General features: G+C 56.3%; 48 protein-coding genes and 2 pseudogenes (2 of these 50 cut by a window edge). 28 read left to right on the top strand and 22 right to left on the bottom strand.

Going from position 1 to position 57,671, the window contains the following annotated elements; translation table 11 throughout:
- From rhaD to rhaB, 3 genes are all read right to left on the bottom strand, one after another.
- Positions 1 to 679, bottom strand: partial view of a rhamnulose-1-phosphate aldolase gene (gene rhaD / locus ABTW00_RS23060; protein WP_433637848.1) — the 5' portion only. Its footprint begins 152 nt before the window's first position; the window shows 679 of its 831 coding nt (coding positions 1-679); it begins with the start codon at positions 677 to 679; its stop codon lies beyond the left edge, outside the window.
- 115 nt (positions 680 to 794) lie between these two features.
- A complete protein-coding gene (gene rhaA / locus ABTW00_RS23055; RefSeq protein WP_433637845.1) occupies positions 795 to 2,054 on the bottom strand; it encodes an L-rhamnose isomerase in 1,260 nt (419 codons plus the stop codon).
- On the bottom strand, positions 2,051 to 3,520 hold the full coding sequence (rhaB, locus tag ABTW00_RS23050) for a rhamnulokinase (protein WP_433637843.1): 1,470 nt from the start codon (positions 3,518 to 3,520) through the stop codon (positions 2,051 to 2,053). The genes rhaA and rhaB overlap by 4 nt, the downstream gene beginning before the upstream one ends.
- A 303-nt stretch (positions 3,521 to 3,823) precedes the next feature.
- Between rhaB and rhaS the strand changes: the two genes are divergently transcribed.
- From rhaS to yiiM, 10 genes are all read left to right on the top strand, one after another.
- On the top strand, positions 3,824 to 4,660 hold the full coding sequence (gene rhaS, locus ABTW00_RS23045) for an HTH-type transcriptional activator RhaS (RefSeq protein WP_064540431.1): 837 nt from the start codon (positions 3,824 to 3,826) through the stop codon (positions 4,658 to 4,660).
- A gap of 72 nt (positions 4,661 to 4,732) precedes the next feature.
- A complete protein-coding gene (rhaR, locus tag ABTW00_RS23040; protein ID WP_065357293.1) occupies positions 4,733 to 5,581 on the top strand; it encodes an HTH-type transcriptional activator RhaR in 849 nt (282 codons plus the stop codon).
- A gap of 612 nt (positions 5,582 to 6,193) precedes the next feature.
- A complete protein-coding gene (locus ABTW00_RS23035) occupies positions 6,194 to 6,508 on the top strand; it encodes a PTS fructose transporter subunit IIB (protein ID WP_064540425.1) in 315 nt (104 codons plus the stop codon).
- Complete coding sequence (locus ABTW00_RS23030) at positions 6,501 to 7,616, top strand: PTS fructose transporter subunit IIC (protein WP_064540421.1); 1,116 nt, start codon at positions 6,501 to 6,503, stop codon at positions 7,614 to 7,616. The genes ABTW00_RS23035 and ABTW00_RS23030 overlap by 8 nt, the downstream gene beginning before the upstream one ends.
- A 95-nt stretch (positions 7,617 to 7,711) precedes the next feature.
- A complete protein-coding gene (locus tag ABTW00_RS23025; protein ID WP_433637838.1) occupies positions 7,712 to 10,303 on the top strand; it encodes a glycoside hydrolase family 38 C-terminal domain-containing protein in 2,592 nt (863 codons plus the stop codon).
- Between the two features lie 4 nt (positions 10,304 to 10,307).
- The gene (ptsP, locus tag ABTW00_RS23020) at positions 10,308 to 12,797 is read left to right on the top strand and encodes a phosphoenolpyruvate--protein phosphotransferase (RefSeq protein ID WP_433637836.1); all 2,490 of its coding nucleotides are present in this window, start codon (positions 10,308 to 10,310) and stop codon (positions 12,795 to 12,797) included.
- A 6-nt stretch (positions 12,798 to 12,803) separates the two neighbouring features.
- Positions 12,804 to 13,985 (top strand): MFS transporter, encoded by a 1,182-nt coding sequence (locus ABTW00_RS23015; RefSeq protein WP_433637833.1) that lies wholly within the window; start codon positions 12,804 to 12,806, stop codon positions 13,983 to 13,985.
- Between the two features lie 15 nt (positions 13,986 to 14,000).
- On the top strand, positions 14,001 to 16,088 hold the full coding sequence (locus ABTW00_RS23010) for a metallophosphoesterase (protein WP_433637830.1): 2,088 nt from the start codon (positions 14,001 to 14,003) through the stop codon (positions 16,086 to 16,088).
- A 239-nt stretch (positions 16,089 to 16,327) separates the two neighbouring features.
- Complete coding sequence (gene sodA, locus ABTW00_RS23005; RefSeq protein WP_052284210.1) at positions 16,328 to 16,948, top strand: superoxide dismutase [Mn]; 621 nt, start codon at positions 16,328 to 16,330, stop codon at positions 16,946 to 16,948.
- A 6-nt stretch (positions 16,949 to 16,954) separates the two neighbouring features.
- On the top strand, positions 16,955 to 17,692 hold the full coding sequence (gene yiiM, locus ABTW00_RS23000) for a 6-hydroxyaminopurine reductase (RefSeq protein ID WP_100249967.1): 738 nt from the start codon (positions 16,955 to 16,957) through the stop codon (positions 17,690 to 17,692).
- 80 nt (positions 17,693 to 17,772) lie between these two features.
- Here yiiM and cpxA read toward each other — a convergent pair whose 3' ends face one another.
- Together cpxA and cpxR are read right to left on the bottom strand one after the other, a co-directional pair.
- The gene (gene cpxA / locus ABTW00_RS22995; protein WP_064540407.1) at positions 17,773 to 19,146 is read right to left on the bottom strand and encodes an envelope stress sensor histidine kinase CpxA; all 1,374 of its coding nucleotides are present in this window, start codon (positions 19,144 to 19,146) and stop codon (positions 17,773 to 17,775) included.
- Complete coding sequence (cpxR, locus tag ABTW00_RS22990; protein WP_064540403.1) at positions 19,143 to 19,841, bottom strand: envelope stress response regulator transcription factor CpxR; 699 nt, start codon at positions 19,839 to 19,841, stop codon at positions 19,143 to 19,145. Before cpxR ends, cpxA begins: the two co-directional genes overlap by 4 nt.
- A 149-nt stretch (positions 19,842 to 19,990) precedes the next feature.
- Between cpxR and cpxP the strand changes: the two genes are divergently transcribed.
- The 3 genes from cpxP (at position 19,991) to pfkA (ending at position 22,684) form a co-directional block, all read left to right on the top strand.
- A complete protein-coding gene (cpxP, locus tag ABTW00_RS22985; RefSeq protein ID WP_433637823.1) occupies positions 19,991 to 20,491 on the top strand; it encodes a cell-envelope stress modulator CpxP in 501 nt (166 codons plus the stop codon).
- Positions 20,492 to 20,630: 139 nt separating this feature from the next.
- Positions 20,631 to 21,524, top strand: a complete 894-nt coding sequence (gene fieF / locus ABTW00_RS22980) for a CDF family cation-efflux transporter FieF (RefSeq protein ID WP_064540397.1) — start codon at positions 20,631 to 20,633, stop codon at positions 21,522 to 21,524.
- 197 nt (positions 21,525 to 21,721) lie between these two features.
- The gene (pfkA, locus tag ABTW00_RS22975; protein WP_064540394.1) at positions 21,722 to 22,684 is read left to right on the top strand and encodes a 6-phosphofructokinase; all 963 of its coding nucleotides are present in this window, start codon (positions 21,722 to 21,724) and stop codon (positions 22,682 to 22,684) included.
- Positions 22,685 to 22,766: 82 nt separating this feature from the next.
- Here pfkA and rraA read toward each other — a convergent pair whose 3' ends face one another.
- From rraA to priA, 7 genes are all read right to left on the bottom strand, one after another.
- On the bottom strand, positions 22,767 to 23,252 hold the full coding sequence (gene rraA, locus ABTW00_RS22970) for a ribonuclease E activity regulator RraA (protein WP_035892355.1): 486 nt from the start codon (positions 23,250 to 23,252) through the stop codon (positions 22,767 to 22,769).
- A gap of 92 nt (positions 23,253 to 23,344) precedes the next feature.
- A complete protein-coding gene (menA, locus tag ABTW00_RS22965) occupies positions 23,345 to 24,271 on the bottom strand; it encodes a 1,4-dihydroxy-2-naphthoate polyprenyltransferase (RefSeq protein WP_064540385.1) in 927 nt (308 codons plus the stop codon).
- 68 nt (positions 24,272 to 24,339) lie between these two features.
- Complete coding sequence (hslU, locus tag ABTW00_RS22960) at positions 24,340 to 25,674, bottom strand: HslU--HslV peptidase ATPase subunit (protein ID WP_065357286.1); 1,335 nt, start codon at positions 25,672 to 25,674, stop codon at positions 24,340 to 24,342.
- Positions 25,675 to 25,683: 9 nt separating this feature from the next.
- A complete protein-coding gene (hslV, locus tag ABTW00_RS22955; protein ID WP_064540381.1) occupies positions 25,684 to 26,214 on the bottom strand; it encodes an ATP-dependent protease subunit HslV in 531 nt (176 codons plus the stop codon).
- Between the two features lie 90 nt (positions 26,215 to 26,304).
- On the bottom strand, positions 26,305 to 27,276 hold the full coding sequence (ftsN, locus tag ABTW00_RS22950) for a cell division protein FtsN (RefSeq protein ID WP_074398698.1): 972 nt from the start codon (positions 27,274 to 27,276) through the stop codon (positions 26,305 to 26,307).
- A gap of 98 nt (positions 27,277 to 27,374) precedes the next feature.
- Entirely contained in the window at positions 27,375 to 28,397 is a 1,023-nt protein-coding gene (gene cytR / locus ABTW00_RS22945; RefSeq protein ID WP_064540376.1) for a DNA-binding transcriptional regulator CytR, read from the bottom strand.
- Between the two features lie 150 nt (positions 28,398 to 28,547).
- Entirely contained in the window at positions 28,548 to 30,743 is a 2,196-nt protein-coding gene (gene priA / locus ABTW00_RS22940; RefSeq protein WP_433637814.1) for a primosomal protein N', read from the bottom strand.
- A 321-nt stretch (positions 30,744 to 31,064) separates the two neighbouring features.
- Here priA and rpmE point away from each other — a divergent pair, with 321 nt between their 5' ends.
- Positions 31,065 to 31,277: a 50S ribosomal protein L31 gene (gene rpmE / locus ABTW00_RS22935; RefSeq protein ID WP_035892364.1), complete on the top strand. Its 213-nt coding sequence runs from the start codon at positions 31,065 to 31,067 to the stop codon at positions 31,275 to 31,277.
- 290 nt (positions 31,278 to 31,567) lie between these two features.
- Here the strand turns inward: rpmE and ABTW00_RS22930 are convergent, their stop codons facing one another.
- The gene (locus ABTW00_RS22930) at positions 31,568 to 32,563 is read right to left on the bottom strand and encodes a LacI family DNA-binding transcriptional regulator (RefSeq protein WP_065357284.1); all 996 of its coding nucleotides are present in this window, start codon (positions 32,561 to 32,563) and stop codon (positions 31,568 to 31,570) included.
- Positions 32,564 to 32,660: 97 nt separating this feature from the next.
- Here ABTW00_RS22930 and ABTW00_RS22925 point away from each other — a divergent pair.
- The 4 genes and pseudogenes from ABTW00_RS22925 to ABTW00_RS22910 form a co-directional block, all read left to right on the top strand.
- Positions 32,661 to 32,738, top strand: a pseudogene (locus ABTW00_RS22925) (hypothetical protein); the annotation flags it as partial.
- Positions 32,739 to 32,795: 57 nt separating this feature from the next.
- Positions 32,796 to 34,037 carry an MFS transporter gene (locus ABTW00_RS22920; protein ID WP_064540532.1) on the top strand — a complete coding sequence of 414 codons (1,242 nt, stop codon included), beginning with the start codon at positions 32,796 to 32,798 and terminating at the stop codon, positions 34,035 to 34,037.
- A 15-nt stretch (positions 34,038 to 34,052) separates the two neighbouring features.
- The gene (locus ABTW00_RS22915) at positions 34,053 to 35,489 is read left to right on the top strand and encodes a glycoside hydrolase family 32 protein (RefSeq protein ID WP_433637808.1); all 1,437 of its coding nucleotides are present in this window, start codon (positions 34,053 to 34,055) and stop codon (positions 35,487 to 35,489) included.
- 17 nt (positions 35,490 to 35,506) lie between these two features.
- The gene (locus ABTW00_RS22910; RefSeq protein ID WP_433641118.1) at positions 35,507 to 36,451 is read left to right on the top strand and encodes an aminoimidazole riboside kinase; all 945 of its coding nucleotides are present in this window, start codon (positions 35,507 to 35,509) and stop codon (positions 36,449 to 36,451) included.
- Positions 36,452 to 36,509: 58 nt separating this feature from the next.
- Here ABTW00_RS22910 and metJ read toward each other — a convergent pair whose 3' ends face one another.
- Positions 36,510 to 36,827 (bottom strand): met regulon transcriptional regulator MetJ, encoded by a 318-nt coding sequence (gene metJ / locus ABTW00_RS22905; RefSeq protein WP_012907792.1) that lies wholly within the window; start codon positions 36,825 to 36,827, stop codon positions 36,510 to 36,512.
- 259 nt (positions 36,828 to 37,086) lie between these two features.
- Between metJ and metB the strand changes: the two genes are divergently transcribed.
- The 3 genes and pseudogenes from metB to ABTW00_RS22890 all read left to right on the top strand — a co-directional run.
- Positions 37,087 to 38,247, top strand: a complete 1,161-nt coding sequence (gene metB, locus ABTW00_RS22900; RefSeq protein ID WP_064540359.1) for a cystathionine gamma-synthase — start codon at positions 37,087 to 37,089, stop codon at positions 38,245 to 38,247.
- A gap of 2 nt (positions 38,248 to 38,249) precedes the next feature.
- Positions 38,250 to 40,682 (top strand): bifunctional aspartate kinase/homoserine dehydrogenase II, encoded by a 2,433-nt coding sequence (locus ABTW00_RS22895; RefSeq protein WP_065357281.1) that lies wholly within the window; start codon positions 38,250 to 38,252, stop codon positions 40,680 to 40,682.
- A gap of 6 nt (positions 40,683 to 40,688) precedes the next feature.
- Positions 40,689 to 40,811, top strand: a pseudogene (locus tag ABTW00_RS22890) (hypothetical protein); the annotation flags it as partial.
- Here the strand turns inward: ABTW00_RS22890 and ABTW00_RS22885 are convergent.
- Positions 40,768 to 41,139: a carboxymuconolactone decarboxylase family protein gene (locus tag ABTW00_RS22885; protein WP_064540526.1), complete on the bottom strand. Its 372-nt coding sequence runs from the start codon at positions 41,137 to 41,139 to the stop codon at positions 40,768 to 40,770. The pseudogene ABTW00_RS22890 and the gene ABTW00_RS22885 sit on opposite strands and share 44 nt — an antisense overlap.
- A gap of 88 nt (positions 41,140 to 41,227) precedes the next feature.
- Between ABTW00_RS22885 and ABTW00_RS22880 the strand changes: the two genes are divergently transcribed.
- Entirely contained in the window at positions 41,228 to 42,136 is a 909-nt protein-coding gene (locus ABTW00_RS22880; protein WP_433637804.1) for a LysR family transcriptional regulator, read from the top strand.
- Here ABTW00_RS22880 and malI read toward each other — a convergent pair.
- The gene (gene malI, locus ABTW00_RS22875; RefSeq protein ID WP_065357279.1) at positions 42,109 to 43,125 is read right to left on the bottom strand and encodes a Mal regulon transcriptional regulator MalI; all 1,017 of its coding nucleotides are present in this window, start codon (positions 43,123 to 43,125) and stop codon (positions 42,109 to 42,111) included. The genes ABTW00_RS22880 and malI overlap by 28 nt on opposite strands.
- Positions 43,126 to 43,214: 89 nt before the next feature.
- Complete coding sequence (locus tag ABTW00_RS22870; protein WP_064540348.1) at positions 43,215 to 44,714, bottom strand: PTS transporter subunit EIIC; 1,500 nt, start codon at positions 44,712 to 44,714, stop codon at positions 43,215 to 43,217.
- A gap of 467 nt (positions 44,715 to 45,181) precedes the next feature.
- On the opposite strand from ABTW00_RS22870, the gene metF reads away from it, so the two are divergent.
- The 3 genes from metF (at position 45,182) to katG (ending at position 49,516) form a co-directional block, all read left to right on the top strand.
- Entirely contained in the window at positions 45,182 to 46,069 is an 888-nt protein-coding gene (gene metF, locus ABTW00_RS22865) for a methylenetetrahydrofolate reductase (protein ID WP_065357278.1), read from the top strand.
- 140 nt (positions 46,070 to 46,209) lie between these two features.
- Positions 46,210 to 47,115 (top strand): DMT family transporter, encoded by a 906-nt coding sequence (locus ABTW00_RS22860; protein ID WP_433637801.1) that lies wholly within the window; start codon positions 46,210 to 46,212, stop codon positions 47,113 to 47,115.
- A gap of 226 nt (positions 47,116 to 47,341) precedes the next feature.
- On the top strand, positions 47,342 to 49,516 hold the full coding sequence (gene katG, locus ABTW00_RS22855) for a catalase/peroxidase HPI (RefSeq protein WP_433637799.1): 2,175 nt from the start codon (positions 47,342 to 47,344) through the stop codon (positions 49,514 to 49,516).
- 65 nt (positions 49,517 to 49,581) lie between these two features.
- On the opposite strand, the gene gldA is transcribed toward katG, so the two are convergent.
- Genes gldA through ptsP (ABTW00_RS22840) form a run of 3 tightly spaced genes read right to left on the bottom strand, consistent with a single transcriptional unit; the run spans position 49,582 to position 53,872 of the window.
- Positions 49,582 to 50,685, bottom strand: coding sequence for a bifunctional L-1,2-propanediol dehydrogenase/glycerol dehydrogenase (gldA, locus tag ABTW00_RS22850; protein ID WP_064540339.1), 1,104 nt, complete (start codon positions 50,683 to 50,685; stop codon positions 49,582 to 49,584).
- Positions 50,686 to 50,696: 11 nt separating this feature from the next.
- Entirely contained in the window at positions 50,697 to 51,359 is a 663-nt protein-coding gene (fsa, locus tag ABTW00_RS22845) for a fructose-6-phosphate aldolase (protein ID WP_064540336.1), read from the bottom strand.
- A gap of 11 nt (positions 51,360 to 51,370) precedes the next feature.
- Positions 51,371 to 53,872 carry a phosphoenolpyruvate--protein phosphotransferase gene (gene ptsP, locus ABTW00_RS22840; protein ID WP_433637796.1) on the bottom strand — a complete coding sequence of 834 codons (2,502 nt, stop codon included), beginning with the start codon at positions 53,870 to 53,872 and terminating at the stop codon, positions 51,371 to 51,373.
- 312 nt (positions 53,873 to 54,184) lie between these two features.
- On the opposite strand from ptsP (ABTW00_RS22840), the gene ABTW00_RS22835 reads away from it, so the two are divergent.
- The 3 genes from ABTW00_RS22835 to ABTW00_RS22825 all read left to right on the top strand — a co-directional run bounded on the left by ABTW00_RS22835 (position 54,185) and on the right by ABTW00_RS22825 (position 56,050).
- A complete protein-coding gene (locus ABTW00_RS22835; protein ID WP_271447431.1) occupies positions 54,185 to 55,264 on the top strand; it encodes a PTS fructose transporter subunit EIIC in 1,080 nt (359 codons plus the stop codon).
- A gap of 17 nt (positions 55,265 to 55,281) precedes the next feature.
- The gene (locus tag ABTW00_RS22830) at positions 55,282 to 55,602 is read left to right on the top strand and encodes a PTS fructose-like transporter subunit IIB (protein WP_271447430.1); all 321 of its coding nucleotides are present in this window, start codon (positions 55,282 to 55,284) and stop codon (positions 55,600 to 55,602) included.
- Positions 55,603 to 55,693: 91 nt separating this feature from the next.
- Entirely contained in the window at positions 55,694 to 56,050 is a 357-nt protein-coding gene (locus ABTW00_RS22825; RefSeq protein WP_433637793.1) for a PTS fructose-like transporter subunit IIB, read from the top strand.
- Here the strand turns inward: ABTW00_RS22825 and ABTW00_RS22820 are convergent.
- Positions 56,037 to 56,882: a helix-turn-helix transcriptional regulator gene (locus tag ABTW00_RS22820; RefSeq protein WP_064540321.1), complete on the bottom strand. Its 846-nt coding sequence runs from the start codon at positions 56,880 to 56,882 to the stop codon at positions 56,037 to 56,039. The genes ABTW00_RS22825 and ABTW00_RS22820 overlap by 14 nt on opposite strands.
- Positions 56,883 to 56,982: 100 nt before the next feature.
- On the bottom strand, positions 56,983 to 57,671 hold the 3' end of the coding sequence (gene ppc / locus ABTW00_RS22815) for a phosphoenolpyruvate carboxylase (protein WP_064540318.1). Its footprint extends 1,963 nt past the window's final position; only the last 689 of its 2,652 coding nucleotides appear in the window; its start codon lies beyond the right edge, outside the window; the stop codon is at positions 56,983 to 56,985.

The following is a 57,671-nucleotide window of genomic DNA, read 5'->3' as shown; positions in this document are numbered from 1 at the left end:
GACCAAAGGTTTCGTCGAGCGTTGGGCCGCTGCCGAAGACGCCGTGGAACGGCCACAGCACCAGAGAATGCTGACGCATTTCAACGGCGGTCGCCTGACCAATTTCATCGGTACCTGGCACCATCCACGGCAGAATGCCGACGCCGTCCGGGAAGACCACCAGACACTCGGTGCTGCCTTCCCACAGTTTGCGGGTGATCAGCGCGCTATCGTTTTCCAGCACGTAGGTCAGGGCGATCAGGTTGGTCGCGTGGCAGTGCATGATGACGCGGTCTTTGCCGTCGGTCAGTTTGATACGTTCGCAGTGCGACAGGAAATGCGCGGGCAGCTCGGAGGTAGGCACCGCTTCGTGAGTCAGCCCCCATAAAATGTGATAGCCCGCGCCATCGCTATCCACCTTCACGACGCCGAGGTTAGCGGACGGGTCGAGCTGCACATTACGGAAGAATTTACCGGAACCGGTGACGATAAACGGCGTGTTCGCCAGCATTGGCATCGGTTGGCTCAGGGCGATATAGCGCGGTTCGGCGTGGAAATCGGCGGTGAATGGTGCGATATCCGCTTCGTCGAGGCGCAGCGTCAGGTTGCCGCCGTTGCGCTCGTCCCAGCCTTTTAACCAGGCGTCAGAGGTGGCTTTGATCATGCCCTGGACGAACCAGGAGTCGGTAATGGTCTGCATAGTCTTGTTGTCCTGTGTACTTTGATGCCCGATGGCGCTGCGCTTATCGGGTCTACAATGGCTGTTGTTTCGTAGGCCGGATAAGGCAAAGCCGCCATCCGGCTATTGCACTCGATTATTTGCGCTTGTTCAGAATCTCTTTCTCATAGCCGCGCACGCTCTCCAGCCACTGACTTCCTGCCGGGGTATCGTTACGCTGGCAGTACATTTCCCACACCGCCTGCCACGGCAGGCACTTCTGCTCTTCCAGCAGCGCCAGACGCGCGGTGTAGTCGCCGGATGCTTCCAGTTGACGCAGCTGTTCGGTTGGCTCCAGCAGTGCGCGCAGCAGGGCTTTCTTCATGTTGCGGGTGCCGATAACCCATGCCGCGATACGGTTGATGGAGGCATCGAAGAAATCGAGGCCGATGTGCACACGGTCAAACAGATTGTGGCGAATGATTTCGCTCGCGATGGCCTGGGTTTCGTCATCCAGCAGCACAACATGGTCGCTATCCCAACGCACCGGGCGGCTGACGTGCAGCAATAAACGTGGCACGTACAGCATGGCGGCGGAAATTTTGTCGGAGATCACTTCCGTCGGGTGGAAGTGGCCAGCATCCAGGCACAGCGCGGTCTGGCGGCTGGTGGCGTAGCCCATATAGAACTCATTGGAGCCTACGGTGTAGCTCTCTGCGCCGATACCGAACAGTTTGCTTTCCACGGCATCAATGTGGTGCGCCGGGTCCAGTTTTTCGCCGATCACTTCATCCAGCGCGGCGGCCAGACGCTGGCGCGGTGCCAGACGGTCAACGGTGACGTCTTTCATGCCGTCCGGGATCCAGATATTCATCACCGACGGCGTGCCCAGCTGTTCACCGAAATAAGCGGAAATGCGGCGGCTGGCCTTGCAGTGGTCAATCCAGAACTGGCGGATTTTCGGATCGGCGTGGGACAGGGTAAAGCCGTCTGCACTCAACGGGTGTGAGAAACAGGACGGGTTGAAGTCGAGGCCCAGCTTGTGTTTTTTCGCCCACTCAACCCAGTTTTTGAAGTGTTCTGGCTTAATTTCGTCACGCGCGACCGGTGTATCAGACTCCAGATAGATCGCATGCAGGTTCAGGCGTTTTGGCCCCGGGATCAGGCTCAACGCCTGCTCCAGATCGGCACGCAGTTCGCTGGCGTTACGCGCTTTGCCCGGATAGTTACCGGTTGCCTGGATCCCACCCGTTAAGTTGCCCTCTGGATTTTCAAAACCCGCGACGTCATCGCCCTGCCAGCAGTGCATGGATACCGGCAGGCGATCCAGCTGGCGCAACGCCTCTTCGACGTCGATACCGACGGCGGCATAGCGCTGTTTCGCGAGTTCCCAGGCTTGGTCGAGTTGAGTGGTCATGCGCAAAGCTCCTTTGTCTGTCGTTGTTGCTGAAACTGCGCAACGTAGCGGGCAATTTCATGGTCAGGATGAGGGGTGAAGGTGGTGAGACCGTAGTTATGGGTCACGACCTTGCGGAAATCATCGACGTTGGAAAGTTCGTCCAGCGTCATCAGTTGAATGCCGATATTGCCGAGGGTAGAGGCCTCAATCGGGCCTGCCACCACGGTGATGCCGCAGGCATCGGCGCACAGTTGGTTCAGCAGATGGTTCTGGCAGCCGCCGCCCACGATGTGCAGTTGGCTAAATGGCTTGCCGCGCAGCTGCACCAGCTCGTTAAGCACGTCGGCGTACAGCAGCGCGAGGCTGTCAAAAATGCAGCGTGCCAGCTCGGCGGTGTTGGCCGGCACCGGCTGTGCCGTTTCGCGGCAGGCAGCCTGAATTTCGGCGCTCATGTTGTGGGGGTTAATAAAGCGATCGTCGTTGGGGTTGATCAGCCAGCGGCAGGCGGGCAGCTTCGCGGTGTCAGCGATGAGCGTTGGCAGGTCGCCCACGTTCTGCTCTTTCAGCATGCGCTGTAACAGCCACAAACCCATAATGTTTTTCAGCACCCGATAGCGGCCTTCGGCACCGCCCTCGTTGGTAATATTTGCGCGCTGCGCTTGCTCGCTGGTGTAAGGTGTCTTGCTCTCAAAGCCCATTAGCGACCAGGTGCCGGAAGAGAGGTAGGCGGCATCGTCACTCGCCAGCGGCGACGCAATCACCGCGCTGGCGGTGTCATGGCTGGCGACGGCAACGACCGGAATATCGTTACCCTGCGGGCAAACCCAATGACCAATCACGTTACCCGGATGCGTCGGCGTGCCGAACCAGGAGGCCGGCGCGCCGCTCCAGTTGAGCAGGTCTTCGTCCCAGCTATCGCTGTGAATATTCACCAGCTGCGTGGTTGTAGCGTTGGTGTACTCCCAGTTCATCTTGCCGGTCAGACGGTAGCTGAAATAGTCCGGGATCAGCAGCGCGTGCGCCGCCTGAGCGACCAGCTCCGGCTGTTGTTCAACCAGCGCGCGCAGCTGATATAGCGTATTGAACGGCAGGAACTGAATGCCGCTGCGGCGGTAAATATTACTTTGACCTAACTGTTCCATCGCCATGGCCATCACGCCGTCGGTGCGGCTGTCGCGATAGGCGACCGGCAGACCGACGCGTTGACCGTTTTTATCCAGCAGCACGTAGTCAACGCCCCAGGTGTCGATACCGATGCTGTCGATACGGATGCCTTCATCGCACACTTTGTTAAGGCCGGCGCGGATTTCCGCTTCCAGGCTGTCGATATCCCAGGTATCAAAACCCTCCTGCTGATGCAGGCTGTTAGTGAAACGGTGGATTTCGCGCAGTGAAAGCAAACGCGACCGGGCATCGTAGCGCGCCAGCATTACGCGTCCGCTTGAAGCGCCTAAATCGACGGCCACACAATGGCGAAAAGTCATGGCAAAAGTCCTTCTGAGAGTCATTACCGCTCAGTCTAAAAAAAGGACATCGTCACTACCTTCTCGTTACTGACAGACGCCATTGGCCGCTGGCAAGAAAGCAAAGATGAACGTGAGAGAGTTCACAAATTCCCGCGATAATGCGGCTTTCAGGGGGTGTGATACTGACCGCATTTCCCGAACTTTCCGGCTGTTTCTTGAAAAAAAGACCGGGTTTGCGCGCTTTGCTGTCAAAACGTCAAGGTGAGATCCCTCAGTGAAGATTACTATCCTGATAACATTTCTCATTTGGTGGGCGTTGTTATGACCGTATTACACAGCGTGGATTTCTTCTCTTCCGGTAAGTTGCCTGTTGCGATCGAACCTCGGCTTCCTCAGGCGGCTTTTCCTGAGCATCATCATGATTTTAATGAGATTGTTATCGTTGAACACGGTACGGGTATTCATGTCTTCAATGGTCAGCCGCATACGATTTGTGGTGGCACCGTTTGCTTCGTGCGCGACGTCGATCGTCATCTGTATGAACATACCGATAATCTCTGTCTGACCAATGTGTTATATCGCGCTCCGGATGCTTTCCAGTTCTTGTCAGGTCTTAACAAACTACTGCCGCAGGAACAGGATGGCCACTATCCTTCCCACTGGCGGGTTAACCAGAGTACGTTACAGCAGGTGCGGGCGATTGTGGGTCAGATGGAAGAAGCCAAAGACAGTACCGATATGATGTCGCTGGCCAACCGCGAAATCCTCTTTATGCAGCTGCTGGTTTTGCTGCGTAAAGGCAGTCAGGTGCAGGGCGCTATTGATAACGATGCCCGCCTGAACCAACTAATGGCGTGGCTGGAAGATCACTTTGCCGAGGACGTATGCTGGGAAGCGTTGGCCGAGCAATTCTCGCTATCGCTGCGCACGCTGCACCGCCAGTTGAAGCACTGCACCGGCCTGACGCCGCAGCGTTATCTGAACCGCCTGCGGCTGATTAAAGCGCGGCATCTGCTGCGTCACAGCGATGAAAGCGTGACCGATATTGCTTACCACTGCGGGTTTGGTGACAGCAACCACTTCTCTACGCTGTTCCGTCGTGAGTTTAACTGGTCGCCGCGCGATATCCGCCAGGGCCGGGATACGGTGCTTCAGTAACGCGAAGGCAATCACCGTTTTTTACCGTAAAACGGCTAATAATAGTAAGTTGTTAGTCGTTGAGGTATCAGCGTGTCAGGCCAGTTAATCCTTCGAAAAGACGAGTTTTTCGCCAGTTCCGCACAGGCCGTTGCGGTGGCGGATCGTTATCCGCAGAACGTTTTTGCTGAGCATACCCACGAATTTTGCGAGCTGGTGCTGGTCTGGCGCGGCAACGGCCTGCATATCCTCAATGACCGTCCCTACCGTATTACCCGCGGCGATTTGTTCTATATTCGCGCCGAAGATAAACACTCCTACGCTTCCGTTAATGATTTGGTTTTGCAGAATATTATCTACTGCCCCGAACGCCTGAAGCTCAATCTCGACTGGGTAAGCCATATTCCCGGCTTACACGGTTCGCCCTGGGTACCACACTGGCGCATTGGCAGTACCGGAATGACACAGGCGCGGCAGATTATGACCCAGCTGGAGCACGAGAGCCGCAAAGAAGACGCGCTGGCAAACCAGATGTCTGAACTGCTGTTTGCCCAACTGGTGGTGTGTCTGAAGCGCTACCGTTATGCCACCGACAACCTTGCGGCAACGCAAAGTGAAGCGCTGCTGGATAAACTGCTTACCGCGCTGGCGGGCAGCCTGAACCGGCCTTTCGTATTAGATTCCTTCTGCACACAACAGGGATGCAGCGAGCGTGCGCTACGCCAACAGTTCCGTACCCAGACCGGCATGACCGTAAACCATTACCTGCGTCAGCTGCGCATTTGCCACGCGCAATATCTGTTGCAGCACACAGAGCTACTGATTGGTGAAGTGGCGATGCGCTGTGGGTTTGAAGACAGCAACTATTTTTCGGTCGTGTTCAACCGCGAGATTGGTATGACGCCGGGGCAGTGGCGTCAGCGCAGCAGGATTGCAGCCTAATACATAATATCTATTTATATATTTAAAATATCTTGATACTTATTGTTAGGCAGGAATAAATAAAAGTCAGCGCTCTGTGCAATAAATCACAGTTGTTCTTTTGTTTTTGTTTTACTCTCTATCAATCTATTCACGGGGGTGCTTTATCAATGATGACCAACTCATTCATTATTAAGAGCATAGTTTTAATTTTGCTATCAATCGATCGCAAAATTAAAACTATGCTTGATGAAATATGTTGGTTTAATTCTGTTAACGCCCTTGCGGAAAACGAGGAAATTGAACAGGAATGCATGGATACGCAAATGGCGGAGAGCTGGTCCTCTCTATGGGACTGCGCGGGTGAAGCGCTTTGCGTGAGCGTTCGCCAACGCTGCCATCGACTAGCCCGCTTCAGTCTACGCTTTCCTCAGGTGTTACTGTGTCGTCGCAAACGCGATGAACTGGCGTTTAGTTTCCGTAATTCCAGCCTCCATCAGCTGTTAATCTGCCGCCACACAAGCGGGGCGGACGCTGAGCATCATATTTTTCAACATGTTAGTCCTACACAAAGCACAATGCGCTTTTTAGCCATTGTGCTTTTTTTATTGCCAGAATCTAAGGGGAATCATTATGTACATTGTTTGCGTTGCTGCTTGTCCAACCGGCGTGGCTCATACCTATATGGCCGCTGAGTCTCTTGAAATGACAGGGAAAAATCGTGGACATGAAGTGAAGGTTGAAACGCAGGGTAGCCTTGGCGCGGAAAACGAGATTATGCCGGACGATTTGGCGCGTGCTGATGCGGTGATCATTGCCGCAGATGTTGCGATTAGCGGCAAGGAACGATTCGACGGGATGGTTAAACTTGAGTGTAGCGTTTCCGATCCGATCAAATATGGTGATGCGGTATTTGAGGCCGTAGAGCAGGAGGTGGCAAATGGCTAAGTTTCAGGGGGGAGGTAAGCCGTCAGCAGGTATTGAGGTGAAAAATGCCATTATGACCGGCGTATCATGGATGCTGCCGTTCGTGATTGCGGGTGCGGTGCTGATGGGGATCGCCCGTATAGGCGCTTCCATCTATGGTATTGATAATATATGGGATGCCAGCTACGAACACGCCGGTATGGTGGTACAGCTGCTGCATAAGTTTGACGGCTTCGGCGGTCTGGCATTATCGCTGATGCTGCCGGTGGTGGCGGGCTATATCAGCTTTGCGTTGGCCAACAAGCCGGGCCTGGCGCCGGGCATGGTGGGTGGTCTGCTGGCAAGTAATTTGGGTACCGGGTTCCTGGGCGCTCTGGCCGCAGGTTTCGTGGCCGGGTACATCGTGCGGGCGCTCAACCGCTATATCAAATTACCGAAGTCGCTGGCGTCCGCTGGCCCGATCTTTATTCTGCCTGTGGGCGGTACGCTGTTAACCTGCGTCATCATGGCCTTTGTGATTGGCACGCCGCTGGCGGCGTTGAATCACGGTATGGAAAGCTGGCTGTTGTCGATGTCCGGGACCAACAAAGTTGTGCTGGCAGCGGTGATTGGCGGGATGGTGGGGTTCGACCTCGGTGGGCCGGTCAATAAGGCGGCGGTCACAACGGCCATGGCGCTGCTGGCGTCAGGTATCTACGACCCGAACACGGCGGCACAGGTGGCGATTATCGTTCCGCCGATTGGGCTGGGGGTGGCAACGCTGCTGTGGTCATCACGCTTCCCGGAATCACTGCGTGAGGCGGGTAAGGCCTCTACGCTCATGGGGTTGATCGGCGTATCTGAAGGGGCCATCCCGTTCGCCTTATCCAATCCGCGCATTATCGTGGTTAACGTGGTGGGGTCTGCGGTGGGTGCCGCCATGGCCGTTGGCCTGGGTGCCGTGAACCATGCCCCGATTTCCGGGTTTTACGGGTGGCTGGCGGTCGAAAAATGGCCGGTTTATGTGCTGTCGATTGTCTGCGGTTCCGCGATTATCGCCTGCGGATCGCTGCTGATTTTCCGCGGCCAGGCGGCAACGCCAGAGGTAAAAAAAGACGTAACGGCACCGAAATTTAAAGCCAGCCGTTAAACGCGCCATCGGCGCATCTGAATTAATTTCCCCTGCGCTCAGCGCGGATAAATATCCGTGCCGGATACGCACGCCTGTAAACAGGAATAAAGAGAATGAAAACGGTTCATTTAATTCAGCACACGCACTGGGATCGTGAGTGGTATTTTACGGAGAATGATTCTCAGGTTCTTCTTTATTATTTCATGGCGGATCTTCTTAATCGTCTGGAAACGGATGAATCATTAGGTCCATTTATGCTTGATGGGCAAACGGTGGTACTGGAAGATTATTTCCAGTTTGCGCCAGAGAACCGTGAGCGCGTACGAACGCTGGTGAAAAGCGGGAGGCTGCTGATTGGCCCCTGGTACACGCAGACCGACTTTCTGGTGGTTGGCGCCGAATCGATTACCCGTAACCTGCTGCTCGGCCAGGCCGACTGTGATGCGCTTGGCCCACGAATGGCGGTGGGCTATGTGCCAGACTCTTTTGGCCAGAGTGCGCAGTTGCCGATGTTTCTCAAGCAGTTTGCGATCGACAGCGCGGTGGTCTGGCGCGGCTGGAGCGAATATGACACGCCGGTGACGGAGTTTCGCTGGCGCAGCCTGGATGGCAGCGAGGTGACGGCGGCAGTATTGCCACAAGGCTATGGCTGCGCCAAATGGTTACCGACGGAACCACAGCAGGCGTGGCCGCGTCTATCGGCCATCCTGGAAAAGCAGGCGTCATTTAGCGGCAGTTCACAGCTATTGCTACCCAACGGTAACGATCAATCGCCATTTGAATATGGCGTTCCCGCGATGCTGGAACGCCTCAACGCGCAGCAAGACCAGTACCATTTTGTGCGTAGCGACTTCAGCCGCTACTTTGCCGCACTGGCGCAGACGCCGCTCGCTACCTTTGAAGGCGAACTGTTGAGCCCGAAATATATGCGTGTCCATCGCGGTATTTTTTCTACCCGTATGGATATTAAACAGGCCAACGCCCGCCTGGAGAACGTCGTCAGTCGCCAGTTGGAGCCGCTGCTCAGCGTCGTCTGGCGGCTGGGTCTGCCCTATCCGCAGAAGGTGGTTGAAAATATCTGGCGCGAAGCGATGAAGTCGCATGCGCACGACAGCATTGGCGGCTGCAATGCCGACCGTGTGAATGCGATGGTTAAAGCCCGCGTGCTCTCCGGTCAGGAAAAAGCGAACCAGCTCTTTGAGCTCAATATGCAGATGCTGGCGCAGGGGATCTCGGCCCAGCAACAGGGTAAAAAAATCATTATCTTCAATGCGCTGCCCTCGGCCCGCGATGGGCTGACGGCGCTTACGTTGTACCTGCCTGGGTCGGTGTTCCGTATTGTCGATGAACACGGTGTTCCTTGCCGCTGGCAGATTGTGCGCGAAACGTCGCAGGATATGTCGGTGATTGTGCAGGAGCTTTCAAACAGTGCCGAACCCGTTTTCTACCGTAAATGCGAGATCTTGCTGGAGACCGTCGCACTCCCCGCTTGTGGTTACCTCACGTTGTACCTCCAGGAAGATGAACCCGCGGGCTTTGACGAGCCCGACGTGGCGGAAGCTGCGCTAGAAAACGCCTGGCTTCGGCTGACGCTGGAGGGGGAAAAGGTCGTGCTGGTGGACAAGCGCAGCGGCAAGCGTTGGGAGGATCTGATTCAACTGGTGGATGGCGGCGATGCTGGCGACACCTATAACTATTCACCGCCGGAAGACGACTGGCGCGTGACCGGTGCGGGTGCGCTGCAAAGCGTCGATTGGCAGCGCGGCGCGTTGGCCGATACCTTGACGCTAAGCTGGTCCATTGCCGCGCCGCGTAACCTCACCGACAGACAACAGCGGCGTCTTAATACGCGACTGGACGTCAGTATGGTGATCACGTTGGCGCATCAGCGGCCGGTGCTCGATGTGCAGGTTAGCGTCAATAACACGCTGCAGGATCATCGCCTGCAGGTCGAAATTCCAACCGATGTATTTACCGATTGCCATTTTGCCGATCAGCCCTTTGGCTTGATTCGCCGTCCCAACCGCCCTGCTGCGCTGGACGTCTGGCAGCAGGAACAGTGGGGTGAAGCGCCCGCCTCGTTATGGCCAATGCAAAGTCTGGTGATGATGCACGATGGCGGGCAGGGGATGAGCGTTGTGACGGACGGGCTGCGTGAATATGAGATCCCGGAAGGGCGGCCATCGGTCATGGCGATTACCCTGCTGCGCAGCGTCGGCTGGCTGGGGCGCGCCGGGATGCCATGGCGGCCTGGGCGAGCGTCCGGCATGGCGCTACCGTCTCCGGATTCACAGATTCCCGGCGAATTCACCGTCCGCTTTGCGCTTATTCCTTTGTGTGAGGGAGAGACTCAGGACTTCTGGCGCGACGTGGAAGCCTGGCGCACGCCGCCGGTGGGTTGGCTCGACTCCGGCTGGGCCCGTTTTAAAACCAACCCGCACTCTCTTTCCTTCCCTGCACGCTACAGCCTGCTGAGTTGGGAGACGTCGCTACATTTCAGCACCCTGAAAAAAGCAGAACGCGGAGAGGCGTTGATTTTGCGCGGCTGGAACCCCGGCTCTCAAGTCTTACCTTGTACTGCGCCAACGGTGGAGGCCACGCTAAATGAAGTCATGCTTGATGAGCGGACTGAAGCGCAGCCCCAGCAAATCGTTCCGCAGTGTGCTCCTGTCTCGTGGCGTATTACGCCCGCAGTAAGAGGATAAAGTTGTGTTGAAGATTCATTTTACCTGCCCGTTGCCAAACGGGCTGCATGCTCGCCCAGCCAGCGCGCTGGAGCAGCGTGTTAACGCTTTCGGTGCTCACGTACTGATTGTGAATTTACGCAATGAACGCCAGGCCGATGCGCGCAGCGTGCTGGCAATGATTGGTACTGACATTTTGTACCAGGATCCCTGCGAACTGGTGATTACCGGTGACGATGAGGCGGCGGCGTTTCAGGCATTACAGCAGTTCATCACGCAAGAGTTCGCCAGCTGCGACGAGTCTATGCCCCCGTCGCAAAACGAAATCGACACGCCGTTACCGGTTTTTCTGGCACAGACAACGGCGGAAACTCTGCGGGGTAGTGGCGTTAGCGGCGGACTGGCGCTTGGCGTGGCTATGTATTCGGGAACGCCGGATCTCTATCAGCTTGCTGAACGGGAGGTTGCAACGACGTCTGAGGTGCAACGTGATGCGCTGCAGGCCGCGCTACAGCAGGTACGTATGCAACTTCGCGATGCGTTCCATCATGCGCAGGGCGAAGCCGCGACGGTGCTGCAGGCGCACATTAACCTGCTGGAGGATGACCTTTTTGAAAGCGCGCTGTTAAACGAACGTCCGGCGCGTAATGCGCTTGCGGCGTTAGCGCAGGCGTTGGATGAACTGAGTGCGCCGCTACGGGAGAGCCGCAGCAGCTATCTTCAACAACGTGTGTTGGACATCCAGGATTTAGGCTTGCGTTTGGCCACACATCTTTGTGAGCAGCCGCTGATGCCTGAGACGGTACTGCGGCAGGACACCATCGTGATAAGCCCAACCCCAATCACGCCGGGTCAATTCCTGGCGCTGCGCGGCCCGCATCTGAAAGGCGTGGTGATGGGGGCGGGTGGGGAAACGTCGCACACGGTGATCCTCGCGCGTTCGTTCGGTATTCCGCTGTTGAGCGTTGAACCGGCAGAAATTACCCGCATTCGCAGCAACGAATCGCTGATGCTGGATACGCGCTACGGCGTGGCGGTTCTTGCCCCGGACGCGCAGGCTCTGCGTTGGTATCAATTAGAAGAGGAAAAACGCCAGCGACAGCATCTGCGTTTACAGCCGCTGATTCAGCGTCCTGGAGTGACGCAAGACGGCGAGTCGGTTGCCATACTGGCCAATATTGCGCTGGCTGCTGAAGCTGAAGCGGCGTTTGCCGCGGGCGCGGAAGGTATTGGTTTGTTCCGTACCGAAATGCTGTTTTGCGAACGCGCGGCGCCGCCGGATGAAGAAGAGCAATATCAGGCCTATCGCCACGTTCTGCAACAAGCGAAGGGACGCAAAGTGGTGATTCGCACGCTGGATATCGGCGGCGATAAGCCCTGTGATTATCTCAATATGCCGCCGGAGGAAAATCCGTTTCTCGGCTGGCGGGGGATTCGTTTATATCCCGCCTTTAACGCCGTTTTCAGCACGCAGGTGCGGGCGCTGCTGCGTGCGAGCGCCACCGGGCCGCTGCATATTATGGCGCCCATGGTGACCACGCTGGAGGAAATTAAGTGGCTGCGCGAACAGTTTCAGCAGACTGAGGCGCAGCTGCGCGCTGAAGGTATCGCTACCGGGATATGGTCGTTGGGCATCATGGCGGAAGTACCATCGGTGCTGTACCTGCTGGAGAAAGCGGCCGCTTATATCGATTTTGTCTCCATTGGCAGTAACGATCTGACGCAGTATTTTCTGGCCTGCGACCGGGGTAACCCACAGGTGCGCCATCTCTATAACTATTTCGACCCCTCGTTTCTCCAGCTGCTCACCGAGATGACGGCGCGCGCGCAGCGTGCCGGTATTGCGATTAGCCTGTGCGGTGAGATGGGTGGCGACCCGTCGGCGCTGGCGTTATTGCTGGGCGCAGGATTGCGACAGTTGAGTATGTCGGTCAGTCGCATTGCCGCGGCGAAAGCGCATTTATCCTCGCTGACGCTTGCCAGTGGCGAGCAGAAGCTTGCGCAGGCGCTGGCCAGTGACGGTGCTCAGGCGGTGATGATGGCGCTAAAGCAGCAGGTGACGGTGGCAGCGAAGCCCGTGGTCGATCCCGCATTGATCCTGCTCGATCGCCCGGTGGCCGACAAGGCGGAGGTGATCAAGGTACTGACCGATAATCTGGAGGTTGAACAGCGGGTGATTTCAGGTCCAGAGGTAGAGAGCGCTATCTGGCAGCGTGAGGCGATTTTCTCTACCGCATTAGGTTTCGCCATCGCGCTTCCGCACTGTAAATCAGCCGCAGTCAGCCATAGCAGCGTGTCGCTGATGCGGCTGACTAAGCCGTTGGCGTGGAATGATGAGGTCGATGTGTCGTTGATTATCATGTTAACGGTCAGCGAGCAGGAGAAAGGCGATCACATGAAAATTTTCTCCCGACTGGCTCGAAAGTTAATGCATGCCGAATTTCGACAGCAGCTACTGGACCGTGCTTTACCGCAGGATGTCGCTGAACTTTTGGCTCAGGAAATCGCGGGGTAAGGCAGAGTGAATAAGTCCCGCCAGGCATTCGTTTTGCTATCCAGCACCTTTTTTTATTGGGGAGTCCTGACGGCAATTAATAGCGCCATGATTCCCTTTTTCCGCCAGCTGTTTTTGCTTTCCTGGCGAGACGCCATGCTGGTGAACGTCGCATTTTATCTAGCACCGTTTGTGGTCTGCCTACCGTGTGCAAAATGGATGATGCGGTTTGGCTATCGTCGAGCGCTGGTATTGGCTTTGGGGCTGGCGGCGAGCGGCGCGGCGATTATTGCCGGGTCGCTGTGGCGACCTTCTTTTGTCGGCTGCCTTGCGGGCATATTTATTATGGCGATGGGGGTTGCCGCCATGCAGGTAGTGGCAAACCCCTATGTTAATCGCCTGGGCGATGGACGAAGTGCGGCTGGGCGACTGAGCCTTGCCTCATCCATCAACTCTTTTGGCGCCGCGCTGGCGCCTCTCCTGCTTGCGGGGGTACTGACGAGTTCGGGCGTTTTGGTTTCGGTTTTATACATTGGGCTGATGTTGGGCGGCAGCTCTCTACTCCTTATCCTCTATCTCTCGAGGATCGATGATTTTCATGATGTTGGAAATCGTGTGGCGTCATCGCTTTTTACCTTGTGCCGTTACCCGCAGTTCCGTTCCGGAGTGAGCAGTATTTTTGTGTATGTGGGGGTGGAAGTCAGTATTGGCACTACGGTGATCAGCTACCTGAACGATGCCGCGTTGGGGGGCTATTCGCTTGCTCAGGCGACGTCATTCATCGCGCTGTACTGGGGGGGAGCGCTCGCTGGACGCTTTCTTTATGGCCTATTAGCACGTTATTGCCGTGTACGGCTGCTGTTTTGTCTCTGTACGACAGGAGCCATGCTGTTGACGGTGGCGGCAATGGTTCTTGCCAACCGTACCGGCGGCTACTGTTTGGTTGCCGTAGGGCTGATGAACTCAGTGATGTATCCGGTCATTTTCTCTCGCACATTGTCTGGTCTTGAAGGCTATTCCGCGCCGATCTCTGCATGCCTGATCATGGCGGGAATTGGCGGAGGGGTGCTGCCTTTTATCCAGGGAATGGCGATTGATTCAGTAGGGTTAAGGTTTAGCTTTTTGGTTCCCGCCCTGGGATATGTTTTTTTACTGATTAACGGGCTTAAGGACAAAGTCAAAGTAACACAATTCGTTGATAACTATTAATTTAAGGTGATACCAATGAAAAAAATATTCATTGCTAATATTGCCGCGTTTTTCCTCTGTTCTTCTGTTGTTGAGGCTGCGGAGCATTATTCATATCGTGTGGCATTTATGCCAGATATCCATTTTCATGATGTTTATGGTCAATTTCAGGACGGTGCCTTCCACGGACTGAAAAACAGCAAAAGCGGGCAAAATGCGATGATTCGCACGATGTACGCCCAGCTAACGTCAACCAGATTATTCAATGAAAACTATTTCGCCCTGCGGGCCGCACTGGACGATGCGGGCAAGAAAGGCATCAAACTGATCGCGCTACCCGGTGACTTTAGCGACGATGGTCAACCGGTGCATATTCGGGGGCTGGTGAAGCTACTTGAAGAGTACCAGCAAAAATATGGTATGCGTTTTTTTGCGACGCCGGGTAACCACGATCCCAATCGACCCTTTGACCTACCGGGCGGTGAAGAGGATTTCCTTGGCGCGGGTGGCAAAACGCAGCGCATTTTTAGTGCCGGAGCCCATGAGTGTAAAGGCTACCGGGGCAAGACTGCGGTGATTGCAACGGGCGCCGAGCTGCCCACAATTTGCAGCGAAGAGATGGTGAGTAGCGGCTATGAATACATTATGAAAATGATGTCGCCGTTTGGTATGAACCCTCAACCGAATGATATTTATTGGGAAACGCCATATTCCACTTATGATGAGACAAGCTATTCCTATGCGAAAGCGCAACAGGCAAGCGACTTCCATCAGCGGCAGTATGAAATTTGTGCGCAGGGAACCGGCGGAAAATATCGCCAGCCGGGCTATGGCCCCTGTTTCACGGTGGCGGACAGTAGTTATCTCGTTGAACCCGTCCCGGGGCTCTGGCTGATGGCGGTGGATGCGAATGTGTACCTCCCCCGCGAAAACGCCGACCTGACCAAACCGGAGTCGGCAAATAATTTCGCGGGCTCGGGAGATGCGGGCTACAACAAGATGCTCACCCACAAGCAACAAACGGTGGCCTGGATGACGTCCGTCGCCCAGCGCGCCAGAGCGAATAATAAAACGTTAGTCACTTTCAGCCATTTCCCGATGGTTGAGTTTGATAACGGCGCAGCAGCGGATCTGGAAGCCATCTTTGGTAAAGGAAAATTCCAGCTGGCTCGGGCGCCAAAAGAAGATACCAGCCATGCACTGGCTAAAACGGGTATTGGCGTACATGTGGGCGGTCATATGCATTTTAATGATACCGGGGTACGCAAATATCCGGACGGCAGCCTGCTTTTTAATATTCAGGCCCCTTCAATGGCGGCATATGTACCCGCTTATAAGATCCTCGATTTTGTTAGTCGCACCCGCATTGATGTGCAGACCGTTATTCTGGACAGCGTCCCGCGTTTCAATGAGCTTTTTGAACACTACCAGCAGGAATGGGATCATCTGAACATGACTCATTCTCCGCATTTGTGGAATAAGGCCGTGTTGGGGGCGAAGAACTACTATGACTTTACCAATTGGCATATCACCGAACTGACCCGTTTACGCTTCATTCCCGAAGAGTGGCCATGTGATATCCGCCAGATGCTGTTCAGCCTGAATGGCGCAGAGATGTTGATATTGAGCCAGATAAGCAGCCATAGCGATTTTCAGAGCGTATTGAGCGTGCCCGTTAGCGATGATCATGCCATTTGCGCTAAAGGCGTCACGCCACCCGTGCGGGATGTCCGTCAACAATATCTGAAAAAAAATGCTGCTGCATGGCATCGGGCGGAACAGAAAGCACAAAGCCTGGCGCAAAATACGGGCATGAAGCTGGCCGATTTTTCTGAATGGAATGGCTTCGATCTCGCCGTCGATTTTTACCGTCTGCGCAATGCCGATGAGCTGGCGCTGCGCGATATTTCCGCCACGCGATTACGTCAGTATCAGCTGCTTACACGTGTGCTGGCCGAGTCGTTACCGGCGTCGATGCCGGCGCTTACGGCGAACAGTGATTTTGAGACAATCTATCGTCTGCGTTTTGGCAGTATTTTTACGGTGATCGACAAGTATTTGCAGGGCAATCCTTCCAGAAACTTCCATCTGGATTTGGAGACGGGAGAAATTTCAGCACGTTAAACGCTGCTGTGAGGCTGCCTTTTCATCAAGAGGCCGCCTCACAGGAGAGGTGCTGACCTGGGCAGTACGTGGTGTAATCGACTGTTCTGGTTAACAAAAAATGGGCTATCCACTAAAGTTATAACCTTATAAAAACTACGGCATTGATAATCATTTTCAATATCATTTAATTAACTATAATGAACCAACTGATTACGCGGCGTTTACAGGTTTGCCGCCCGACAATAATGGAGATGATTATGAGCTATACCCTGCCGTCACTGCCTTATGCGTACGATGCCCTGGAACCGCACTTCGACAAACAGACGATGGAAATCCATCACAGCAAACACCATCAGGCTTACGTGAACAACGCTAACGCAGCGCTGGAAAGCCTGCCGGAGTTCGCTTCTCTGTCTGCTGAAGAACTGATCGCGAAACTGGACCAGCTGCCGGCCGACAAGAAAACCGTTCTGCGTAACAACGCTGGCGGCCACGCTAACCACAGCTTCTTCTGGAAAGGCCTGAAAAAAGGCACCACCCTGCAGGGTGATCTGAAAGCGGCTATCGAGCGTGACTTCGGTTCCGTTGACAACTTCAAAGCTGAATTTGAAAAAGCAGCAGCAACTCGCTTCGGCTCCGGCTGGGCGTGGCTGGTGCTGAAAGGCGACAAACTGGCGGTGGTTTCTACCGCAAACCAGGATTCCCCGCTGATGGGTGAAGCCGTTTCCGGCGCTTCCGGCTTCCCGATCGTGGGCCTGGACGTTTGGGAACACGCTTACTACCTGAAATTCCAGAACCGCCGCCCGGACTACATCAAAGAGTTCTGGAACGTGGTGAACTGGGACGAAGCAGCTGCGCGTTTCGCCGCTAAAAAATAATTTGCATTGCACCTCTGTAGAAGCGAGTCTGATGACTCGCTTTTTTTGTATCCGCGTAAGGAGCAGCAGATGCATTATCCGGTAGACGTGTTTATTGGCAAAATCCGCGACTATGACGGCAGTCGCCCAAGCGCCATTGCAAAGGTCCAGATGGATGGCGAACTGGAACTCACCGAGCTGGGATTGTTGGGTGATGAACAGGCCGAGAAAAAAATCCACGGTGGGCCCGACCGCGCGCTGTGTCAGTTCCCCCGCGAACATTATGAAGACCTGATTCGTGAATTCCCCGAACAGGCAGCCCTGTTTTGCGCCCCGGCGTTTGGTGAGAACCTGTCGACGAAAGGGATGACCGAGCACAACGTGTTTATCGGTGATATTTACCGCTGGGGTGAGACGTTGATTCAGGTGACTCAGCCCCGCTCTCCGTGTTTTAAACTCAATTTCCACTTTGCTATCAGTGATATGGCTTCTCAGATGCAGCGCAGCGGCAAGGTGGGCTGGCTGTACCGGGTGATTGCGCCGGGTAAGGTTTCTACTGACGATCCGCTGGCGCTGGTGTCGCGCCTGAGCGATGTTTCGGTGTATGACGCCGCCGCCATTGCCTGGCATATGCCGTTCGATGACGACCAGTATCACCGCCTGCTGAGCGCAGCCGGATTGTCAGTTAGCTGGAGCAGAACCATGCAGAAGCGCCGCCTGAGCGGAAGAATTGAAGATAACAGCCGAAGATTGTGGGGCAAGTAGGCCTGATAAGCGTAGCGCCATCAGGCGGTCAAACGCCCATGGCCAAAAAAAATCGGCCTGCATATGCAGGCCGATGGTTTTTAGGTTCGCTTGTAAAGCGGTAGCCACAGCGTGAGCCGCAACCCGCCAAGCGGGCTGTCGTCGGCCTTCACCCAGCCGCGATGCTGTTGCATGGCGCTTTCGACAATCGCCAGCCCCAGCCCGGTGCCGCCAGATTCACGGTCTCGCGCCTCATCGGTGCGATAGAACGGACGGAAAATCTGCTCGCGATCTTCCGGGCTTACGCCTGGGCCGTCGTCATCAACGTGAACGGTGACGCCGTCTTTATCCACCGAGAAGCTCACGGCGATCTTCGTGTGCGAGTAGCGCAGTGCGTTACGGACGATGTTCTCCAACGCGCTTTCCAGCGCGTTCGGGTTGCCATACAGCGGCCACGGCCCCGGCGGATAGTCAACGTTGAACGATTTACCCATCTGTTCGGCTTCGAACGCGGCGTTATCCAACACCTCGCCCCACAGCTGATTCGCCTTCAGCGTCTCGCTCACCAGCGCGCTCTTCTGTTGATTGCGCGACATCACTAACATGTCGTTGATCATGCTATCCAGACGCTGCGCTTCTGTCTCGATGCGCTCCAGCTCTTTGCTTTCACCGCTGCGGCGACGCAGCAGCGCAGTGCCCAGTTGCAGACGCGTTAACGGCGTGCGCAGCTCGTGGGAGATATCGGAGAGCAGACGCTGCTGGGAGGTCATCATCCGTTCCAGCGCCATGACCATCTGGTTAAAGCTGGCCCCTGCCGCCAGAAACTCCTGCGGCCCGGATTCCAGTTCGGGATGCTGACGCAGGTTGCCCTGGGCGACTTCATCCGCGGCGTTTTTCAGCTTACGCGCCGGTTTTGCCAGGCTCCACGCCAGCCACAGCAGCAGCGGCGCGCTGACCAGCATGGTGACGATCAGCAGCAACAGCGGCCGGTCGAACAGCAGGTTGATAAAGTCAGACTGCGAACTGCTGGCCGGACGGATCAGGTACAACTGATAGTTATCTTCACCGTCACGAATTGAAAATGGCCCGACTAACTCCACGCGCCCGTATTTCTTCTTCTGCGGATGGTCGGCGTTGTCCGACTGCCCGATAAAGTTACGGATAATCTGCATTTCGTTGCGTTCTGCGCCAATCACGCGACCTTCGCTGGTGACCAGCAGCAGACGCTGGCCCGGCGGAGCCCATTTATCAATTGCGCGGAACAGCCGACGCCACCACATCAAATCGTTGGGGGGATCGTTGGCCAGCTCTTCTTCAACGTGCTGTTCAATCATGATGCCCTGACGCTGCTCGCTATCGAGCAGTTCGGTCATCTGACGCGAGTCGAGCTTGGGTAACATCAAAACCAGCATCAACACCAGCGCCAGGGTTAACCAGAAGATGGCGAAGATGCGGGCGGTTAAACTTCCTATCATGAAGCGGAGACCATCAGGTAGCCGCGACCACGCAGGGTTTTAAACCACGGATGACCGTCTTTACGTTCCGGCAGTTTCCGACGCAGGTTGGAAATGTGCATGTCAATTGCGCGGTCGAACGGCGTTAGGCGTTTGCCCAGCACTTCCTGGCTTAAATGTTCGCGCGACACCACCTGACCCAAATGCTGCGCCAGCAGATAGAGCAGGGTGAATTCGGTGCCGGTGAGCTCCAGAGTTTGACCATCGAAGCTGGCTTCCTGGCGGCCTGGGTTCAGGCTCAGGGCGTCAACTTCTACGGTAGGCGAACTGGCATCACTACTTTGCTGCTGTTCGCTCCAGTGCGAACGGCGCAAAATAGCGCGGATACGCGCGACCAGCTCGCGATCGTTAAAGGGTTTAGGTAAATAGTCATCCGCGCCCAGTTCAAGGCCCAGAACGCGATCCAGCTCGCTTCCGCGGGCGGTTAGCATAATGACGGGAGTCTGGTGTGTTTGTCGCAATTCCTTCAGCGTGTCGATTCCGTTCTTTTTCGGCATCATCACGTCGAGTAAAAGTAGGTCGATGCTGTCATCAAGAAGCGCAAGCGCCTGTTCGCCGTCATGGGCAACCAGAACGTTAAAGCCTTCCATATCAAGCAGTTCCTTAAGTAAGGAAGTCAGCTCTCGGTCATCATCAACTAATAAAATTTTATTCATATTTTCATCCCTCCGAGGCAGAAATTACGTCATCAGAGCCAGCTAATCCATGACTTTACGTTGTTTTACACCCCCTGACGGATGTTTTCAGCCTGAATCGTAAACTGTCTCTCGTTGAATCGCGACACAAAAGTTTTTGGGAGCATGTGATGCGCAATGTTATCGCTGCCGTCATGGCCTCAACGCTGGCATTCAGTGCACTAAGCCAGGCCGATGAAGTCGTCACCAGCGTTAACTGGCACCCAGCGGAAGATAATTCGCTGCGATATGGCCAGGGTCATATGTTCGACGGTATTAGTTTAACCGAACATCAACGCCAGCAAATGCGCGATTTGATGCAACGGGCGCGACACGATCGCTCACCCGTTAATGTTAGCGAAGTCGAGACAATGCATCGCCTTGTCATCGCAGAAAAATTTGATGAAGCCGCTGTGCGCGCCCAGGCCGAAAAAATGGCCGAGGAGCAGGTGAACCGCCAGGTTGAAATGGCGAAGGTTCGCAACCAGATGTATCGCCTGCTCACGCCAGAGCAGCAGGTGGCTTTAAATGAGAATCACCAGCAGCGAATGGAGCAGCTGCGTGACGTTGCACGGATGCAACAAGGTTCGAATGTGAATCTGTTTAGTAGCAATACCCGTAGCAACCAGTAACAAACCCTGTTTTTCCTTGCCATAGACACCATCCCTGTCTTCCCCCTCATGATGAGGGGGTTTTTTTTGCCCTAAATTCGACACGGTGCGCTGCATAAACATTCCGCTATACTACGCAGATCTGAAGTCAGGAGTGTTTATGAATCAATCTTATGGCCAGTTGGTCAGCCGCGCGGCAATTGCGGCAACGGTAATGGCCTCGCTGTTGCTGATCATTAAAATTTTTGCATGGTGGTTTACCGGTTCGGTCAGTATTCTGGCGGCGCTGGTGGACTCACTGGTGGATATTGCTGCCTCGCTGACCAACCTATTGGTAGTGCGTTACTCGCTGCAACCGGCCGATGAAGAACACACGTTTGGCCATGGAAAAGCGGAATCGCTGGCGGCGCTGGCGCAAAGTATGTTTATCTCCGGTTCCGCACTGTTCCTGTTTTTGACCGGTATTGAACACCTGGTACGCCCCACGCCGATGAGCCAACCGGGAATTGGCGTGGCGGTAACGGTCATTGCTCTTATCAGTACCTTGGTTCTGGTGACGTTTCAGCGCTGGGTGGTGCGAAAAACCCAAAGCCAGGCCGTTCGGGCGGATATGCTTCATTATCAGTCTGATGTTATGATGAACAGCGCAATTCTTATTGCACTCGGCCTCTCCTGGTACGGTTGGCATCGTGCCGATGCGCTGTTTGCATTAGGAATTGGCATCTATATTCTATATAGCGCGTTACGTATGGGGTACGAAGCGGTTCAGTCGCTGCTGGATCGCGCGTTGCCCGATGAGGAACGCCAGGAAATTATCGACATCGTGACCGCCTGGCCGGGCGTAAGCGGTGCTCACGATCTCCGTACGCGGCAGTCAGGGCCGACCCGCTTTATTCAGATCCATCTGGAAATGGAAGATAACCTGCCGCTGGTTCAGGCGCATCACGTTGCCGACCAGGTAGAGCAGGCGATTTTGCATCGTTTTCCCGGTTCCGACGTGATTATTCACCAGGATCCATGCTCTGTTGTCCCGCAAGGCAAGAGCGGCATTTGAACTTTCGCAGTGGTTGTACAAAGTGTGAGCTAAATCGGCATTATTTGTATAAATAACCGCCGCTTAGCCTGACCTGAATCAATTCAGCAAGAAGCGCTTGATATACTATCTCTACATAGAGTCGTTCTCTCCCCCAATTGTGGGAGCGCTTCGGGCAGAAGAATTAATTTTTAGCATTCCTAAGTTCAGAGGTAGTCATGATTAAGAAAATCGGTGTGTTGACAAGTGGCGGTGATGCGCCAGGCATGAACGCCGCGATTCGCGGCGTGGTGCGCGCGGCGTTGACGGAAGGCCTGGAAGTGATGGGCATTTACGACGGTTATCTGGGCCTGTATGAAGACCGCATGGTCCCGCTTGACCGTTACAGCGTGTCCGACATGATCAACCGTGGCGGCACCTTCCTCGGCTCCGCGCGCTTCCCGGAATTCCGCGACGAAAACGTCCGTAACGTGGCTATCGAGAACCTGAAAAAACGCGGCATTGATGCGCTGGTGGTTATCGGTGGTGACGGTTCCTACATGGGCGCTATGCGTCTGACCGAAATGGGCTTCCCGTGCATCGGTCTGCCGGGCACCATCGACAACGATATCAAAGGCACTGACTACACCATCGGCTTCTTCACCGCGCTGAGTACCGTGGTAGAAGCGATTGACCGTCTGCGTGATACTTCTTCTTCTCACCAGCGTATCTCTGTTGTTGAAGTGATGGGCCGCTACTGCGGTGACCTGACTCTGGCGGCAGCTATCGCGGGCGGCTGCGAGTTTATCGTGGTGCCGGAAATCGAATTCAAACGTGACGACCTGGTGGCAGAAATCAAAGCGGGCATCGCAAAAGGTAAGAAACATGCCATCGTCGCGATTACCGAACACATGTGTGATGTTGACGAGCTGGCGCACTTTATCGAAGCGGAAACTGGCCGTGAAACGCGCGCAACCGTTCTGGGCCACATCCAGCGCGGCGGCTCCCCGGTGCCTTACGACCGTATCCTGGCATCCCGTATGGGCGCGTATGCCATTGAACTGCTGCAGCAGGGCTTTGGTGGTCGTTGCGTCGGCATTCAGAACGAAAAACTGGTTCACCATGACATCATCGACGCGATCGAAAACATGAAACGTCCGTTTAAAGGTGACTGGCTGGAATGCGCTAAGCAGCTGTACTAATTCACATTTGCCCGGAAACGGGCAGATTTAAGCGAAAAAAAAGCCTTCTCATTGAGAAGGCTTTTTTACAGGTTCAGGGCGCTTATTCAATATCCAGCGCATCTTCCGACAGGATAATGCCGGTGTTATCGGCATAGAGATGATCGCCGGAGAAGAAGGTCACGCCGCCGAAGTTGACGCGCACGTCGCTTTCGCCGATGCCTTCACCTGCTGCGCCGACCGGAATGGCGGCAATAGCCTGGATGCCGATATCCAGCTCTTCTAAATCATCAACCTGACGCACCGCGCCGTACACCACGATGCCTTCCCACTCGTTCTGAGTGGCCAGACGGGCGAGGTCGGCGTCGATCAGCGCACGGCGGACAGAACCGCCGCCGTCGACCAGCAGAATGCGGCCACGGCCGTTCTGTTCGAGCAGATCGTACAGCAACCCGTTATCCTCGAAACATTTCACGGTGATGATTTGCCCACCGAACGACAGCCGTCCGCCAAAGTTAGAGAACAGGGGTTCTACTACGTTGACATCTTCCTGGTAGATGTCGCAAAGCTCGGAAGTATCGTATTTCATAGGATTAACGCTCAGTTGCTGCGAGTGATTTTAGTATATCGCGCTCTACGCATTGTTGGCAAAATCATCAATTGTTAATTGATATTTGTCAGTTAAGCGAACGTCTTGCTGAGCACAATCCCAATGACGAACAGTAGGTTAGTCAGCAGCGCGCCTTTCACCGTTTTTTCCAGCATCGGCGGCATCGCCTGCGGCGAGCGTTCACGCACCACGTAGCGGGCCTGTTTCACCAGCAGCGGTGCGCTGAGGATAAACAGCCAGCCCCACGGGCTGTGCAGGGAGATGAGGTTAAACAGCGCCAGACACACCAGCGTACCCATCAGCAGGCAAACGTGATAGCGGCGGGCGTTAACCGGCCCTAAACGCACTGCCAGCGTATTTTTGCCGTTCTCACGGTCGCTGTCGATATCGCGCAGATTATTGATATTCAGCACCGCCGTGGCCAGCAAGCCGCAGGCGGTGGCGGGTAGGATAATCGCGCTGCTCAGGCTGTGAGTCTGTAAGTACCAGCTACCGATAACGCTCAACCAGCCGAAGAAGATGAGCACTGAAATATCGCCAAGGCCGATATAGCCATACGGGCGCGTGCCGACGGTATAGGTGATGGCGGCGATAATCGCCAGCAGCCCCAGCACCAGGAAACCGATAAAGTCGCCGGTCGTCTGGGACGCGGTGAACAGCAGAGCCAGGCCGGAGACGCAAATCAAGCCGACGGTGATAATCAGCGCGCGCTTCATCTGCTGCTGGGTAATCACTCCTTTTTGCATCCCGCGCAGCGGGCCGATGCGGTCCGGCTTGTCGCTGCCTTTCACCGCATCGCCGTAGTCGTTGGCGAGGTTAGAGAGAATTTGCAGCAGGCTGGCGGTGATCAGCGACAGCACGGCGACGCCCGCGTCAAAGTGGCCCTGCCACCAGGCGAGGGTGGTGCCGACGATAATCGCCGCGCAGGCCAGAGGCAATGTTTTGGGACGCAGGCTTTCCAGCCAGGCCTGAGTGCGGCTTACAGGTGTATTTGTCATAGTAATCAGCCAATAAAAATGGGGCTTTTCAGCCCCATCAATTAAAGATGAAAATGCAGTGACCGCGATTATAGGATAAAACGGCTCAGATCTTCATCTGCGACCAATGCATCCAGATGTTTACTCACGTATTCCGCATCAATTGTGATGCTCTGGCCATTGAGATCGCTGGCGTCGTAGGAGATATCTTCCATCAGGCGCTCGAGAACGGTATGCAGACGACGCGCACCAATGTTTTCGGTGGTTTCGTTGACCTGCCATGCCGCCTCGGCAATGCGCTTGATGCCGGACTCGGTGAACTCAATGTTCACCCCTTCGGTGGCCATCAGCGCTTTGTACTGCACGGTCACGGAGGCGTTTGGTTCGGTCAGAATACGCTCGAAGTCCTGGGTGGTCAGCGCTTTCAGCTCAACGCGAATCGGTAGACGGCCCTGCAGTTCAGGGATCAGATCTGACGGGCTTGCCACCTGGAACGCGCCGGAAGCGATAAACAGGATATGGTCGGTTTTGACCATGCCGTGTTTGGTGGAGACGGTGCAGCCTTCAACCAGCGGCAGCAGATCGCGCTGAACGCCTTCACGAGAAACGTCCGGGCCGGAGGAGTTACCGCCGCGCTTACAGATTTTGTCTATTTCGTCGATGAACACGATGCCGTGCTGCTCAACCGCGTCAATGGCGTCCTGTTTCAGCTCTTCCGGGTTGACCAGCTTCGCCGCTTCTTCTTCAATCAACAGCTTCATCGCATCTTTGATTTTCAGCTTACGCGGTTTCTGCTTCTGGCCGCCCAGGTTCTGGAACATGGACTGCAGCTGGCTGGTCATCTCTTCCATACCCGGAGGCGCCATGATTTCTACGCCCATCGGCGCAGCGGCGAGATCGATTTCAATCTCTTTGTCGTCAAGTTGGCCTTCACGCAGCTTCTTGCGGAATGCCTGACGCGCTGCCGACGGTTCAGACTGCTGCTCAGCCTGGCCCCAGTTATTTTTTGCCGGCGGGATCAGCACGTCGAGAATTCGCTCTTCCGCCATCTCTTCCGCACGGTAGCGGTTTTTTTCGATCGACTGTACGCGCACCATCTTGATCGCCGAATCGGTCAGATCGCGGATGATGGAGTCAACTTCTTTACCCACATAGCCCACTTCGGTGAACTTGGTGGCTTCAACTTTGATGAACGGCGCGTTGGCGAGCTTGGCCAGACGACGGGCGATTTCGGTTTTACCGACGCCGGTTGGGCCGATCATCAGAATGTTTTTCGGCGTGACTTCGTGGCGCAGCTCTTCATCCAGCTGCATACGACGCCAGCGGTTACGTAAGGCAATCGCGACGGAGCGCTTCGCGGCGTCCTGGCCGATGATGTGTTTGTCCAGTTCGCTGACAATTTCGCGTGGGGTCATTTCAGACATGGGAGATCCTTACGCCTTAGACGGTAATTCTTCAATGGTGTGGTTGTGGTTGGTATAAATGCAGATATCACCTGCAATATCCAACGCTTTCACCGCGATATCACGCGCGTTCATATCGGTATTTTCCAACAGCGCACGGGCCGCGGCCTGGGCATAGGGGCCGCCAGAGCCAATGGCAATCAGGTCGTTTTCCGGCTGAATAACGTCACCGTTACCGGTGATGATCAGCGAAGCGGTTTCATCGGCCACGGCCAGCAGCGCTTCGAGTTTGCGCAGCATACGGTCGGTACGCCAGTCTTTCGCCAGCTCCACGGCGGCTTTAACCAGGTGACCCTGGTGCATTTCCAGTTTACGTTCAAACAGTTCGAACAGCGTGAAGGCGTCCGCAGTACCGCCCGCAAAACCGGCGATCACTTTGTCGTTGTACAGACGGCGAACTTTTTTCACGTTGCCTTTCATGACGGTATTGCCCAGCGTGGCCTGACCATCCCCGGCAATGACGACGTTGCCGTTACGGCGAACACTTACTATTGTTGTCACGAGCAGACCCCTTTACCAATACGGATAGAGTGGCCCCGTACCGCGTACGGGGCAGAATGTAAGTATAGATGGGGGGGGTTTTTGGGGGTTTCAACCCCCTGAAGCGAGCCTGATGCAGTTTCCGTGACCCGCCATCTTCAAACGGGCGATGGTGCTGTCGGCGTTATCCTTACCTTTCACCGGGCCGATGACCACGCGGTTCCAGCCGTTGTTGGTGGTGATCTTCGAGTCGAAGCCTTCAAACGCCAGCTGAGCGCGGACGGTTTCCGCCTGTTCGGCACCTTTGAAGGAACCACACTGAACCATCCAGCGGCGTTCATCTTTTTTCTCGGTCGCCTTCGGCGGCGTCGTTTCATGCGTTACCGGTGCAGCGGCCTGGGTTTTAGGCTGTGAAGCCGTGTGGGCCGGTGTTTGCAGCAGATCCTGGTACGGCGAGTTCGACGCAACGGCTTTCGGCTGCTGCTGAGTCTGCGTTTGACGTGGCTGCTGCGCCGGCTGCGTGGTGCGGGTTTGCGGTGCCTGTACCGGCTGCGTTTGCGTCCACTGCTGCTGTTGTGACTGCTGCTGCGCTTGCTGGGCAAGACGCTGGCGTTGCAGCGTTTGCTGGCGCTGCGCTGGCGTCTGCTCGTTCCACGGCACTTCGGTTAGCTGCGTGGGCTGCTGACGCATATCCGCCTGCATTTGTGCCAGCAGCTGGCGCTGTTCGTCGGTAAGCTGATTCGGGTTGATGACTTCCCCGCCCGCGGACGGTTCCGTTGGCGCACGTACGCCCGGCTGGCGGCTTTCCAGCTCTTTAATATAGCGCCAGCGTTCTTCCGGCTTCGGCGGCAGGCCGTTACCGGTCATCTGGCGGCTTTGCAGGGATTCGGCGTCTTCTTTTTTATGATGCGTGATGAAGTACAAACCGCCGATAAAAGCGACCACTACCGCGGCAGCAATTGCCACCATGGCAGGAGAGACTGCCGGAAAGTTACTCTGCTTTTTCCGTGTATTCCGTGAAGCGCTGTTCTTGCGCCGCGAAGGTGCCTGCTGGCCGCGGCGTACATAGTCTCGTTGTGCCACTATCGTTTCGCTGTCTTTTTCCGTTAGTTAGCCCGACATGTTACTTAAGCGACGGGGCTTTGACCAGACAAGCAAGTCCTAAAGCGCCCGGCTTTACATCAAATTTTGCTTGTACTGCCGCGAACGATCAGTTCGCAGTCGAGTAGACGGGAACCACTATCAACAAACTGCCCGCTGAGCTGGTTTAGCAGTAGCAGCATGGCTTCACGGCCAATATCAAAACGCGGTTGAGAGACGGTGGTTAACGGTGGGTCGCAGAATTCGGCCAGCGAAATGTTATCGAAGCCGATAATGGACAGATCGTCCGGCACTTTCAGACCCTGGCGTTTGGCCCAGGAGAGCGCGCCCAGCGCCATAATATCGCTGTGACAGAATACGGCCGTCGGCGGCTTGGGCAGTGCCAGCAGCTGTTCCAACGCGCTGGCGCCCGCTTCGTAGGTGAAGTTGCCGCGGGCAATGTAGTGAGGGTCAACGGTAATCCCGCTGCGGCGCAGCGCCTGAACGTATCCCTGCAGGCGGTAGTGGCATAGCGGCATCTCTTCCGGCCCGGCGATACAGCCGATGCGCTGATGGCCCAGCTCGTGAAGATAGTTAACGGCGTCGAAGGCGGCAGTGAGGTTGTCGATGTGGACCGTCGGTAGGCCCAGCTCCGGGGCGAATTCGTTGGCCATCACCATCGGCGGCAGGTTGCGCTGCTCTTCAATGCTGGCGTCGAACGGCAAACGGGAGCCGAGCAGCAGCATGCCGTCAATTTGTTTGGTGATGATTAAATCGATGAAGGTTTTTTCCTGCTGATTCTGATGCGCACAGTCGCCAATCAGCACCAGATAGCCTTGCGCCGCCGCTGTCACCTCGATCCCGCGGATCACTTCGCTAAAGAAGGGATCGCAGATATCCGGAACAATCACCAGGATGGTGCGCGACTCATTACGCTTCATGTTGCGGCCCTGCATTTGCGGAAGATACCCGACCTCCAGCGCCGCCTGCTCCACGCGATTACGGGTAGCCTGCGAAACCTTCTCAGGGTTCATCAATGCACGGGATACGGTTGCCGTAGAGACATTAGCCTGTAGGGCGACATCTTTCATGGTTGCGGCAACAACCGGTTTTTTAGCCTTCACCTGATTCTCTCCTCACTGACTGGCGCAGGCACGTCCTTTGTGGCCTGACATCTGACACACTTTTATCAGATAGTTAGGGGGATCTGTTACAGAATTTTCATCAAAAGTGTGATGATTGTTTGATTTCACGATCCCGCTCGCAACTCTGAATTAACCTTCTATCGGGTCAACGTCGAGAACCCACTTCACTTTGCGGGATTCCGGGAGCGTGTTGATGAGCGCCAGCGTGCCGGTAACGATATGTTGCAGACGTACGCGAGAGGGGTGTTGCAGGAGAATCTGCCAGCGATAGCGGCCGCCACGTTTGGGTGCCAGCGCAGGAACCGGGCCGAGCACCCACAGCTTATCGTCCGCCAGCGGGCTGGCCTGTATCAGGTTACGTAGCTGCTGCAGGAATACCGGCGCCTGCTGATTGTTATGATCTTCCGCGCGAATCAGGACGTGGCTGGTGTATGGCGGCAACTGCATCGTCTGGCGTTCGGCCAGCGCCTGTTCGGCGAAGGCGTTGTAGCCTTTATACAGCAGCGTTTGCAGCAGCGGGTGCTCGGGATGGTGAGTTTGCAGCACCACCTCACCCTGCTTGCCCGCGCGTCCGGCGCGGCCAGAGACCTGGGTATACAGCTGGGCAAAGCGTTCCGCCGAGCGGAAATCGGCGGAGAAAAGCGCGCCGTCGACGTCCAGCAGTGCGACCAGCGTGACGTCAGGGAAATGGTGCCCTTTCGCCAGCATCTGGGTGCCGATCAAAATACGTGCGCCGCCGCGGTGCACTTCAGCAAGGTGTTGCTCAAGCGCCCCTTTACGGCTGGTGGTGTCGCGGTCGATACGCGACAACGGAACGCCGGGGAACATTGGTGCCAGTACCTGTTCCAGTTGTTCCGTTCCCAGCCCGACCGGTACCAGGTGCGTTGAGCCGCAGGAGGGGCACTGGCGCGGAATAGGCCGCTGGCTGTCGCAGTGGTGACAACGCAGATGGTGCTGCGACTGGTGCAGCGTGTAGTAGCTGTCGCAGCGCGGGCATTCGGCAATCCAGCCGCAGTCATGGCACAGTAGCGTGGGGGCAAAACCGCGGCGGTTGAGGAATAAAATCACCTGATTATCGGCCTGCAAATGCTGGCGCATGCGGTTGATCAGGGCAGGGGAGAGCCCGGCCTGCAGCTGTTGGCCTTTGAGGTCGAGGACGTGCTGAGTGGCCGGCCGCGCGTTGCCCGCGCGGCGGGTTAAGCGCAGTAGACGGTATTTATGCTGGCGAACGTTGAGCAGGGTCTCCAGCGCGGGCGTGGCCGAGCCGAGGATAATCGGGATTTGCTCGCTGTGGGCGCGCCATACGGCGAGGTCACGGGCATGATAACGCCAGCCTTCCTGCTGCTTGTATGAGCTATCGTGCTCCTCATCAATGACGATCACGCCGAGATTTTTGAATGGCGTAAAGAGAGAGGAACGGGTGCCGATGACGATCGCCGCCTCGCCGCTTTTCGCCTTCAGCCAGGCGGCCAGCCGCTCGCTGTCGTTGAGCGCCGAGTGCAGGACTTCCACCGGAGCGTTAAAACGCTCGCGAAAGCGGGCGATGGTCTGCGGCGTCAGGCCGATTTCCGGCACCATGACCAGCGCCTGCTTGCCTTTGGCCAACACGTTTTCCAGCACGCTAAGGTAGACTTCGGTTTTCCCCGAGCCGGTGACGCCTTCCAGCAGCCACGCGGAAAATTCGTCGGAGGCGCTGTGAATCGCGCCAACCGCGGTGGCCTGCTCGGTATTCAAGCGTAGGCGTTCGCCGGGAACGGAATAAGCGGAGCGCCAGTCGATAATTTCCGGTGCCAGGCTACCCAGCTCGCACAGCCCTTTGGTACGCAGCGCCTGCATCGCGCTTTCATTAAATTCCAGCTCTGCCACCTGGTGACGCCAGATTTTTCCCTGACGCAGGGCCGCCAGCGCCTGTTGCTGCTTTGGTGAGCGCTTCAGGCTATTAATATCCACCGCCTGCCCCTGCTCGGTGGCAAACCAGAACCACTGTGGTGCGGCGCTGGCCGGTTTTCCCTGGCGTAACATAATGGGCAGGGCGTGGAACAGAACGTCGCCAATCGGATGATGATAGTACTCCGCGGCCCACAGCAGCAGACGCCACACCGAGGTTGAGAAAATCGATTCGCCGTCCAGCACGTCGATCACCGCTTTGAGCTCATTGCGCGGCAGTTCGCTGCTTTCGTTGACCGACACCACAATCCCCACGCGCTCTTGTTTACCAAACGGCACGCGCACGCGGCAGCCCGCTTTGGCGCTGAGGTTGTCAGGCAGCAGGTAGTCGAACGTGCGGGGCAGTGGAACAGGCAGGGCAACGTGAGCAACGGGCATGTTTTCTTCCTGACTTGAAATCTGGCGAGACAGTATACACATTGTAGGGGTGCGGATCAGTTTGCATCTGCTGGTCAAATTCTGTATGATTCGCCGCCTTTGGTGCATTTTGGCATCAGGAACATATAGACAAAATCATTCGAGCGGCATCAAGGCGGCAAGAGAGTGAATCCTCAGGAGCTTACATCAGTAAGTGACTGGGGTGAACGAACGCAGCCAACGCCGAGGCGGCTTGAATGATGCAGTATATATACTATCAACATCGCGTGGTGTCTGGCGTTAGGGCTGGAAGAGCGACGCGGCCTTAACCGAGGTTTTCCCATGAAAAAAGATATTCACCCGAAATACGAAGAAATTACTGCAACTTGTTCTTGCGGTAACGTCATGCAGATCCGCTCTACCGTCGGTCACGACCTGAACCTGGACGTGTGCGGTAAATGCCACCCGTTCTATACTGGCAAGCAGCGTGATGTTGCTACCGGTGGCCGTGTTGACCGCTTCAACAAGCGTTTCAGCATTCCAGGCAGCAAGTAAGTTGCCTGGCAGAAAAAAGCGCCTCAGGGCGCTTTTTTTGTCTCTGAATTTCGTCAGTCGCAAATATTTTTGTGATGCGCATCACAAAAATATTGCACCACAGCGCGGATAAGCTTATTATTTGCCCATCAAACGACCACAAAATTACTATGGGTAAAGGTGTGACTATGCTGACTGCAATCAAAAACGTTTTTGTTTCCTACCTGATCTCAATGTCTGAGCTGCATCCGGAAGTAACACGGTTCTAACGCGCTGAAAAAATTCAAAAAAACCGCCGAACGGCGGTTTTTTTATATCGATTCTCCGGGTAGCCACGGGCTGGAAACGCGAACCGTCTCGCGATGTTTGTCGCCATTGATGATATGCAGCGCGCTGAGTCGGCCAATCTCGTAGTGCGGTAACTGCACCGTCGACAGCGGCGGCAGGAACAGATCGCCAATGCCCACCATATTGTCGTAACCCAATACCGCGACGTCCTGCGGGATCTTCAACCCTTGTGCCAGCAGCGTCTGGTAAACCATAAACGCGATGCGATCGTTACCGCAAATTACCGAATCAAACTGGGGTTTACCCTGCTTGATATGCGCCAGAACTCTGGCTGGCATATCGCGATAGTGCGCATCGCCGTACTCCATGTAGTAATGCGTCAGCGTATCAGGGTTTATACCCGCTTCCCGACAGGCGCGCTCCAGACCTTGTCGGCGGCGTACGGTAGCCAGATGATTTTCCGGCAGATGTAGGCACAGCGGGCGGGTATAACCTGCCGCCAGCAGCCCCTTCACCGCTTCATATTGCCCCTGCTCATCGTCCGGAATAAAGCTGGCGACCGGAGCGTTCAGGCTTTCACAGTTTGCCAGCACGCACGGCAGAGTGAGCAGTTTGGCGGGAATGGGCACCTGACGCAGGCCCATGGTGGTGTAAATAATGCCGCCTGGACGGTGAGAGAGCAGCAGGTCGACAATCGCCTCCGGGCTATCGTCAGAAAACATATTCACCACGAAACTGTTCCAGCCGTGTGCGCGCGCGGTCTCTTCAATCGACAGCGTGATCTCAACCGAAAAGGGCGTGGTGACCGTATCCAGTGCCAGTACGCCGATGGTTTTCGGCGTATCGTGCGCGCCACGAATACGTTTGGCGGAGAGATCGGGGACATAGTTCGTTTGGGCAATAGCGGATTGTACGCGAGCCAGCGTTTCCGGCTTGAGCCGCTCCGGGCTGTTCAGGGCGCGAGAAACCGTCATCAGGGAGACGTTTGCCAGCTTCGCTACATCTTTTAAAGATGCCATATTTCAGACTCCACGATTGCAACACAACCACTAACTTACTGATGTAAAAGGATAGCGCGTTATTCTAGCGTACTCTACTTCCCCGTTACGGCAGGAAATAGTTGATCATGATCTTATTTTTATAATGTTAACGTTAACTTTTGTGATTAACATCGGATATCGCAGCAAAATGACATGAGAATCTCTTTTTGTTAACGTTACCATTATGGCGTTAACCCACGATGAGATTGCTATGATGAAAGAACATCACTCCAGCAGTTACTTGTTACTTAGCGCCTTGCTGTTTTTCTTTTTTGTCACCTGGTCCTCTTCAGGTTCGCTGCTTTCTATCTGGCTGCACCAGGAGGTGGGGCTACAGCCAGGCGATACGGGCATTATCTTCTCCGTTCTGTCGGTTTCCGCGCTGTTTGCGCAGATCTGCTACGGTTTTATTCAGGACAAGCTGGGCCTACGTAAACACCTACTCTGGTATATCACCGTACTGCTCATTCTCTCCGGCCCGGCATATTTGCTCTTTGGCTACCTTCTGAAAATCAACATCTTGATTGGCAGCCTTTTTGGCGGCCTCTACATTGGGCTGACCTTTAACGGCGGGATCGGTGTACTGGAATCTTACACTGAGCGCGTGGCGCGCCAGACGCATTTCGAGTTTGGCAAAGCGCGGATGTGGGGATCGCTGGGATGGGCCGTCGCCACCTTCTTTGCCGGACTGCTATTTAACATCAACCCGCAGCTTAACTTTGCGGTGGCAAGCTGCTCGGGGCTGGTCTTTTTCTTCCTGCTGGTTCGTCTATCAGTACCGGGTGATACGCAGGCGCTTTCAACAGAGGGTGAGAAGAGCAACATTAAGCTGGAAGACGCCCTGCGTCTGCTGACGCTACCGCGCTTCTGGGCTCTGGTCTTTTTCGTGGTCGGAACCTGCATTTATGGCGTCTACGATCAGCAGTTCCCGGTCTACTTCTCCTCACAGTTCCCGACGCTGCAGGAAGGGAACGCCATGTACGGCTACCTGAACTCGTTCCAGGTGTTCCTTGAAGCGGCAGGGATGTTCTGCGCGCCGTGGCTGGTTAATCGCATTGGCGCGAAAAACGGGCTGATTTTTGCAGGGATGATCATGGCCTTGCGCATGGTGTCTTCCGGGCTGGTTGAAGGACCGTTGCTGATCTCCATCACCAAGTTGCTGCATGGCGTAGAGCTGCCGGTGCTGCTGGTCTCCATCTTTAAATACAACAGCGCCAACTTTGATAAACGCCTCTCCTCCACGCTGTATCTGGTGGGATTTGCCTGCACCAGCTCGGTTATCGCCACCGTACTGTCACCGCTTGCGGGCTATAGCTATGAAAAATATGGCTTTGCCGAATCCTACCTGTTTATGGGAGCGCTGGTGTTCTGCACCACCTTCATTTCCATCTTCCTATTACGCGCCAGCAAACCGGCTTCCGAGCCGCTGCTGACAAAATCTTCTGCTGTCTGAACAAGAGTGAAGAATATGACATTTTCAATTGCCGATGCTGAACAGGAACTCCAGAAACGCAGCGCCACGCTGAATCTGCGCTGGTATCCGCGCTATCACCTTGCCGCGCGCGCCGGGTGGATGAATGACCCTAACGGACTGGTGTGGTTCGACGGCTGGTACCATGCGTTTTATCAGCATCATCCCTACTCAACCCAGTGGGGGCCAATGCACTGGGGGCATGCGCGGAGTAAAGACCTGGTGCATTGGGAGCATCTGCCGGTGGCGCTGGCGCCGGAAGGCCCGGAAGATAAGGACGGATGTTTCTCCGGCTCGGCGGTGGTGGACGGCGATACGCTGGCGCTGATCTACACCGGGCATAAGTTTCATGGCGATCCGGGCAATGACGATAATCTCTACCAGGTGCAGTGTCTGGCGACCAGCCGCGACGGGATTCATTTTGAACGTCAGGGGCAGATTATTGATACGCCTGCGGGCCTGCATCACTTCCGCGATCCGAAAGTCTGGCGTGAAGGCGATACCTGGTACCTGATTGTCGGTTCGCGGGTTGGCGATACCGGACAGGTGCGCCTGTACAGCTCTGCCGATCTCCGTCAGTGGCAAGAAGAAGGCATTCTGGGCGAGGCGCAGGAAGGAATGGGCTATATGTGGGAATGCCCGGACTTCTTCATGCTCAACGGGAAGCGGATACTGATGTTTTCACCGCAGGGGCTGGCGGCGGAAGGTTATCGTCACCGCAATTTGTTCCAGAGCGGCTACATGATTGGCGACTGGCTGCCGGGACAGCAGTTTGTCGCCCAAAGCGAGTTTATCGAACTGGATCACGGCCACGACTTTTATGCCCCGCAGAGTTTCCTGACGCCGGATGGTCGCCGCATCGTGATCGGCTGGCTGGATATGTGGGAGTCGCCGATGCCGGAACAGCAGGATGGCTGGGCGGGGATGCTCTCTCTGCCGCGTGAAATTCGCCTTGGCGCAGATAACCGCCTGCAGATGGTACCCGCCGAAGAGGTCGCGACGCTGCGCGGCAGCTATTACCCGCTGCTGGCGCAGCAGTTGCACAATCAACGTTCACACATCGTGGATGAAGCTGAGGCGATTGAGCTGGAACTGGTGTGGTCGATGAAAAACGCGACGGCGGAAAGCTACGGCCTCGCGTTAGGCGATGGCCTGCGGATCGCCGTTGATACTCAGGCACAGCGGCTGACGCTGGAGCGCCGTTATCCGCAATTCGCGCTGGAAGGTACGCGCAGCGTTGCGTTACCGGCGGGCGATCGCCTGTCGCTGCGGATATTTATCGATCGTTCCTCCGTGGAAGTTTTCGTGAATGACGGTGAGGCCTGTTTAAGTAGCCGGATTTATCCGCTGGAAGGGCAGCGTGAATTGATGCTGTTCGCCAGCAATGGTCGAGCCACGCTGCACAGCGGCGGCTACTGGCCTTTAGATAAATAACCGGAGGACGAAGCATGATGAATATCTGGGCGCTAGGCGATGCGGTGGCCGACCTGCTTCCCATTGGCGACAGGCGCTATGAAGCCTGCCCTGGCGGCGCGCCGGTAAACGTCGCGGCGGGAGCCGCGCGATTAGGTTGCCGCAGCGGTTTTATTGGGCGGGTGGGTGACGATCCTTTCGGCCATCTCTTGCAGCAGACGCTGCGGGAGTACGGCGTCAACACGCAGGCGATGGAGCTGGACTGCCAGCACCGAACCAGCACCGTGGTGGTGTCGCTCGGTAAAGGCGGCGAACGGGATTTCACCTTCCTGGTGAATCCCTCCGCCGATCAGTTCTTGTCGGCGCAGGCGCTCCCTGAGTTTGACGCGGATATCCTGCACTTTTGCTCGCTGGCGCTGGTGGCGCCGGCCTGCCGCGATACGCTGGCGCAGGCAATGACGCGTATTAAACAGCAGGGTGGCCTGCTGAGTTTTGACGTCAATCTGCGCGAACAAATGTGGCCTGACCCCGAAAGCATGCTGGAAACCGTGCGCCACTTTGCCCGCCAGGCCGATATCCTGAAGCTCTCGGAAGAGGAGTGGTACTGGTTAACCCAATCCCAGAGCTTTGCCGAAGCCATTGCTGGGCTTGAGGCCTATCCGGCGGCGCTCAAAGTGGTGACCTATGGCGCGCAAGGGGCGATGGTCCTGTACCAGGGAAACGTTGTGCACTTCAGCGGTTATGTCGTTGACAGTGTTGATACGACAGGGGCGGGTGATGCTTTTATGGCGGGCTTGCTCGCCAGCATTGCACAGCAAGGGATGCCTGACGATATCACGCAGCTACATGGTGCGATGGCGCAGGCCAGCGCCTGTGGCGCATTGGCGACAACGCAGAAAGGGGCGCTCTCGGCGATTCCCGACCGCGAGGCGGTGGCACAGTTTATTGCCGCGCGACCATGGCCGGAGTACGAGGTGAAGTAACGCTCGCGGACAATAAAGAAGCCGGGAAACGTCAACGTTTCCCGGCTTCTTCAGCAACTCAATATTCCCACGTCTCCGGGTCAATCCCCAGCTCACGCATAATTTCTTTTGCCGCTTCCGGAATTTCATCGCTGCGCTCTTTACGTAGGTCTTCGTCGTTTGGCAACGGTTGACCGGTAAAAGCATGCAGGAACGCTTCACACAGCAGTTCGCTGTTGGTGGCGTGACGCAGGTTGTTCACCTGACGACGCGTGCGTTCATCGGTGAGGATCTTCAACACCTTCAGAGGAATGGAAACCGTAATTTTTTTTACTTGCTCACTCTTCTTACCGTGCTCAGCGTATGGGCTGATATATTCGCCGCTCCATTCAGCCATGAGATACCTTTAATCCTCTAGTCATTAGTTAACAGGCCGGTTCAGGGCCATGATCGCGCGTAGTGTACCGTAGTGGCCTTGCGCTGACACGCGCTTCGCCTTCGCAGATGTGCGCTAATGCATATAATTTTAACGGCTATTTGCCAATAGCTCAATCTATACGCAAAGAGGTTTAGATGTCTAGATGTATTGACGGCTATGTCAACAATGTTTACTCTGGGGTCTGACTTTTCACAGACCTTGCCAGGAACGAATCCTCATGACCCGTAAACAGGCCACCATCGCAGTGCGTAGCGGATTAAATGACGACGAGCAGTATGGTTGTGTTGTCCCGCCGATTCATCTTTCCAGTACCTATAACTTTACCGGTTTTAACGAACCGCGTGCGCATGACTACTCGCGTCGCGGTAACCCGACGCGTGACGTCGTGCAGCGCGCGCTGGCTGAACTGGAAGGCGGCGCGGGCGCCGTGATGACCAATACGGGTATGTCGGCGATTCACCTGGTGACCACCGTCTTCCTGAAACCTGGCGATCTGCTGGTGGCGCCGCACGACTGCTACGGCGGCAGCTACCGCCTGTTTGATAGCCTGGCAAAACGCGGCTGCTATCGCGTGCTGTTTGTCGATCAGGGCAATGATGAAGCCTTAAAAGCGGCGCTGGCGGAAAAACCGAAGCTGGTGCTGGTCGAAAGCCCGAGCAACCCACTGCTGCGCGTGGTCGATATTGCGAAAATCTGCCAGCTGGCACGTGAGGCGGGCGCGGTGAGCGTGGTGGATAACACCTTCTTAAGCCCGGCGCTGCAAAACCCGCTGGCGCTTGGCGCCGATCTGGTGCTGCACTCCTGCACCAAATACCTCAACGGCCATTCCGACGTGGTGGCGGGCGTGGTGATTGCTAAAGATCCGGATACCGTCACAGAACTGGCATGGTGGGCGAATAATATCGGCGTCACCGGCAGCGCGTTCGACAGCTATCTGTTGCTGCGCGGCCTGCGCACGCTCTCTCCACGTATGGAAGTGGCGCAGCGTAACGCCTATGCGATTGTCGATTTCCTGAAAACCCAACCGCTGGTGAAAAAGCTGTATCATCCTTCTCTGCCGGAAAACCAGGGCCACGAAATTGCCGCGCGCCAGCAGAAAGGGTTTGGCGCGATGCTCAGCTTCGAGCTAAACGGCGACGAGCAAACGCTGCGCCGCTTCCTGAGCGGGCTGTCGTTGTTCACCCTGGCGGAATCGCTGGGCGGAGTAGAGAGCCTGATCTCGCATGCGGCGACCATGACCCATGCGGGCATGGCGCCGGAAGCGCGCGCCGCTGCGGGAATTTCTGAGACGCTATTACGCATCTCAACCGGTATTGAAGATAGCGAAGACTTAATTGCCGATCTGGAAAATGGATTCCGGGTCGCAGCACAGGGGTAAATATGAGTGTGATTGCGCAGGCAGGGGCGAAAGAGCGTCAGCTGCATAAATTTGGTGGGAGTAGTCTGGCGGATGTGAAGTGTTACCTGCGTGTTGCCGGCATTATGGCGGAGTACTCTCAGCCGGGCGATATGATGGTGGTTTCCGCCGCCGGTAGCACCACCAACCAGCTGATCAACTGGCTGAAGCTCAGTCAGACCGATCGCCTCTCTGCGCATCAGGTCCAGCAGACGCTGCGCCGCTATCAGTCCGATCTGATTAGCGGCCTGCTGCCCGCCGAAGTTGCCGACGGCATGATTGCCGACTTTATTCATGACCTGGAGCGGTTAGCCGGGCTGCTGGATAACGGCGTCAACGACGCGGTGTACGCGGAAGTGGTCGGCCACGGTGAACTGTGGTCGGCGCGCCTGATGGCGGAAGTTCTCAAGCTGCAAGGTCTGGACGCTGCCTGGCTCGATGCTCGCGCGTTCCTGCGTGCCGAACGTAGCGCACAGCCGCAGGTGGATGAAGGATTGTCATACCCGCTGTTACAGCAGTTGATGGCGCAGCATCCGGGTAAACGCCTGGTGGTGACCGGGTTTATCAGCCGTAACAACGCGGGTGAAACCGTGCTGCTGGGGCGTAACGGTTCCGACTATTCCGCCACCCAGATTGGCGCCCTGGCGGGGGTTTCCCGCGTCACCATCTGGAGCGACGTGGCGGGCGTGTACAGCGCCGATCCGCGTAAAGTGAAAGATGCTTGCCTGCTGCCGCTGCTGCGTCTGGATGAAGCCAGTGAACTGGCGCGTCTGGCCGCCCCGGTGCTGCACGCGCGTACCTTACAGCCGGTTTCCGGCAGCGATATCGATCTGCAATTGCGCTGTAGCTACACGCCGGATCAGGGGTCCACGCGTATTGAGCGCGTGCTGGCTTCCGGTACCGGCGCGCGGATTGTCACCAGCCATGATGATGTCTGTTTAATCGAATTCCGCGTTCCCGCCAGCCAGGACTTTAAGCTGGCGCATAAAGAGATCGACCAGATACTCAAACGCGCGCAGATTCGTCCGCTGGCGGTCGGCGTACACGCGGACCATCGTCTGCTGCAGTTCTGCTATACCTCGGAAGTGGTCGACAGCGCGCTGAAAATTCTCGATGAAGCGGGTTTGCCGGGCGAGCTACGCCTGCGTCAGGGGCTGGCGCTGGTGGCGATGGTCGGGGCGGGCGTCACGCGTAACCCGCTGCACTGCCACCGTTTCTGGCAACAGCTTAAGGGGCAGCCGGTTGAATTTACCTGGCAGTCGGAAGAGGGGATCAGCCTGGTCGCCGTACTGCGTGCTGGCCCGACGGAAAGCCTGATTCAGGGTCTGCACCAGTCGATTTTCCGCGCGGAAAAACGCATTGGCCTGGTGCTGTTCGGCAAAGGGAATATCGGTTCTCGCTGGCTGGAACTGTTTGCTCGTGAGCAAACAACGCTCTCGGCGCGCACCGGTTTTGAATTTGTGCTGGCAGGCGTGGTGGATAGCCGCCGCAGCCTGCTGAGCTATGACGGGCTGGATGCCAGCCGCGCGCTGGCTTTCTTTGAAGATGAAGCGGTTGAGCAGGACGAAGAGTCGCTGTTCCTGTGGATGCGCGCTCACCCGTACGACGACCTGGTGGTACTGGACGTTACCGCCAGCGAACAGCTGGCCGATCAGTATCTCGATTTTGCCAGCCACGGTTTCCACGTGATCAGCGCTAACAAGCTGGCCGGGGCCAGCAGCAGCGATAAATATCGCCAGATTCACGACGCGTTTGAAAAAACCGGCCGTCACTGGCTGTATAACGCCACCGTCGGCGCGGGCCTGCCGGTTAACCATACCGTGCGCGACCTGATTGACAGCGGCGACAGCATTCTGGCGATCAGCGGTATCTTCTCCGGCACGCTCTCCTGGCTGTTCCTGCAGTTTGACGGTACCGTGCCGTTTACCGACCTTGTCGATCAGGCCTGGCAGCAGGGGCTAACCGAGCCGGACCCGCGCGTTGACCTTTCCGGCAAAGACGTAATGCGTAAGCTGGTGATTCTGGCGCGTGAGGCGGGCTATGACATTGAGCCGGACCAGGTTCGCGTGGAGTCGTTGGTGCCGGCGCACTGTGAAGAAGGCTCAATCGACCATTTCTTTGAGAACGGCGATGAGCTGAACGAGCAGATGCTGCAGCGTCTGGAAGCCGCCCAGGAAATGGGACTGGTGCTGCGCTACGTGGCGCGTTTCGACGCCAACGGCAAAGCGCGCGTCGGCGTCGAAGCGGTGCGTCAGGAACATCCGCTGGCCTCGCTGTTGCCGTGTGATAACGTCTTTGCCATTGAAAGCCGCTGGTATCGCGATAACCCGCTGGTGATTCGTGGGCCGGGGGCGGGCCGCGACGTGACTGCCGGTGCGATTCAGTCGGATATTAACCGTCTGGCGCAACTGCTGTAGTCCTGATTGCCGGATGGCGCTGCGCTTATCCGGCCTACATCGTTCGGTAGGCCGGATAAGGCATTTATGCCGCCATCCGGCACGGTTACCGCTTCCCAAACACCTCTTTTGCGGCGAACAGGCCGTTGAGCGCCGCCGGAAATCCCGCATAAACCGCCATCTGCATAATCACTTCAATGATCTCTTCCTGCGTTAAGCCAACGTGCAGCGCAGCGGCGATATGCACTTTGAGCTGCGGCGCGGCGTTACCCATGGCGGTCAGCGCGGCGACGGTGGCGATTTCCCGGCTGCGCAGGTCCAGCCCCGGGCGCGCATAAATATCGCCAAACGGGAACTCGAGCAGATAGCGAGCGAAGTCCGGTGCGATATCCTTCAGGCTATTCACGACGGCCTCACCACCTTTTCCATCAACCTGTTGCAGCATTTTCTGACCGGTTATATAGCGTTCTGAATCCATCATCATCACCTCGTTTGTTAGCGTATGGCGAGAGGATAGAGCGCGCAGAATCATTTGGATAATACCGATTCCGTGATACCTTTTCGGTATGACTTCATCCCCTTTGCACGCTCTGGATATCCGACTGCTACGCTACTTTGCCGTGGTGGCGGAAGAGAACAATATGCGTCGTGCGGCGGAAAGGCTGTATATGTCGCAGCCGCCGCTGAGCCGTCACATTCGCCAGCTTGAAGAACGGCTGGGGGTAACGCTTTTTGTCCGGCATACCAAAGGGCTGACGTTAACGGCTGAAGGGCGGCAGGTGCTGGCAATTATTCGTCCACTGCTGGCGAAGCAGGATGAAACCTATGATGCCCTGAGCCGGCTCGCTCAGGCTGGCACGTCATCGCTCCGCATTGGATTGACCACCGCGTTTGAGCAGGGCGTTTTTGCTACGCTGGAAACCGTGCTGGCGGCTCAGGTGGAGACGCTGCACGTTGTGCGGCACGGTTCACCAGAGCTGGTGCGTCAGGTGCGTCGGGGAAAACTGGATGCTGCGCTGGTGGCGCTGCCGCTGGAAACCTCAGGGTTAAACTTGATGCCTCTTAGCCGACAGGAGCCTCTGATTGCGGCGTTGCCGGAACAATGGCCCGAGTCGAAGCAGGATAGGCTGATGCTCCGCGCGCTGAACGATCGACCGTTATTCTGGTTCAAGCGCGAGCGTAACCCCGCCTTCTTTGACTTTACTCGCGATATTTTCCGCCGTGCGGGTTACCTGCCCGCCTGTATTGAAGAGCCGCTGGAACACGACGTGCTGCTGGCGCGCATTGCTCGTGGTGAAGGGCTGAGTTTGTTTCCCGAATCGTTTGCTGCGATCCAGCGTCAGGGGGTGATTTTTCGGCCCATTGATGAAGCCGCCCTGTATGTCCAGTGCGGGCTCGTGACGTCGCCGGAAAACGCGGCGCGGCTGGATTGGCTGGTGAACATGGTTCAGGCCGACTCGCGCGGCACCAGTTGACCCGACAGCGTAATCGCCTGATTTTGCAATGTTGGTTCGCGCAGTTTACGGATCATCAGCGTCGCGGCCTGACGCCCGGTCTCTTCGCTGGCCGAGGAGACGTAGGTAAATGACGGCGAGGTCAGGTTGATGTGCAACATATCTTCAAAGCCAATCAGCGCCACCTGCTGGGTTAAAAAGACATCTTTCCCTACGGTGCGCCCCACCTTATGAATTCCATCGATACAGCCGATCATCGCGTCCGGTGAATGACATAGCAGTGCGGTAATGGCGTTATTGTTTTCCAGCAGCTGACGCGTCGCGACGCTGGCGGCGTAAGTATCGTCGCCGCAGGCAGGGCTGAATTCGTCGCGAGTCGCAATGCCGAGGCGGGTGAGGGTGCTGCGAAAACCAACCAGCCGCTGCTGGCGAATCAGATCGTGTTCCTGGCCGCCGAGGTAGGCGATGTAGCGGTGGCCGCGCTCCAGCAGATAGCGGGTGGCCAGACTGGCCGCCTGTTGGTTATCACGCATCACCAGGTTGCACTTTTCTTTGATGGGAGACTGTGAGACGACGACCAGCGGCAATGGGCATTGGCGAATTTGTGCGGGCAGCGTATCGCGACGGACATCCGATGCGAGATAGATAACGCCCGCGACGCCCTGCTGTTTAAACGATAGCAGACAGCGCTCAAGATGTTCATGCTCGTTCAGCGGCTGGCCGAGGAACACCATGTAACCCTGCGCTTCCAGCTCCTGGACGATGCTGGCCATCACTTTGATGGAGAAGCTGTCGCTAAAGTCGCGCAGAATCAGGCCAATCAAATTGGAGGTATTGGCCCGGAGGTTGGCGGCGGCCACGTTGTGGACGTAGCCCAGCTCGTGGATGGCGGCCTGCACTTTTTCGATGGTCGCATCGGAGATTTTTCCTTTCTGACGTAGCACCAGCGACACGGTAGAAACCGAGACGCCCGCGCGCTTCGCGACATCAATTATGCTGACCTTCTTCAAAAAGTGCTCCCTGGACCATCGTGAATATCCGCAGAAAACAAGGAGGTGCCCATCAGGGATGGGACCTCCAACCGGCGACAATCTTATGATTATTTGCCAATCATCGTCGACATGGTTTGCGCGATAAATTGCGCTCTGGCGCCAAAAATCACCTGAATACCGTTATCACCGACGAAAACGACGCCGCGCGCACCGATATTGTTCAGACCATCCTTATCCACCGATCCTTTGTCCGACACTTCCAGGCGTAGACGGGTAATGCACGAGCCCACGGAGGCGATATTCTGCTCGCCGCCCAGCAGGCTGATAATTTCCGTTGCCAGATCTTCATCGGTTTTATCGTTAGCGCTCACCGTGGTTTCGGTACGGCCCGGCGTTTTGATGTCAAAACGGCGAATCACGAAACGGAAGGTGAAGTAGTAAATCAGTCCCATCGGCACGCCGACGATAATCGCGTTCAGGAAGTTCGTCTGATAGCCATTAAACGACGGCAGAATGCCAAACGAAATGTAGTCGATAAGCCCGGCGGAGAACGATTTGGCAATGTGCGCGTGCAGCAGGTACATCACCATGTAGGAGAGGCCCGCCATAATGGCGTTGAAGACGTAGAGAATGGGCGCCACGAAGATAAAGGTGAACTCAACCGGCTCTGTGATCCCGGTGAGGAAACAGGTCAGCGCGGCGGAGAACAGAATACCGGCGGCGATTTTTTTATTTTTCGTGTGCGCTTCGTGGTACATCGCCAGACACGCCGCAGGCAGCGCGAACAGCATCAGCGGGAACTCGCCCTGCATAAACTTACCGGCGTTCTGGTAAGTGTCGCTGCTGAAGGATTTCACCCCTTCTTCCAGCATTTTGAACCAGATGGTTTGGTCGCCGTGAATCACCTGTCCTGCGTGGGTGGTGTAATCGCCGAAGGAGTACCAGAATGACGGATACCAGATGTGGTGCAAGCCCAGTGGAATCAGCGCGCGCTCAACCAGCCCGAAGATAAAGGTCGATACCGCCTGGTTATCGCCGTTGATCACCACCGACAGCGCGTCGATGCCTGCCTGAATGTGCTGCCAGATGTACGGCAGAAGCAGCCCGAGAATAAACGACAGCAGGGCGGTTGCAATGGCGACAAAACGTTTGCCGGAGAAGAATCCAAGGAACTCCGGCAGCTGCATTTTGTGGAAGCGGTTATAGCACCACGCGGCGAGGATACCGCAAATCAGGCCGCCAAAGACGCCCATTTGCAGAGTCGGAATGCCGACCACCATCGCATATTTCCCACCTTGTCCCGCCATTTCCGGCGTGATACCGAGCACGGTACTGATGGTAATGTTGGTCACAAAGACGGAGACCGCGGCGGACAGCGCCGCGATGCCGGATTCGGACGCCAGACCGACGGCGGAGCCGATAGCAAACAGCATCGGCAGATTGTCGAAAATAATGCCGCCTGCGTTCATCATCAACGGCAGGTGGAATTTATCCCCGAATGCCAGCAGCAGACCGGCCGCAGGCAGTAGCGAGATGGGCAGCATTAACGCGCGGCCAATCATCGACAGTTTAGAAAGCGATTTAACGACACTCGATATCAGACTCATACTGATTTCCCCCGGATAGACGCCTCTTCGTGCGTGCTTTTAATAACCCTGTTTATGTTAGGTATAACGTTATAGTAGAACGTTCTACTTATCGTGAAACAAGCCATTAACGTCTGCAATAGAATTTTTGTCAGGGCCGCAGGAGAGTGAGAGAACTGAGAAGTAGTTCTCACTTTAATGTATTAGAGGGTGGGGAGTCGTGTGGGCATAGATTCATCGTTTTGGGCATTGTACCGGCGAGGCCGCGGAAGAGACGTCGGCTGGCCGTGAGGGTTATATTGCTACCAGTGTCATGGCCGCCGCCGCGTCAGATGAATATTTTTCATCTTCGCTGAAGATTACTCACTTTTTACGCCGATCTTTCTATTGACGCCCGTCGTCTTTTGCGGCATTTTTACATCCAGACGTCTAAACGGATAGATGTTTACAACACAACAATAATGACATGCGATTGATAGAGGTAAGGTATGAGCTTTTTTCACGCCAACCAGCGGGAAGCGCTGAATCAGAGTCTGGCCGAAGTGCAGGGGCAGATTAACGTTTCTTTCGAGTTTTTCCCGCCGCGCACCAGTGAAATGGAGCAAACCCTGTGGAACTCTATCGACCGTCTGAGCAGCCTGAAGCCTAAATTTGTTTCGGTCACCTATGGCGCCAACTCCGGCGAACGTGACCGTACGCACAGCATCATTAAAGGCATTAAAGATCGCACCGGTCTGGAAGCGGTACCGCATCTGACCTGTATTGACGCCAGCCGCGACGAGCTGCGCGCGATTGCTCAGGATTACTGGAACAACGGTATTCGCCACATTGTGGCCCTGCGCGGTGACCTGCCGCCGGGCAGCGGCAAGCCGGAAATGTATGCGGCCGACCTGGTGACCTTGCTGAAAGACGTCGCGGATTTCGATATTTCCGTCGCCGCCTATCCGGAAGTACACCCGGAAGCAAAAAGCGCCCAGGCCGACCTGCTCAACCTGAAGCGTAAAGTGGATGCCGGTGCGAACCGCGCGATCACCCAGTTCTTCTTTGATGTTGAAAGCTATCTGCGCTTCCGCGACCGCTGTGTCTCTGCGGGGATTGATGTTGAAATCATTCCGGGGATCCTGCCGGTGTCGAATTTCAAGCAGGCGAAAAAATTTGCCGATATGACCAACGTCCGCATTCCGGCGTGGATGTCGACCATGTTTGAAGGGCTGGACGATGATGCGGAAACCCGCAAACTGGTGGGCGCCAGCATCGCGATGGACATGGTGAAAATTCTCAGCCGTGAAGGGGTGAAGGATTTCCACTTCTACACGCTGAACCGTGCGGAAATGAGCTACGCCATCTGCCACACGCTGGGCGTGCGTCCGGCATAATTGTCTGCCATATCCCGCTTCCGATAGCGAGTAGGCCTGGTAAGCTCAGCGCGACCAGGCAATTCCCGACAAAAGCCCTGTCTATGCAGGGCTTTTGCGCAGTATAGTAACGGCTATCACATCACCGTTACGGACTGACCATGACCACCGAAGGGAAAAGCAATCCGCTGGCGCTTGTTGGCCTGCTGGCGCTGACGCTCATCTGGAGCTACAGCTGGATTGCGATGAAACAGGTGACGCTCTACATCGGCGCCTTCGACTTCACCGCGCTACGCTGTATCTGCGGCGCGCTACTGCTGTTTCTCGTTTTACTCCTGCGCGGGCGCGGTATGCGGCCAACGCCGTTTGGCTACACGCTGGCGATTGCGCTGCTGCAAACCTGCGGCATGATAGGCCTCGCGCAGTGGGCGCTGATGAGCGGCGGGGCCGGGAAAGTGGCGATTCTGACCTATACCATGCCGTTCTGGGTGGTGATTATGGCGGCGCTATTTCTTGGCGAACGCATGCGGCGTCTGCAGTACGCGGCGATTGGCGTGGCGGCGGTGGGACTGTGTCTGGTGATGCAGCCGTGGCAGCTCGACCTCTCTTCGTTAAAAAGCGCGTTGTTAGCGATTCTCTCCGGCATCAGCTGGGGGGCGAGCGCCATCGTCGCAAAACGTATGTATCGACGTCATCCGGGGCTCGATCTGTTGGCCCTCACCAGCTGGCAAATGCTTTATGCCGCAGCGATCATGAGCGCCGTGGCGCTAGTGGTGCCGCAGCAACCGGTTGAATGGCATCCCGCGGTTTTCGGGGCGCTGGCCTACAGCGCCATCCTGGCGACGGCGCTGGCCTGGAGCCTGTGGCTGTATGTGTTGCGAAACCTACCTGCTGGTATTGCCAGCCTGAGTACGCTGGCGGTGCCGGTGTTTGGCGTGCTGTTCTCCTGGTGGCTGCTGGGGGAAAAGCCGGACGGATTAGAAACCGTCGGTATCGTACTGATCGTGTGCGCCCTGGCGGTGATCAGTCTCAAAAAACGTGCCCCTCAGGTTCAACGTAGTCGATGAGAGATAAGAAATTCCTTATATTTTATAAGGAATTTCTTGCCAATTCCCCCCTGGTCACAGTCATCGTGTCCCTTTCTATGCAAGGATAAGTATGGCCTGCGCAAAAATTCCGCGCTGACAAGGAAAAAATAAGAGGAATTAACTATCAAATCCGTGGGTCATTTCAGCTATAACTTATCAGCAGGGGTGTATATCTTAATGATAAATACTGTAAGGGAGCATAGTGATGAGCACGCCAGACGATATCCAGAACGCAGGTAAATGTCCTTTCCACCACGGTGGTGGCCACGACCAGAGCGCCGGTGCCGGCACCAGTAGCAAAGACTGGTGGCCGAAACAGCTGCGCGTTGATCTACTTAATCAGCATTCCAATCGATCCAACCCGCTGGGTGAGGATTTCGACTATCGTAAAGAATTCAGCAAATTAGATTACTCCGCCCTGAAAGGGGACATCCGCGCGCTGTTAACCGATTCACAATCCTGGTGGCCCGCCGACTGGGGTAGCTATGTGGGGCTGTTTATCCGCATGGCGTGGCACGGTGCGGGTACCTACCGCTCAAGCGATGGGCGCGGTGGCGCGGGTCGCGGTCAACAGCGTTTTGCCCCGCTGAACTCCTGGCCGGATAACGTGAGCCTGGACAAGGCGCGTCGTCTGCTGTGGCCCATCAAACAGAAATACGGCCAAAAAATTTCCTGGGCCGACCTGTATATTCTTGCGGGTAACGTGGCGCTGGAAAACTCGGGCTTCCGTACCTTTGGTTTCGGCGCCGGGCGTGAAGACGTGTGGGAGCCGGATCAGGACGTGAACTGGGGTGATGAAAAAACCTGGCTGGCGCACCGTGACCCGGAAGAGCTGGCAAAACGCCCGCTGGCGGCCACTGAAATGGGCCTGATCTACGTTAACCCGGAAGGGCCAAACGCCAGCGGTGAGCCGCTGTCGGCGGCATCGGCGATTCGCGCCACCTTCGGCAACATGGGCATGGATGACGAAGAAACCGTCGCCCTGATCGCCGGTGGTCACACGCTGGGTAAAACCCACGGCGCGGGCCCGGCTACGCATGTCGGTCCGGATCCGGAAGCGGCGCCGATTGAAAACCAGGGTCTTGGCTGGAAGAGCGATTTCGGCACGGGCGTCGGTAAAGATGCGATTACCTCTGGTCTGGAAGTGGTATGGACTCAGACCCCGACCCAGTGGAGCAACTACTTCTTCGAGAACCTGTTCAAATACGAATGGGTACAGACCCGCAGCCCGGCTGGCGCTATCCAGTTTGAAGCGGTAGACGCGCCGGAAATCATTCCGGATCCGTTCGACCCGTCGAAAAAGCGTAAGCCAACGATGCTGGTGACCGACCTGACGCTGCGTTTCGACCCGGACTTCGAGAAAATTTCCCGTCGCTTCCTTAACGATCCGCAGGCCTTTAACGAAGCCTTTGCCCGTGCGTGGTTCAAACTGACCCACCGTGATATGGGGCCAAAAGCGCGTTACATTGGCCCGGAAGTGCCGAAAGAAGATCTGATTTGGCAGGATCCGTTGCCGCACGCGTTCTTCAATCCGTCAGCAGAAGATATCGCCAGTCTGAAAGCGGATATTGCCGCTTCCGGTCTGACGGTGAGCGAACTGGTGTCGGTAGCATGGGCGTCAGCCTCAACCTTCCGCGGCGGTGACAAGCGTGGCGGCGCGAACGGCGCGCGTCTGGCGCTGGCTCCGCAGCGTGATTGGGATGTTAACGTCACGGCGGCGCGCGTGTTGCCGGTACTGGAAGGCATCTATAAATCGGCGCATAAGGCGTCGCTGGCCGATATTATCGTGCTGGCTGGCGTGGTGGGCGTTGAGCAAGCGGCGAAAGCGGCTGGCGTTAGCATCTCCGTGCCGTTCACTCCGGGCCGCGTTGATGCGCGTCAGGATCAGACCGATATCGAGATGTTCGAACTGCTCAAGCCGGTTGCCGATGGTTTCCGTAACTATCGTGCGGCGCCGGGTGAAGCGACCACCGAGTCTCTGCTGATTGATAAAGCACAGTTGCTGACGCTGACCGCACCGGAACTGACCGTACTGGTCGGCGGGATGCGTGTACTGGGGGCGAACTTCGACGGCAGCAACTACGGTGTATTGACCGACAACGTCGGCGCGCTGACCACCGACTTCTTCGTCAATCTGCTGGATATGCGCACCGAATGGAAGGCAACGGACGAAACGGCTGAGCTGTTTGAAGGCCATGACCGTGTGAGCGGTGAGGTGAAATATACCGCAACGCGCGCCGATCTGGTGTTCGGTTCCAACGCCGTACTGCGCGCGCTGGCGGAGGTTTATGCTTCCAGCGATGCGAAAGAGAAGTTTGTGAAGGACTTCGTCGCGGCTTGGGTGAAAGTGATGAACCTGGACCGTTTCGACCTGCTGTAAGGCTGGTTTGACGGTATAAAAAAATCCCCGCGAAAGCGGGGATTTTTGTTGGTGGGGTGAGGGGGTTACTCCCACTCGTGCAGGAAACGCTGCCCATACTGGTCAGCGACCAGCAGCGCTGCGTAAACGCGGTCAGGCTCCGCGCCGCCAGGCATGTTGTGAATGGTTTCCCCTTCGGCACAGGCCGCTTCCGCCACCAGGCGCATTTTCGCCGGAATATCTTCTTTAATATCCAGCTGCGCGAGGGTGATCGGCAGACCCACGCTGTGGCACAGCGCGGCAACGGTCTCAATTTCTTCCACCGACGCGTTTTCCAGCACCAGTTGAGTCAGCGTACCGAAGGCGACTTTTTCGCCGTGGTAGAAATGGTGTGCGTCAGGAATGGCCGTCATACCGTTGTGGATGGCGTGCGCCGCGGCCAGACCGCCGCTTTCAAAACCAACGCCGCTGAGATAGGTATTGGCTTCAATCACGCGCTCCAGCGCTGGGGTAACCACATGCTGCTCAGCGGCCAGCATCGCTTTCTCACCTTCTTCAATCAGCGTGTTGTAGCACAGTTCAGCCAGCGCCAGCGCCGCCTGAGTGCATTTACCACCCGCCATGGTAGTGGCGCCGCTGCGTGAACAGGCGCGGGCTTCAAACCAGGTGGCCAGCGCATCGCCAATCCCGGCGGCCAGCAGACGTGCCGGCGCGCCTGCGACGATTTTGGTGTCGACGATAACCATGTTGGGGTTATGCGGCAGCATCAGGTAGCGGTCGAATTCACCATCATCGGTGTACAACACGGAGAGCGCACTGCACGGCGCGTCGGTAGAGGCGATGGTGGGCACGATTGCCACCGGTAAATTCATAAAGTGGGCCAGCGCTTTCGCGGTATCCAGCGTTTTCCCGCCGCCGATACCTAAAATGGCGCTGCATTTTGCACTGGTCGCGACGTCCTGCAGACGGTTGACTTCATTCTGTGAGCACTCGCCGCCAAACGGCGCGATTTCAACGGACAGACCTGCGCCGGTCAGGCTCTTGCGCAGCGTCTCTTCGGCAAATCCCAGTACGAACTTATCGCCGACGACCAGCCAGCTATTTGCCATCGGTTTTAAGTAATCACCCAGGCGAGTGATGACGTCAGCGCCCTGAATATACTTACCTGGTGATTGAATAATGCGATCCATACATTTCTCCCTTACAGGTTCAGATTACCAAATGCGTTTTTCCAGTCTTGCTCAAACTTCTCTATAGCTGACTCTACAGCGGGCGTGCCGAGCATTTGTTGCGCTACATCTAAAGGAAGGGTGATGGCTTCACATCCCGCCAATAAACAGTCCAGCGCCTGACGTGGGGTTTTGAAGCTGGCGGCCAGTACTTTACTCTGTGGTGCGTGCAGTTCCAGCAGCGTTTGCAATTCCTGCACCATGCGGATACCGTCGCCACCTTGAGCATCCACGCGGTTAACGTATGGCGCGACGTATTCGGCTCCGGCCAGAGCAGCGAGCAGCCCCTGCGACGCGCTGTAAACTGCAGTACCCAGCGTCGGTATACCTTGTTTTTTCAATAGTTTGATCGCAGCCAGCCCTTCGGCGGTGACGGGAACTTTCACCACGATGCCGGGAACGGCCTCGTTCAGGCGACATGCGTCGGCAACCATGCCCTCCGCCGTGCGGCTCATGGTTTGGGCAAACAGCGTGCCGTGTTCGCCCATCGCTTTTTTCAGGCGCGGCAGCACATCCCAGATAGACTCGCGGCTGGCGGCGACAATACTCGGGTTAGTGGTCACGCCGGCAATCGGGAAGATGCGCGCCAGACGTTCAACTTCCTGCACATTGGCGGTATCCAGATACAGTTCCATGCTCTTTCCTCTTAAAGTTCCAGTTCGTGTTGCAGCAGGCTGGCAATCGCGTCGGCTGAGGCGGCGTTAACCAGCGAGTTACGGAATTCTTCATGCATGATGCGGCGAGCCAGGCGCGAGAAGATGCGCATGTGCTGGTCGCCCGCGGCATGTTTGTTGAGGGTCAGCATAATGATGAACTGCGCCTCTTCATCGCCCCATGCCACCGGGGCGGGCAGGCGTGCGACGCTGATGGTCGACTGTTCAATATGCTCAGATTTGCTGTGCGGAATGGCAAAGCTAAAGCCCAGGCCGGTTGAGAAGACCGCTTCGCGCGCCCACAGGTCGGCCTCAAGCTTGCGCGGATAGCGGCAGCGCCCGGCGAGCAGCAGATTATCGGTCATGCCTTTAAGCACCTCTTCTTTACTGCGCCAGTCGTTATCCAGCGAAATACAGCGCGGGGTAATCAGCGGTGCATCCTGCTGGCTCATACGGAACTGTGCCAGCAAATGTTCCACCTCCAGCGAGGTACGGCAGGCCATCGCCTGATTCAGAAGCTGACGACAGGCGCGGCTGTCGAGCTGTGCCAGACGCGCTTTGGTGGCTGGAATTGATGGCGCGCTCATGCTGATTTCATCCAGCCCCAGCCCAACCAGCAGCGGCAGGACGGAGCCTTTCGCCCCCAGCTCACCGCACAGACCAATCCATTTTCCCTGACGATGCACCGCCTGAACGGCGAAGTCCAGGGCGCGCAAGAAGGCCGGATTCAGACTGTTGTAGTGACGGGTTACTCTTGCGTTATCACGGTCGACTGCCAGCAGGTATTGCGTCAGGTCATTGCTGCCGATGCTAAAGAAATCAATCTCTTCGCAGCACTGATCGATGATAAACATGACCGAAGGGACTTCCAGCATGATGCCCAGCGGAATGCGCTCATCAAACGGCACGTGCTCGCTGCGCAGCTGTTGTTTCGCTTCGGCTACTTTTTCTTTTACCCACAGAATCTCTTCCATGGAGGAGATCATCGGAATCATAATTTTCAGGCTGCCGTGAGCCGAGGCGCGCAGAATGGCGCGCAGCTGGGTGATGAACAGCGTGGAATATTCTTCATAAATACGCACCGCGCGGTAGCCAAGGAACGGGTTGTTCTCCGCTGGAATATTCAGGTAATCCACCGGCTTATCACCGCCGATATCCATGGTGCGGATGATAATGCTACGTCCGTTGGCGGACTCCAGCGCCTGACAGAAAATATTGTAGAGCTCGCTCTCGCTCGGCTCGCTGGCGCGGTCCATATACAGCATTTCGGTGCGGAACAGACCAACCGCTTCCGCGCCGTTGCCAAAGGCCGCCTGCGCTTCGACGGAGTGAGCGATGTTGGCCGCCACTTCCAGACGAATGCCGTCGACGCTGCGCGCCTCTTTATTCAGCCACACGCTTTGCTGTTCACGAATAGCGGCCTGAACGCGCGCTTCCTGCTGGTAGTAGCGGGTGATGGCTTCGTCAGGTGCGACAATAACCGCTCCGGCGTTGCCATCGAGATAGACCGTCTGGTTTTGCCACGGCGCCAGCGCGTCAATTTCCACGCCAACAAGGGTTGGAATGTTGAATGAGCGGGCAAGTATTACCGTGTGTGAGGTCGTGCCGCCGCTTTGCAGCAGCAGGCCTTTCAGCTGCGTTTTGTCCAGCTCAAGGAATTGGCTTGGGGTTAGCTCTTCCGCCATGCAGATAGACGGCTGGGTCAGCTGGCCCGGCGCCGGAAAACGCTGTTCGCCATAAATATGCTGTAAAAGCTGGAAGCCGACGTCGCGCACGTCCAGCGCGCGCTCCTGCAGATAGCTGCTGCTGGAACGGGCGAACTCGGCGCAGAAATGGTTGGTGCTGGCGATAATTGCCTGCGCGCAGCTGAGGCCGTGATTGACGCCTTCCAGCAGATGCTGGCGTAGCGAGGTGTCGGTGGCCAGCGAACGGTGTGCTTCAAGGATAGTACTGGCGGTGCTGTCGCTGTCCAGCAGGCGCAGCTCCAGCGTTTTCACCAGGCGAGCCAGGCCGCCGTCCAGCGCGGATTGTTCCTGCTCCGGACTTTGTGCCGCAGGCAGCTCGCCGAGGTTATTGAGATCCAGCGCGGCCAGGCGGGTCAGGACGCCGCCGGCGCTGCCGTTGCACACCGGCTGCGCGCGGAACAGCGTTGGATTCAGGCGAGTCAGCGACGCCGGCAGCAGCTCTTGCTCCACGTGGGTAACTTGCGCCAGTGGCGCATCGCACAGTGGGAATTCGTCTTTCAGCCAGACGGACAGGCAGTCGTGAGCGACGTTTTCATCAGCACCGCTAATGAGCAACCGGCAGTTATCACCCGCCAGCGTGTCGGTACCGATAATCGCCAGCGCGCTTTTGGCGTTGCCCTTACGGTCGGTGCGCAGGTTATGCCATTCAATGTCGCAGCAAAAGGTATTGCACAGCGTTTCGACATGGCTGGCCGGACGGGCGTGCACGCCGTTCGGCAATTCACAGATAAATTCAACAACCAAGGCCATAACCTTCTCTCCCAAATCAGTCGATATGGGTAACAGAATAGGGGGCATGTTATCGGCGCGGCTATCTGACATTTATGTCAAAAACTGGACAAATGTATTGTCCGCTGGAAAATGCGAGCCATCTCACAGGTTGCCAGTAGTGCGTATAAAGAGGGGAGTGGCGTTAACTTTTGAGGTCGCTCGCATTTTTCTTCTGATATTACAAAAATCCAGTAAATGCACTTTTTATCCACTGTCTGTCCCGTCGCCAATTGCCTATTGTTTGCCACAACACCTTAATGGACATGGGCCGAAGAAGCCCAGGAGCGACTGATGAAAGAATTGGTGCACATACTCAAAAACACCCGTCAGCACTTAATGACTGGCGTGTCGCACATGATCCCGTTTGTGGTTGCGGGCGGTATTTTGCTGGCGGTATCGGTCATGCTGTACGGCAAGGGGGCCGTACCGGATGCAGCCTCCGATCCTAATCTGAAAAAGCTGTTTGATATTGGCGTGGCGGGCCTGACGCTTATGGTGCCATTCCTGGCGGCCTATATCGGCTACTCCATCGCCGAGCGCTCCGCGCTGGCGCCTTGCGCCATCGGCGCATGGGTGGGCAACAGTTTTGGCGCGGGCTTCTTCGGCGCGCTGATCGCCGGGATTATCGGCGGAATCGTCGTCTACTATCTGAAAAAAATCCCGGTGCACAAAGTATTGCGCTCGGTGATGCCAATCTTCGTGATTCCTATCGTCGGCACATTCATAACCGCAGGCGTGATGATGTGGGGGCTGGGTGAACCCGTCGGCCTGCTGACAACCAGCCTGACCCACTGGCTGCAAGGGATGCAGCAGGGCAGTATCGTGGTGCTGGCGGTCATCATGGGGCTGATGCTGGCGTTCGATATGGGCGGCCCGGTGAACAAAGTGGCCTACGCCTTCATGCTGATTTGTGTTTCGCAGGGGGTTTATACCGTAGTGGCGATTGCTGCCGTCGGCATCTGCGTTCCGCCGCTGGGGCTGGGGCTGGCAACGCTGATTAATCGTAAGAATTTCAATAATGAAGAGCGCGAAGCCGGGAAAGCGGCGCTCGTCATGGGCTGTGTGGGTGTCACCGAAGGGGCGATTCCATTCGCTGCCGCCGACCCGCTACGCGTGATTCCATCCATCATGCTGGGTTCCGTTTGCGGCGCGGTGACCGCTGCGCTGATGGGGGCACAGTGTTACGCCGGATGGGGCGGTCTGATTGTCCTGCCGGTGGTAGAAGGCAAACTGGGCTATTTGCTGGCGATTGTGGTGGGGGCAGTGGTGACCGCCGTTAGCGTTAACCTGCTGAAAAGCCTGGCGCGTAAGAACAAGAAGGCGGTTGTCGAAAAAGAAGATGACCTGGATTTAGATTTTGAAATTAACTAATTGAGAAGGTAGAGATTATGACCAATATTATTGCGGTAACGGCCTGTCCTTCCGGCGTAGCACACACCTATATGGCTGCGGAAGCGCTGGAGAGCGCGGCAAAATCCAGGGGCTGGAACGTGAAGGTAGAAACGCAGGGGTCGATTGGTCAGGAAAACGCGCTGACGGCAAGCGACGTCGAGGCGGCGGATATGGTCATTCTGACCAAGGATATCGGCATCAAATTTGAAGAGCGCTTCACCGGGAAAACGATAGTACGCGTCAATATTAGCGATGCAGTAAAACGCGCCGACGCTATCATGAATAAAATCGAGGCACACTTAGCGCAGAGCGCATAAGCATTATCTCGATATTATAGGTACTTACAGACTGGCGGGCGCGAAAGAGTATTTGCGCCCGCCAGCGTTTGTTTTCTGCAAGGAGGGGACGATGACGGCAACGGGCGGACGAATGTTAGTGGCGGTCACCGCCTGCGTAAGCGGCGTGGCTCATACCTATATGGCGGCTGAACGTCTGGAGAAGCTCTGTCAGCAGGAAAAATGGACCATCAAAATTGAAACCCAGGGTGCGTTGGGCATTGAGAATGCGCTTACGGAAGAGGACATTCGCCGCGCTGACGCGGTGCTGCTGATTACCGATATAGAGCTCAATGGGAGCGAACGCTTTATCCAAAGTCGCTACGTACAGTCGGGTATCAGCGCCTTCTTACGCGAGCCGCAGAAGGTGATGAGCGCGGTGCGTAAGCTGCTTTCCGCGCCTCAGCACACGCATATTATTCTGTCGTAGTCAGCTGGCTGTGATACTGGCGACGGTACTCTGACGGCGAACGCGCCGTGTTTTTGCGAAACAGACGGCAGAAGTAGTTGCTGTCGACGAACCCACAGGCGTGGGCAATCTCTTTTACCTTCAGATCATACCCCTTCAACAGCCGTCTGGCGTGCTCCAGGCGGGTGTGATTGAGGTATTCATTAAAGCCCATAATGCCGCTTTTCTGGAACAGGTGTGACAGGTAGTTCGGCGAAATATAGAACGCCTGTGCTACCGATTCGCGGGTCAGCGGTTCGGCGAAGTGGCTATCGATATATTCACGAATGGCGTCGAACAGTGCCTGGCTGCGCGAGGCGGTCTGAATTTGGCTGCTGAGCAGGTCGGCGCAGTGGCTGATGAGGCTGGTGGCAATCAGCCGCGCGGTTTGCTGCTCCTGCGGCTGCATTTGAATTTCGTTCATGGTTTGCAGCAGGAAGGAACCGACGCGTGGCCCGCGACGGGCAACATGCTGTTTCGCCAGGTTGCTCAGGCGGTAGCCATCCCACTGCTGGACGCTAAACCCCAACTGCTGTTTGCCGAACAGAATGCTCAGCGTGGTGGCGGGTTCCAGCCAGTGCGGAAAATTCCAGCCGCCAGCGGGAACGTACAGCGCATCAAGGGCCTGCATGGGCGTATCATCGCCCAGTCCGGCGTCGGCGAGCTGCCCTTCCAGCACAATTTCGAGGCGCGGAAAGTCGACCTGAAAAGCCATATCGGGAACGGGCGTATGATTGCCGGCAAAACCGATTTTCTGCAGCGGGGTGGTGCCGGAGGCAAGGCGGGAAAGCAGCGGGTTGATGTCGAAAAACATGGGGCTCCCTGTCGTGATGAACAACAAAGAAACCTTAACTGAGGGTATGAAAAAAGGCCACAAAGAATGTGGCCTTTTGGGATGTCAGCGTACCGATGAATTAACCGGTGTTACGCATACCCGCTGCGACGCCTGCGATGGTGACCATCAGCGCCTGCTCGACGTTGGGATCCGGCTCCAGGCCTTCCTCTTCCGCTTTACGTGAACGGTGCAGCAGTTCGGCCTGCAGAACGTTCAGCGGGTCGGTGTAGATGTTACGCAGCTGGATAGACTCGGCAATCCACGGTAGATCGGCCATCAGGTGCGCATCGTTGGCGATATCCAGCACCACTTTGATGTCGGCCTCCAGCAGCTCGCGCAGCTCGGTACCCAGCCCCCACAGTTCCTGTTTCACCAGACGCTGATCGTAATATTCCGCCAGCCACAGATCGGCCTTCGAGTAGACCATCTCCAGCATCCCCAGACGGGTAGAGAAGAATGGCCAGTCGCGACACATAGTTTCCAGCTTGCTCTGTTTGCCATCTTCCACCACTTTTTGCAGCGCGGCACCGGCACCCAGCCAGGCTGGCAGCATCAGGCGGTTCTGTGTCCAGGCGAAGATCCACGGGATGGCGCGCAGAGACTCGACGCCGCCGGTTGGGCGACGTTTTGCCGGACGTGAACCCAGCGGCAGTTTACCCAACTCTTGTTCCGGCGTGGCGGAGCGGAAATAAGGCACGAAATCTTTGTTTTCACGCACGTAGCCGCGGTACATCTCGCAAGAGATGTCGGACAGCTCGTCCATGATGC

The organism is Kluyvera georgiana (assembly GCF_050990895.1).
GTDB classification, from domain to species: domain Bacteria; phylum Pseudomonadota; class Gammaproteobacteria; order Enterobacterales; family Enterobacteriaceae; genus Kluyvera; species Kluyvera georgiana.
The sequence above is the reverse complement of the archived record's forward strand: the minus strand, read 5'-3'. Positions and strand labels throughout refer to the sequence as shown.

What these genes read in the sequence shown, in the direction of transcription:
- rhaA (WP_433637845.1), bottom strand. Translation starts at nt 2,054, where the DNA reads ATGACCACTCAACTCGACCAAGCCTGGGAACTCGCGAAACAGCGCTAT.
- rhaB (WP_433637843.1), bottom strand. Translation starts at nt 3,520, where the DNA reads ATGACTTTTCGCCATTGTGTGGCCGTCGATTTAGGCGCTTCAAGCGGA.
- rhaS (WP_064540431.1), top strand. Translation starts at nt 3,824, where the DNA reads ATGACCGTATTACACAGCGTGGATTTCTTCTCTTCCGGTAAGTTGCCT.
- ABTW00_RS23035 (WP_064540425.1), top strand. Translation starts at nt 6,194, where the DNA reads ATGTACATTGTTTGCGTTGCTGCTTGTCCAACCGGCGTGGCTCATACC.
- ABTW00_RS23030 (WP_064540421.1), top strand. Translation starts at nt 6,501, where the DNA reads ATGGCTAAGTTTCAGGGGGGAGGTAAGCCGTCAGCAGGTATTGAGGTG.
- ABTW00_RS23025 (WP_433637838.1), top strand. Translation starts at nt 7,712, where the DNA reads ATGAAAACGGTTCATTTAATTCAGCACACGCACTGGGATCGTGAGTGG.
- ABTW00_RS23010 (WP_433637830.1), top strand. Translation starts at nt 14,001, where the DNA reads ATGAAAAAAATATTCATTGCTAATATTGCCGCGTTTTTCCTCTGTTCT.
- sodA (WP_052284210.1), top strand. Translation starts at nt 16,328, where the DNA reads ATGAGCTATACCCTGCCGTCACTGCCTTATGCGTACGATGCCCTGGAA.
- cpxA (WP_064540407.1), bottom strand. Translation starts at nt 19,146, where the DNA reads ATGATAGGAAGTTTAACCGCCCGCATCTTCGCCATCTTCTGGTTAACC.
- cpxR (WP_064540403.1), bottom strand. Translation starts at nt 19,841, where the DNA reads ATGAATAAAATTTTATTAGTTGATGATGACCGAGAGCTGACTTCCTTA.
- cpxP (WP_433637823.1), top strand. Translation starts at nt 19,991, where the DNA reads ATGCGCAATGTTATCGCTGCCGTCATGGCCTCAACGCTGGCATTCAGT.
- fieF (WP_064540397.1), top strand. Translation starts at nt 20,631, where the DNA reads ATGAATCAATCTTATGGCCAGTTGGTCAGCCGCGCGGCAATTGCGGCA.
- pfkA (WP_064540394.1), top strand. Translation starts at nt 21,722, where the DNA reads ATGATTAAGAAAATCGGTGTGTTGACAAGTGGCGGTGATGCGCCAGGC.
- rraA (WP_035892355.1), bottom strand. Translation starts at nt 23,252, where the DNA reads ATGAAATACGATACTTCCGAGCTTTGCGACATCTACCAGGAAGATGTC.
- menA (WP_064540385.1), bottom strand. Translation starts at nt 24,271, where the DNA reads ATGACAAATACACCTGTAAGCCGCACTCAGGCCTGGCTGGAAAGCCTG.
- hslU (WP_065357286.1), bottom strand. Translation starts at nt 25,674, where the DNA reads ATGTCTGAAATGACCCCACGCGAAATTGTCAGCGAACTGGACAAACAC.
- priA (WP_433637814.1), bottom strand. Translation starts at nt 30,743, where the DNA reads ATGCCCGTTGCTCACGTTGCCCTGCCTGTTCCACTGCCCCGCACGTTC.
- rpmE (WP_035892364.1), top strand. Translation starts at nt 31,065, where the DNA reads ATGAAAAAAGATATTCACCCGAAATACGAAGAAATTACTGCAACTTGT.
- ABTW00_RS22930 (WP_065357284.1), bottom strand. Translation starts at nt 32,563, where the DNA reads ATGGCATCTTTAAAAGATGTAGCGAAGCTGGCAAACGTCTCCCTGATG.
- ABTW00_RS22920 (WP_064540532.1), top strand. Translation starts at nt 32,796, where the DNA reads ATGATGAAAGAACATCACTCCAGCAGTTACTTGTTACTTAGCGCCTTG.
- ABTW00_RS22915 (WP_433637808.1), top strand. Translation starts at nt 34,053, where the DNA reads ATGACATTTTCAATTGCCGATGCTGAACAGGAACTCCAGAAACGCAGC.
- ABTW00_RS22910 (WP_433641118.1), top strand. Translation starts at nt 35,507, where the DNA reads ATGAATATCTGGGCGCTAGGCGATGCGGTGGCCGACCTGCTTCCCATT.
- metJ (WP_012907792.1), bottom strand. Translation starts at nt 36,827, where the DNA reads ATGGCTGAATGGAGCGGCGAATATATCAGCCCATACGCTGAGCACGGT.
- metB (WP_064540359.1), top strand. Translation starts at nt 37,087, where the DNA reads ATGACCCGTAAACAGGCCACCATCGCAGTGCGTAGCGGATTAAATGAC.
- ABTW00_RS22895 (WP_065357281.1), top strand. Translation starts at nt 38,250, where the DNA reads ATGAGTGTGATTGCGCAGGCAGGGGCGAAAGAGCGTCAGCTGCATAAA.
- ABTW00_RS22885 (WP_064540526.1), bottom strand. Translation starts at nt 41,139, where the DNA reads ATGGATTCAGAACGCTATATAACCGGTCAGAAAATGCTGCAACAGGTT.
- ABTW00_RS22880 (WP_433637804.1), top strand. Translation starts at nt 41,228, where the DNA reads ATGACTTCATCCCCTTTGCACGCTCTGGATATCCGACTGCTACGCTAC.
- ABTW00_RS22870 (WP_064540348.1), bottom strand. Translation starts at nt 44,714, where the DNA reads ATGAGTCTGATATCGAGTGTCGTTAAATCGCTTTCTAAACTGTCGATG.
- metF (WP_065357278.1), top strand. Translation starts at nt 45,182, where the DNA reads ATGAGCTTTTTTCACGCCAACCAGCGGGAAGCGCTGAATCAGAGTCTG.
- ABTW00_RS22860 (WP_433637801.1), top strand. Translation starts at nt 46,210, where the DNA reads ATGACCACCGAAGGGAAAAGCAATCCGCTGGCGCTTGTTGGCCTGCTG.
- katG (WP_433637799.1), top strand. Translation starts at nt 47,342, where the DNA reads ATGAGCACGCCAGACGATATCCAGAACGCAGGTAAATGTCCTTTCCAC.
- gldA (WP_064540339.1), bottom strand. Translation starts at nt 50,685, where the DNA reads ATGGATCGCATTATTCAATCACCAGGTAAGTATATTCAGGGCGCTGAC.
- fsa (WP_064540336.1), bottom strand. Translation starts at nt 51,359, where the DNA reads ATGGAACTGTATCTGGATACCGCCAATGTGCAGGAAGTTGAACGTCTG.
- ptsP (WP_433637796.1), bottom strand. Translation starts at nt 53,872, where the DNA reads ATGGCCTTGGTTGTTGAATTTATCTGTGAATTGCCGAACGGCGTGCAC.
- ABTW00_RS22835 (WP_271447431.1), top strand. Translation starts at nt 54,185, where the DNA reads ATGAAAGAATTGGTGCACATACTCAAAAACACCCGTCAGCACTTAATG.
- ABTW00_RS22830 (WP_271447430.1), top strand. Translation starts at nt 55,282, where the DNA reads ATGACCAATATTATTGCGGTAACGGCCTGTCCTTCCGGCGTAGCACAC.
- ABTW00_RS22825 (WP_433637793.1), top strand. Translation starts at nt 55,694, where the DNA reads ATGACGGCAACGGGCGGACGAATGTTAGTGGCGGTCACCGCCTGCGTA.
- ABTW00_RS22820 (WP_064540321.1), bottom strand. Translation starts at nt 56,882, where the DNA reads ATGTTTTTCGACATCAACCCGCTGCTTTCCCGCCTTGCCTCCGGCACC.